General features: G+C 72.8%; 59 protein-coding genes and 1 riboswitch (2 of these 60 running past the window's edge). Of the genes, 39 read left to right on the top strand and 20 right to left on the bottom strand.

Translation table 11 applies throughout. The features are described from left to right. Positions 1-165, bottom strand: the start of a protein-coding gene (locus ACQP1N_RS12555; RefSeq protein ID WP_067794352.1) for a response regulator transcription factor. It extends 258 nt beyond the left edge of the window; only the first 165 of its 423 coding nucleotides appear in the window; its start codon is at positions 163-165; its stop codon lies off the left edge, out of view. Positions 166-329: 164 nt separating this feature from the next. Here ACQP1N_RS12555 and ctaE point away from each other — a divergent pair, with 164 nt between their 5' ends. From ctaE to ACQP1N_RS12605, 10 genes are all read left to right on the top strand, one after another. Beyond that, positions 330-914, top strand: a complete 585-nt coding sequence (gene ctaE, locus ACQP1N_RS12560) for an aa3-type cytochrome oxidase subunit III (protein ID WP_217999806.1) — start codon at positions 330-332, stop codon at positions 912-914. A 34-nt stretch (positions 915-948) separates the two neighbouring features. Beyond that, on the top strand, positions 949-1,860 hold the full coding sequence (qcrC, locus tag ACQP1N_RS12565) for a cytochrome bc1 complex diheme cytochrome c subunit (protein ID WP_067794354.1): 912 nt from the start codon (positions 949-951) through the stop codon (positions 1,858-1,860). Then, positions 1,857-2,972, top strand: a complete 1,116-nt coding sequence (qcrA, locus tag ACQP1N_RS12570; protein ID WP_067794356.1) for a cytochrome bc1 complex Rieske iron-sulfur subunit — start codon at positions 1,857-1,859, stop codon at positions 2,970-2,972. Before qcrC ends, qcrA begins: the two co-directional genes overlap by 4 nt. Continuing rightward, positions 2,969-4,597, top strand: a complete 1,629-nt coding sequence (qcrB, locus tag ACQP1N_RS12575) for a cytochrome bc1 complex cytochrome b subunit (RefSeq protein WP_433231340.1) — start codon at positions 2,969-2,971, stop codon at positions 4,595-4,597. The genes qcrA and qcrB overlap by 4 nt, the downstream gene beginning before the upstream one ends. Before the next feature lie 68 nt (positions 4,598-4,665). After that, positions 4,666-5,793 (top strand): glycosyltransferase family 4 protein, encoded by a 1,128-nt coding sequence (locus tag ACQP1N_RS12580; RefSeq protein ID WP_433231342.1) that lies wholly within the window; start codon positions 4,666-4,668, stop codon positions 5,791-5,793. 17 nt (positions 5,794-5,810) lie between these two features. Beyond that, positions 5,811-6,605 carry a hypothetical protein gene (locus ACQP1N_RS12585; protein ID WP_433231344.1) on the top strand — a complete coding sequence of 265 codons (795 nt, stop codon included), beginning with the start codon at positions 5,811-5,813 and terminating at the stop codon, positions 6,603-6,605. 898 nt (positions 6,606-7,503) lie between these two features. Then, on the top strand, positions 7,504-8,517 hold the full coding sequence (locus ACQP1N_RS12590) for a hypothetical protein (protein WP_433231347.1): 1,014 nt from the start codon (positions 7,504-7,506) through the stop codon (positions 8,515-8,517). Continuing rightward, positions 8,498-9,355 carry a hypothetical protein gene (locus ACQP1N_RS12595; protein ID WP_433231350.1) on the top strand — a complete coding sequence of 286 codons (858 nt, stop codon included), beginning with the start codon at positions 8,498-8,500 and terminating at the stop codon, positions 9,353-9,355. The genes ACQP1N_RS12590 and ACQP1N_RS12595 overlap by 20 nt, the downstream gene beginning before the upstream one ends. Next, positions 9,352-10,857 carry an NADH-quinone oxidoreductase subunit NuoF family protein gene (locus ACQP1N_RS12600; protein ID WP_067794367.1) on the top strand — a complete coding sequence of 502 codons (1,506 nt, stop codon included), beginning with the start codon at positions 9,352-9,354 and terminating at the stop codon, positions 10,855-10,857. The genes ACQP1N_RS12595 and ACQP1N_RS12600 overlap by 4 nt, the downstream gene beginning before the upstream one ends. 97 nt (positions 10,858-10,954) lie before the next feature. Beyond that, positions 10,955-11,635 (top strand): NAD(P)-binding oxidoreductase, encoded by a 681-nt coding sequence (locus ACQP1N_RS12605; protein WP_433231353.1) that lies wholly within the window; start codon positions 10,955-10,957, stop codon positions 11,633-11,635. On the opposite strand, the gene ACQP1N_RS12610 is transcribed toward ACQP1N_RS12605, so the two are convergent. Further along, complete coding sequence (locus tag ACQP1N_RS12610; protein WP_067794369.1) at positions 11,623-13,413, bottom strand: AMP-dependent synthetase/ligase; 1,791 nt, start codon at positions 13,411-13,413, stop codon at positions 11,623-11,625. The two genes, ACQP1N_RS12605 and ACQP1N_RS12610, sit on opposite strands and share 13 nt — an antisense overlap. Before the next feature lie 211 nt (positions 13,414-13,624). Here ACQP1N_RS12610 and ACQP1N_RS12615 point away from each other — a divergent pair, with 211 nt between their 5' ends. The 5 genes from ACQP1N_RS12615 to ACQP1N_RS12635 all read left to right on the top strand — a co-directional run bounded on the left by ACQP1N_RS12615 (position 13,625) and on the right by ACQP1N_RS12635 (position 17,003). After that, the gene (locus ACQP1N_RS12615; RefSeq protein WP_067794371.1) at positions 13,625-14,392 is read left to right on the top strand and encodes a metallophosphoesterase family protein; all 768 of its coding nucleotides are present in this window, start codon (positions 13,625-13,627) and stop codon (positions 14,390-14,392) included. 65 nt (positions 14,393-14,457) lie between these two features. Continuing rightward, positions 14,458-14,892 (top strand): SRPBCC family protein, encoded by a 435-nt coding sequence (locus ACQP1N_RS12620; protein WP_067794373.1) that lies wholly within the window; start codon positions 14,458-14,460, stop codon positions 14,890-14,892. Between the two features lie 56 nt (positions 14,893-14,948). Further along, positions 14,949-15,290 (top strand): hypothetical protein, encoded by a 342-nt coding sequence (locus tag ACQP1N_RS12625; RefSeq protein WP_433231358.1) that lies wholly within the window; start codon positions 14,949-14,951, stop codon positions 15,288-15,290. Positions 15,291-15,336: 46 nt separating this feature from the next. After that, the gene (locus tag ACQP1N_RS12630) at positions 15,337-16,311 is read left to right on the top strand and encodes an ROK family glucokinase (protein WP_067794377.1); all 975 of its coding nucleotides are present in this window, start codon (positions 15,337-15,339) and stop codon (positions 16,309-16,311) included. Further along, entirely contained in the window at positions 16,308-17,003 is a 696-nt protein-coding gene (locus ACQP1N_RS12635) for an endonuclease/exonuclease/phosphatase family protein (protein ID WP_067794379.1), read from the top strand. The genes ACQP1N_RS12630 and ACQP1N_RS12635 overlap by 4 nt, the downstream gene beginning before the upstream one ends. Here the strand turns inward: ACQP1N_RS12635 and ACQP1N_RS12640 are convergent. Then, positions 17,000-17,860 (bottom strand): hypothetical protein, encoded by an 861-nt coding sequence (locus ACQP1N_RS12640; protein WP_433231361.1) that lies wholly within the window; start codon positions 17,858-17,860, stop codon positions 17,000-17,002. The two genes, ACQP1N_RS12635 and ACQP1N_RS12640, sit on opposite strands and share 4 nt — an antisense overlap. 367 nt (positions 17,861-18,227) lie before the next feature. Between ACQP1N_RS12640 and ACQP1N_RS12645 the strand changes: the two genes are divergently transcribed. The 6 genes from ACQP1N_RS12645 to thiI all read left to right on the top strand — a co-directional run bounded on the left by ACQP1N_RS12645 (position 18,228) and on the right by thiI (position 23,525). Beyond that, positions 18,228-18,962, top strand: coding sequence for a lysophospholipid acyltransferase family protein (locus ACQP1N_RS12645; RefSeq protein ID WP_067794383.1), 735 nt, complete (start codon positions 18,228-18,230; stop codon positions 18,960-18,962). Between the two features lie 46 nt (positions 18,963-19,008). Next, on the top strand, positions 19,009-19,782 hold the full coding sequence (locus tag ACQP1N_RS12650; RefSeq protein WP_433231364.1) for a DUF5931 domain-containing protein: 774 nt from the start codon (positions 19,009-19,011) through the stop codon (positions 19,780-19,782). Positions 19,783-19,829: 47 nt separating this feature from the next. Continuing rightward, on the top strand, positions 19,830-20,174 hold the full coding sequence (locus ACQP1N_RS12655) for a sensor histidine kinase (protein WP_433231366.1): 345 nt from the start codon (positions 19,830-19,832) through the stop codon (positions 20,172-20,174). Positions 20,175-20,199: 25 nt separating this feature from the next. Next, complete coding sequence (locus tag ACQP1N_RS12660) at positions 20,200-20,838, top strand: response regulator (protein WP_174548831.1); 639 nt, start codon at positions 20,200-20,202, stop codon at positions 20,836-20,838. A gap of 326 nt (positions 20,839-21,164) precedes the next feature. Next, positions 21,165-22,190, top strand: a complete 1,026-nt coding sequence (locus ACQP1N_RS12665) for a 6-phosphofructokinase (RefSeq protein WP_067794389.1) — start codon at positions 21,165-21,167, stop codon at positions 22,188-22,190. Positions 22,191-22,292: 102 nt separating this feature from the next. Continuing rightward, positions 22,293-23,525, top strand: coding sequence for a tRNA uracil 4-sulfurtransferase ThiI (thiI, locus tag ACQP1N_RS12670; protein WP_433231369.1), 1,233 nt, complete (start codon positions 22,293-22,295; stop codon positions 23,523-23,525). A gap of 33 nt (positions 23,526-23,558) precedes the next feature. On the opposite strand, the gene ACQP1N_RS12675 is transcribed toward thiI, so the two are convergent. The 3 genes from ACQP1N_RS12675 to aroF form a co-directional block, all read right to left on the bottom strand. After that, positions 23,559-24,470 carry a DUF5954 family protein gene (locus ACQP1N_RS12675; RefSeq protein WP_433231371.1) on the bottom strand — a complete coding sequence of 304 codons (912 nt, stop codon included), beginning with the start codon at positions 24,468-24,470 and terminating at the stop codon, positions 23,559-23,561. Positions 24,471-24,523: 53 nt separating this feature from the next. Next, on the bottom strand, positions 24,524-25,453 hold the full coding sequence (locus ACQP1N_RS12680) for a DMT family transporter (protein WP_067794395.1): 930 nt from the start codon (positions 25,451-25,453) through the stop codon (positions 24,524-24,526). Positions 25,454-25,639: 186 nt separating this feature from the next. After that, on the bottom strand, positions 25,640-26,686 hold the full coding sequence (aroF, locus tag ACQP1N_RS12685) for a 3-deoxy-7-phosphoheptulonate synthase (protein WP_067794397.1): 1,047 nt from the start codon (positions 26,684-26,686) through the stop codon (positions 25,640-25,642). A 271-nt stretch (positions 26,687-26,957) separates the two neighbouring features. Here aroF and ACQP1N_RS12690 point away from each other — a divergent pair, with 271 nt between their 5' ends. After that, positions 26,958-27,581, top strand: coding sequence for a sulfite oxidase-like oxidoreductase (locus ACQP1N_RS12690; protein WP_067794399.1), 624 nt, complete (start codon positions 26,958-26,960; stop codon positions 27,579-27,581). Positions 27,582-27,882: 301 nt separating this feature from the next. Continuing rightward, positions 27,883-28,674, top strand: a complete 792-nt coding sequence (locus ACQP1N_RS12695; protein WP_067794401.1) for a LytR/AlgR family response regulator transcription factor — start codon at positions 27,883-27,885, stop codon at positions 28,672-28,674. Between the two features lie 681 nt (positions 28,675-29,355). Here the strand turns inward: ACQP1N_RS12695 and ACQP1N_RS12700 are convergent. The 6 genes from ACQP1N_RS12700 to thiO form a co-directional block, all read right to left on the bottom strand. Next, positions 29,356-30,204: a deoxyribonuclease IV gene (locus ACQP1N_RS12700; RefSeq protein ID WP_433231374.1), complete on the bottom strand. Its 849-nt coding sequence runs from the start codon at positions 30,202-30,204 to the stop codon at positions 29,356-29,358. A gap of 20 nt (positions 30,205-30,224) precedes the next feature. Continuing rightward, complete coding sequence (pknB, locus tag ACQP1N_RS12705; RefSeq protein WP_433231377.1) at positions 30,225-32,144, bottom strand: Stk1 family PASTA domain-containing Ser/Thr kinase; 1,920 nt, start codon at positions 32,142-32,144, stop codon at positions 30,225-30,227. A gap of 36 nt (positions 32,145-32,180) precedes the next feature. Continuing rightward, positions 32,181-33,143, bottom strand: a complete 963-nt coding sequence (locus tag ACQP1N_RS12710) for a DMT family transporter (RefSeq protein WP_433231379.1) — start codon at positions 33,141-33,143, stop codon at positions 32,181-32,183. 147 nt (positions 33,144-33,290) lie between these two features. Further along, positions 33,291-34,010 (bottom strand): thiazole synthase, encoded by a 720-nt coding sequence (locus ACQP1N_RS12715; protein WP_067795168.1) that lies wholly within the window; start codon positions 34,008-34,010, stop codon positions 33,291-33,293. Positions 34,011-34,098: 88 nt separating this feature from the next. After that, positions 34,099-34,299, bottom strand: a complete 201-nt coding sequence (thiS, locus tag ACQP1N_RS12720) for a sulfur carrier protein ThiS (protein WP_433231382.1) — start codon at positions 34,297-34,299, stop codon at positions 34,099-34,101. Further along, a complete protein-coding gene (gene thiO, locus ACQP1N_RS12725; protein ID WP_433231386.1) occupies positions 34,296-35,423 on the bottom strand; it encodes a glycine oxidase ThiO in 1,128 nt (375 codons plus the stop codon). Before thiO ends, thiS begins: the two co-directional genes overlap by 4 nt. After that, positions 35,413-35,525: riboswitch (TPP riboswitch) on the bottom strand. (Overlaps the previous gene by 11 nt.) Positions 35,526-35,619: 94 nt before the next feature. Here thiO and ACQP1N_RS12730 point away from each other — a divergent pair. The 4 genes from ACQP1N_RS12730 to ACQP1N_RS12745 all read left to right on the top strand — a co-directional run bounded on the left by ACQP1N_RS12730 (position 35,620) and on the right by ACQP1N_RS12745 (position 38,322). Then, positions 35,620-36,837 carry an NAD(P)/FAD-dependent oxidoreductase gene (locus ACQP1N_RS12730; protein ID WP_433231389.1) on the top strand — a complete coding sequence of 406 codons (1,218 nt, stop codon included), beginning with the start codon at positions 35,620-35,622 and terminating at the stop codon, positions 36,835-36,837. Between the two features lie 78 nt (positions 36,838-36,915). Further along, positions 36,916-37,290: an Rv2175c family DNA-binding protein gene (locus ACQP1N_RS12735; RefSeq protein ID WP_433231391.1), complete on the top strand. Its 375-nt coding sequence runs from the start codon at positions 36,916-36,918 to the stop codon at positions 37,288-37,290. Positions 37,291-37,421: 131 nt separating this feature from the next. Continuing rightward, positions 37,422-38,090 (top strand): thiamine phosphate synthase, encoded by a 669-nt coding sequence (thiE, locus tag ACQP1N_RS12740; protein ID WP_084262666.1) that lies wholly within the window; start codon positions 37,422-37,424, stop codon positions 38,088-38,090. 64 nt (positions 38,091-38,154) lie between these two features. Next, complete coding sequence (locus ACQP1N_RS12745; protein WP_165488374.1) at positions 38,155-38,322, top strand: hypothetical protein; 168 nt, start codon at positions 38,155-38,157, stop codon at positions 38,320-38,322. 8 nt (positions 38,323-38,330) lie between these two features. Here ACQP1N_RS12745 and ACQP1N_RS12750 read toward each other — a convergent pair whose 3' ends face one another. Next, positions 38,331-39,413, bottom strand: coding sequence for a serine/threonine-protein kinase (locus ACQP1N_RS12750; RefSeq protein WP_242608786.1), 1,083 nt, complete (start codon positions 39,411-39,413; stop codon positions 38,331-38,333). Positions 39,414-39,586: 173 nt separating this feature from the next. Further along, on the bottom strand, positions 39,587-40,639 hold the full coding sequence (locus ACQP1N_RS12755; protein ID WP_067795033.1) for a polyprenyl synthetase family protein: 1,053 nt from the start codon (positions 40,637-40,639) through the stop codon (positions 39,587-39,589). A gap of 159 nt (positions 40,640-40,798) precedes the next feature. Here ACQP1N_RS12755 and metF point away from each other — a divergent pair, with 159 nt between their 5' ends. Continuing rightward, complete coding sequence (metF, locus tag ACQP1N_RS12760; RefSeq protein WP_067795036.1) at positions 40,799-41,734, top strand: methylenetetrahydrofolate reductase [NAD(P)H]; 936 nt, start codon at positions 40,799-40,801, stop codon at positions 41,732-41,734. On the opposite strand, the gene ACQP1N_RS12765 is transcribed toward metF, so the two are convergent. Genes ACQP1N_RS12765 through ACQP1N_RS12780 form a run of 4 tightly spaced genes read right to left on the bottom strand, consistent with a single transcriptional unit; the run spans position 41,671 to position 43,881 of the window. After that, positions 41,671-42,273, bottom strand: a complete 603-nt coding sequence (locus ACQP1N_RS12765) for a GNAT family N-acetyltransferase (RefSeq protein ID WP_067795039.1) — start codon at positions 42,271-42,273, stop codon at positions 41,671-41,673. The genes metF and ACQP1N_RS12765 overlap by 64 nt on opposite strands. A 10-nt stretch (positions 42,274-42,283) precedes the next feature. Then, on the bottom strand, positions 42,284-42,616 hold the full coding sequence (locus tag ACQP1N_RS12770) for a hypothetical protein (protein WP_067795042.1): 333 nt from the start codon (positions 42,614-42,616) through the stop codon (positions 42,284-42,286). Positions 42,617-42,625: 9 nt separating this feature from the next. Then, positions 42,626-43,474 (bottom strand): hypothetical protein, encoded by an 849-nt coding sequence (locus ACQP1N_RS12775; RefSeq protein WP_433231397.1) that lies wholly within the window; start codon positions 43,472-43,474, stop codon positions 42,626-42,628. 56 nt (positions 43,475-43,530) lie between these two features. Then, positions 43,531-43,881 carry an arsenate reductase family protein gene (locus tag ACQP1N_RS12780; protein ID WP_067795048.1) on the bottom strand — a complete coding sequence of 117 codons (351 nt, stop codon included), beginning with the start codon at positions 43,879-43,881 and terminating at the stop codon, positions 43,531-43,533. A gap of 270 nt (positions 43,882-44,151) precedes the next feature. Between ACQP1N_RS12780 and ACQP1N_RS12785 the strand changes: the two genes are divergently transcribed. After that, positions 44,152-45,057, top strand: coding sequence for an endonuclease/exonuclease/phosphatase family protein (locus ACQP1N_RS12785; protein WP_067795051.1), 906 nt, complete (start codon positions 44,152-44,154; stop codon positions 45,055-45,057). A gap of 84 nt (positions 45,058-45,141) precedes the next feature. On the opposite strand, the gene ACQP1N_RS12790 is transcribed toward ACQP1N_RS12785, so the two are convergent. After that, positions 45,142-45,606 carry a YbaK/EbsC family protein gene (locus ACQP1N_RS12790; protein WP_067795053.1) on the bottom strand — a complete coding sequence of 155 codons (465 nt, stop codon included), beginning with the start codon at positions 45,604-45,606 and terminating at the stop codon, positions 45,142-45,144. Positions 45,607-45,650: 44 nt separating this feature from the next. Between ACQP1N_RS12790 and ACQP1N_RS12795 the strand changes: the two genes are divergently transcribed. The 7 genes from ACQP1N_RS12795 to ACQP1N_RS12825 all read left to right on the top strand — a co-directional run bounded on the left by ACQP1N_RS12795 (position 45,651) and on the right by ACQP1N_RS12825 (position 51,548). Further along, positions 45,651-46,421, top strand: a complete 771-nt coding sequence (locus ACQP1N_RS12795) for a L,D-transpeptidase family protein (RefSeq protein WP_433231401.1) — start codon at positions 45,651-45,653, stop codon at positions 46,419-46,421. Between the two features lie 284 nt (positions 46,422-46,705). Beyond that, positions 46,706-47,200, top strand: coding sequence for an SAV_6107 family HEPN domain-containing protein (locus tag ACQP1N_RS12800; RefSeq protein ID WP_084262672.1), 495 nt, complete (start codon positions 46,706-46,708; stop codon positions 47,198-47,200). A gap of 240 nt (positions 47,201-47,440) precedes the next feature. Next, positions 47,441-48,622 (top strand): CoA transferase, encoded by a 1,182-nt coding sequence (locus ACQP1N_RS12805; protein WP_433231405.1) that lies wholly within the window; start codon positions 47,441-47,443, stop codon positions 48,620-48,622. Positions 48,623-48,697: 75 nt separating this feature from the next. Next, complete coding sequence (locus ACQP1N_RS12810; protein ID WP_067795058.1) at positions 48,698-49,387, top strand: Crp/Fnr family transcriptional regulator; 690 nt, start codon at positions 48,698-48,700, stop codon at positions 49,385-49,387. 88 nt (positions 49,388-49,475) lie between these two features. Then, entirely contained in the window at positions 49,476-49,703 is a 228-nt protein-coding gene (locus ACQP1N_RS12815; protein WP_067795059.1) for a hypothetical protein, read from the top strand. A gap of 29 nt (positions 49,704-49,732) precedes the next feature. Next, entirely contained in the window at positions 49,733-50,056 is a 324-nt protein-coding gene (locus ACQP1N_RS12820; RefSeq protein WP_131732605.1) for a hypothetical protein, read from the top strand. A 79-nt stretch (positions 50,057-50,135) separates the two neighbouring features. After that, positions 50,136-51,548: an MFS transporter gene (locus ACQP1N_RS12825; RefSeq protein WP_433231408.1), complete on the top strand. Its 1,413-nt coding sequence runs from the start codon at positions 50,136-50,138 to the stop codon at positions 51,546-51,548. A gap of 54 nt (positions 51,549-51,602) precedes the next feature. Here the strand turns inward: ACQP1N_RS12825 and bldD are convergent, their stop codons facing one another. Continuing rightward, a complete protein-coding gene (gene bldD, locus ACQP1N_RS12830) occupies positions 51,603-52,097 on the bottom strand; it encodes a transcriptional regulator BldD (RefSeq protein ID WP_067795069.1) in 495 nt (164 codons plus the stop codon). A gap of 434 nt (positions 52,098-52,531) precedes the next feature. On the opposite strand from bldD, the gene pyrR reads away from it, so the two are divergent. The 3 genes in view from pyrR to ACQP1N_RS12845 are tightly spaced (each overlapping or abutting the next) and all read left to right on the top strand, a layout consistent with a single transcriptional unit that may run on beyond the window. Further along, complete coding sequence (gene pyrR / locus ACQP1N_RS12835; RefSeq protein ID WP_067795072.1) at positions 52,532-53,107, top strand: bifunctional pyr operon transcriptional regulator/uracil phosphoribosyltransferase PyrR; 576 nt, start codon at positions 52,532-52,534, stop codon at positions 53,105-53,107. Then, complete coding sequence (locus ACQP1N_RS12840) at positions 53,104-54,045, top strand: aspartate carbamoyltransferase catalytic subunit (RefSeq protein WP_067795074.1); 942 nt, start codon at positions 53,104-53,106, stop codon at positions 54,043-54,045. The genes pyrR and ACQP1N_RS12840 overlap by 4 nt, the downstream gene beginning before the upstream one ends. Next, positions 54,042-54,628: the beginning of a dihydroorotase gene (locus ACQP1N_RS12845; RefSeq protein ID WP_433231412.1), read on the top strand. The gene runs 700 nt beyond the window's last position; the window shows 587 of its 1,287 coding nt (coding positions 1-587); its start codon is at positions 54,042-54,044; the stop codon falls past the right edge of the window. Before ACQP1N_RS12840 ends, ACQP1N_RS12845 begins: the two co-directional genes overlap by 4 nt.

Consider the following 54,628-nt stretch of genomic DNA (forward strand, 5'->3'; position numbering starts at 1 on the left):
GTCCAGCCGCGCGACCGCGGCGGGCTGGGTGGCGCACTCCACGAACTCCACCTTCGGGAGGTCGGCGGCGGGACGGCGGCCGATCGCCATCCGGATCTGTGCGCGGGTGTTCGCGTCGTCGCTGTAGACGAGGACCTTCATCGGGGTCTCCGGGGCGGTGCTCATGCACGTGAGGGTACCGGGTCGGGGGCCCTGGGACACCCGCGGGGAACCATATGAGGGGGGTCATGCGTCACTCACGGGACGGGGGCGCAATAATGCTGCCCGTGACAGCATCCGCGATAGAGACAACACCTCACGCACGGGCGAACCGTCCCAATCTGGTAAGCGTGGGGACGATCGTTTGGCTGTCGTCCGAGCTGATGTTCTTCGCGGCGCTGTTCGCGATGTTCTTCACGATCCGCTCTGTGACGATCGGCCAGTCCGGGCATGGCGCATGGCCCGGTGCCCCGCTGGACCTGCCCCTGTCGGCGGTCAACACGACCGTCCTGGTGCTGTCCTCGGTGACCTGCCAGATGGGCGTGTTCAAGGCCGAGGCGGGCCAGGTCGGACGTGACGGCGGCCTGCTGAACTTCAGGCGCTGGGGACTGCGCGAGTGGTACATCCTCTCGTTCCTCATGGGCGCCTACTTCGTCGCAGGCCAGGCCTACGAGTACTTCAACCTCGTCACGCACGACGGGCTGACCTTCTCGTCCTCCGCCTACGGCTCGGTCTTCTACCTGGCCACCGGCTTCCACGGCCTTCACGTCATCGGCGGCCTGGTCGCGTTCCTCTTCCTGCTCGGGCGCACCTACGCCGCCAAGCGGTGGACGCACGAGCAGGCGACGAGCGCGATCGTCGTGTCCTACTACTGGCACTTCGTCGACGTGGTGTGGATCGGCCTGTTCTCCGCCGTTTACCTGCTCGACCTCTGACCTACCCGACGACATGACCCGAACGGGGATTTCCGTGAAAAGGATCACCGCATGGCGACGGCGCCCGTGGGCGGGCTACGCCGTCGTGCTGGCGGCCCTGGTGGCGATCGGCGTGGTCTACGCCGGCTTCTCGCCGCGGACCGACCGCGCCGAGGCGCAGAGCACCGCGCAGGCCGCGGAGGACTTGAAGAACGGGCAGAAGCTGTTCGACAAGAACTGCGCGAGCTGCCACGGGCTGAACGCCCAGGGCACCAAGGACGCCCAGGGCAACGCGATCGCCCCCAGCCTCATCGGGGTGGGCGCCGCGTCGGTTGACTTCCAGGTCAGCACGGGACGCATGCCCGCGGCGAACCCCGGCGCGCAGGTGCCGCGCAAGACGCCGATCCCCACCTTCAACACCTCGATCAAGACCGACTACGAGGAGAAGGACAAGCGGGAGGCCGCCGAGAAGCAGAAGGCCCAGGCCGAGAAGAACCTCGCCGACCTGCGCGCCTACATCGCGTCGCTGGGCGGCGGCCCCGAGGTCCCGCCGGCCTCGGCCGTCGACCCGGCCAAGGGCAATGTGGCGCTCGGCGGGAAGCTGTTCCGCACCAACTGCGCGCAGTGCCACAGCTTCACCGGCCAGGGCGGCGCGCTGACCGGCGGCAAGTACGCGCCCCCGCTGTCCAAGAGCGACGTCACGCCCACCCAGATGTACGAGGCGATGCTGACCGGGCCGCAGGCGATGCCGGTGTTCAACGACACCACGCTGACGCCGCAGGACAAGCAGGCGATCATCTCCTACCTGGTGAAGACCCGCGAGGAGCCCAACCCGGGCGGTAACAGCCTCGGCCGCATCGGCCCGGTGACCGAGGGCCTGGCCGGCTGGCTGGTCGGCATCGGCCTGCTGGTCCTCGCGGCCATGTGGATCACCGCGAAGAAGCCGAAGAAGCTGAAGAAGTCATGAGCGACGACAACAAGGAGACCGCGGGCTCGACCGGCCCGCACGAGCAGGGCGGCCGGCGCGAACGCGTGATCGGCACGCCGTCCCCGGCGCGGGAGAAGGCGCTCCTCGCCGAGGACGACATCTCGGCGCCCGCGGGTGTGGGAGAGCAGCTCGACGAGCGGTCGGCCAAGCGCGCCGAGCGGATCGTCGCCGCGTTCTTCCTGCTCGCGTTCCTCGCCAGCGTGGTGTTCATCGCCTACTTCATCGGCTGGAGCGGCCGCGACGGCGGCATGCACGGCGTCACCGACGCCCGCGAGACCAACTTCTGGCTCGGCGGGACGATGGCGCTGGCGTTCCTCGCGATGGCGGTCGGCGTCACCATCTGGGTGCGCCGGCTGATGACCAGCAAGCCGATCGTCCAGGAGCGGCACGAGCTGGCCGCCGACGAGGCGTCCAGAGCGGCGTTCAACCGCGACTTCCTGGAGGGCGCGCAGGACAGCGGGATCACCAAGCGTCCGCTGCTGCGCCGCACGCTGCTGCTGGCCGCGGCGCCGCTCGGCCTGGCCCCGCTGGTGCTGCTGCGCGACCTCGGGCCGCTGCCGGAGAAGAAGCTCCGGCACACCTTCTGGGGCGAGGCGGTCAAGCTGGCGCAGGCCCAGGGCAAGAAGGGCGTCCGCCTGGTCGTGGACGGCACCAACAGGCCGCTCAAGGTCAGCGACTTCGCCACCCCCGGCTCGATGATCACCGTCCTGCCGGAGGGCATAGAGGAGCACCTGCCCGAGGACCAGGTCCTCACCCAGGTCGCCAAGGCGGTCACGATCCTCATCAACGTTCCGCAGGAGCAGTTCAAGCCTGCCAAGGGACGTGAGAACTGGCACGTCAACGGGGTCGTCGCGTACTCCAAGGTCTGCACGCACGTCGGCTGCCCGGCGGCCCTGTACGAGCAGACGACGCACCACATCCTGTGCCCGTGCCACCAGTCCACCTTCGACGCCACCGACGCGGCGAAGGTCATCTTCGGCCCGGCGGCCCGGCCGCTTCCGCAGCTGCCGCTGTCGGTCGAGGACGGTTACATCATCGCGACGAGCGACTATCACGAGCCCATCGGCCCGAGCTTCTGGGAGCGCGGATGAGCGAGGCGACAGCTCCGAAGGCGGTCGAGGCTCCGCTGACGTTCCTCGACGACCGTCTCGGTTCCACCACCTTCTTCAAGCGGAACATGAAGAAGGTCTTTCCGGACCACTGGTCGTTCATGCTGGGCGAGATCGCCCTGTACTCCTTCATCATCCTGCTGCTGACCGGGACGTTCCTGACGCTCTGGTTCAAGCCCAGCATGGGCGAGGTCGTGTACAACGGCTCGTACACGCACCTGCGGGGCGTGACGATGTCCGAGGCCTACGCCTCGACGCTGCACATCAGCTTCGACGTCCGCGGCGGACTGCTCATGCGGCAGATCCACCACTGGGCGGCGGTCCTGTTCATGGCGGCGATCCTGGCGCACATGCTGCGGGTGTTCTTCACCGGCGCCTACCGCAAGCCGCGCGAGCTGAACTGGCTGATCGGCATCGGCATGTTCACGCTCGGCATGCTGGAGGGCCTGTTCGGATACTCCCTCCCGGACGACCTGCTGTCCGGCACCGGCCTGCGGATCACACAGGGCGTGGCGGAGTCGATCCCGGTGGTCGGCACGTATCTCTACATGTTCCTGTTCGGCGGTGAGTTCCCCGGCCAGGACATCGTGCCGCGGCTCTACATGCTGCACATCCTGCTGATCCCGGGTCTGCTGCTCGGCATGGTCACCGCGCACATGATGATCATGTGGGTGCAGAAGCACACGGCGATGCCGGTGAAGAACCAGACCGAGCACCAGGTGTACGGCTACCCGTTCTACCCGGTCTTCATGGCCAAGACGGGCGCCTACTTCCTGTTCACGTTCGGTGTGCTGGCGCTGCTGGGGGCGTTCGCGCAGATCAACCCGATCTGGCTGTTCGGCCCGTACGACCCCGGTGCGATCTCCTCGGGCTCCCAGCCCGACTGGTACATGGGGCCGCTGGAAGGCGCGCTGCGCATCATGCCGAACTGGGAGATCACCGCACTGGGGCACACGCTCAGCCTGAACGTGCTGATCCCGGCGCTGGTGCCGCTCGGCATCATCTTCGGCGGCGCCGCGGCCTGGCCGTGGGTCGAGGCGTGGGTGACCGGCGACAGGCGGCACCACCACGTCAACACCCGGCCGCGCAACGCCCCGGTCCGCACCGCGACCGGCATGGCCGCCGTCGCCTTCTACGGGCTGCTGTGGCTCGCCGGCGCGAACGACATCCTGGCCGACAAGTTCCACATCTCGCTGTTCGCGACGACGTGGTTCTTCCGGGTCATGGTCTTCGTCGGGCCGTTCCTGGCGTTCATCATCACCAAGCGGGTCTGCCTCGGCCTGCAGCGCAAGGACGCCGACGTCATCGGGCACGGCGTGGAGAGCGGCGTGATCATGATGTCGCCGGAGGGGAAGTTCTCCGAGCGGCACGAGCCGGCCCGCGACGAGGAGAAGCAGGTCATCCTGTCCAAGGAGAACGCGCGGCTCCAGCCGCCGGCACGGGACGCCCGCGGCATCCCGGCGCCCGGCGCCAAGGGCCCGCTCGGGCACCTGCGCGCGCGGCTCAACCGCGCGTGGACCTTCGACGACATCCCCGTCGAGGAGCACGGGCACGGCGAGCAGGAGGAGATCGAGGGCGGCCGCACGTCGCAGGAGATCAGTCACTGACCGCCGCACGGCGCTAGGAGAGGCCCGTCACCGTCCGCGGTGGCGGGCCTCTCCTATGCTGGCGGGCGATGACCAAGACCCTGTTCGTCACCAATGACTTCCCGCCTCGTCCGGGCGGTATCCAGGCGTTCGTGCACGGCCTCGCGTCCCGCCGTCCACCGGGGTCGGTGGTCGTGTACGCGCCGGCGTGGAAGGGCGCCGCGAAGTTCGACGCGCGGCAGCCGTTCCCGGTCGTCCGGCATCCGGGCTCGCTGATGCTGCCGGAGCCGGGCGTGCTGCGCCGGGCCGCGGACGTGCTGCGCGCGCAGGGCTGCGACTCGGTCGTGTTCGGCGCGGCGGCGCCGCTCGGGCTGCTGGCCCCGGCGCTGCGGCGGCGCGGGGCCGGGCGGCTCGTCGGGATCACCCACGGCCACGAGGCGGGCTGGGCGGCGCTGCCGGTGGCACGGCGCCTCCTGCGCCGCATCGGGGACGATCTGGACGTGCTGACCTACCTGGGCGAGTACACGCGGTCCCGGATGGCGCGGGCGCTGTCGCCGGACGCGGCGGCGCGGATGGCGCGGCTCGCCCCCGGTGTGGACGAGAAAGTCTTCCACGCGGGCGCGGGCGGCGAGGAGATTCGGGCGCGGCACGGGCTGGCGGGGCGTCCCGTGGCGGTGTGCGTGTCCCGGCTGGTGCCGCGCAAAGGGCAGGACGCGCTGATCCACGCATGGCCGCACGTCCTTCGGCGGGTGCCGGACGCGGCGTTGCTCCTTGTCGGCGGCGGGCCTTACCGCGCAGAGCTGGAGCGCCTGGCCGCGTCCCTCGGGGTGGAGCGCTCGGTCGTCTTCACCGGCGGCGTGCCCTGGGAGGAATTGCCCGCCCACTACGACGCCGGCGACGTGTTCGCGATGCCGTGCCGTACCCGCCGCCGCGGCCTGGACGTGGAGGGGCTCGGCATCGTCTACCTGGAGGCGTCGGCGACGGGCCTGCCGGTGGTCGCGGGCGACTCCGGTGGCGCGCCCGACGCCGTCCTGGCCGGGGAGACCGGGGTCGTGGTGCCGGGCCGCTCGGTCGCCCGGATCATCGATGCCGTCGCCGGCCTCCTGGCGGATCCGGGCCGGGCCCGCGCCATGGGGGACAGAGGCCGCGCCTGGATCGAACGCGAATGGCGCTGGGAAATTCAGGCCGCCCGGCTGGGGCGCCTGCTGACGGGCTGAAATGGCAGGATGCGGCTATGGACATCGAGGATGCTTGGGTCCGCGTTCCGGGGGAGGCCGCCCGGTGGCTGCGCGAGCTGGATCCCGACCACGGCCATTCGGGGTTCGAGCCGCCGCGCCGCCCCGATGCCGCCTGGCTCCTGCACGCGATGTACGTGTGGGAGGAGGGTCTGGTCACCACGACGCACGACGATGTCCACCAGTCGGTGGCGGCGGCGGGGCTGGCCGGGTCGCCGGAGCCGGACGTCCCGGGCGACGTGGGCGACCTGCTGGAGGGCGCGATCGTCACCGGGGTGGAGCTCGGCCGCAGCGGCGACCCGGGCACGGGCTGGCGGCGGCTGCGCTGGCGGGAGCTCGCACGCGGCTTCGGTGAGCCGGTCGTCCCGGAGGGGGCGCTGCCGGGCAGCCGCTGCCTGCGGCAGGGGCATCCGGCGGGAAGCTGGTCGGCGGCGGTCCGGCCGCCCGCGGAGGGCTGCCTGGACCGGGAGGGCTGGTACCGGCTGATCGGGGTGCTGCTGCGGCACAGCCCGTCCGGTGCGGGGACCCGCTGCCTGGCGTACTACTGCCCGCTGGTCACCGCGGACTGGGAGGACGACACCGTCCTCGCGGGCCGTCTCGGTGACGCCGCCGCGCTGTACGACCATCCGGGCCTGGGCAGCTGCCCGTCCGACCTGTGGGCCGAGGACTGCTCGTGGGTCGTCTACTGCGACTGGGATCTGTGGGGGACGAAGGTCGTCGGCCCCACGTCCCTGATCGAGGTCCTGCTGACCGACCCGGAGTTGGAGGCCGTCCGCCTGCCCTGGACCCGCTGACCGGTTCCGCGGACCGCCCCTGCCAAGGTGGGGCGGTCCGCGGAATCCGTTGCTCGAATGCGTGAACATGTCATGGCCTTTGTGCGTACTGCTTTGGAGAGCACAACGGCCACGGGATAAGGCCGGCTCGTACGGATTTTTCGTGCCGTCTCGCTTTTGAGCGGTTCTTGGGGCGTATGCTCCCGAAGTGATCGAGCGGGTTCACCGAGAATCCGTTCCGGAATCGCGGTGGGAGCGGAGCGGGCTCCGACACCGCGGTTCCGGATGTCTCAGCAGGACGGCCGCCGGGCGGGAAGTTCGGCGGCACGGAACCGACCGGCGTTCGCCGAGCCTTTGTCTCCTCCACGGGAGAGGGCATGGCGCGACGCGATATCGGGCATGCGTCCCGGAGCAACACGCGTGTTTCAACGTGGGCGGAGACGCCCGCGCGCCCCTCATCGGGACCGGCGACCGGACAGGGGCGCCGGTCCGAGGAGCCCCAGTGGCCCGAAGGGTCCTGGTGGTCGCAGCAGCCGGACTGGACCGGGCGGGGGCGCAGGGCGTCCCGGCGTGAGCCGAGCCGGCGCGTGATGAAGCGGCGCGAGGCCGGGGCCCGCGCACGCCCGCACCGTCGGGCACGGCCGCGCCCCGGCCCGAAGGCGAGGCCGCCCCGCGGCAGGCACCCCACCGACCGGCTGGGCATCGGCGCGATCACGCTGACCGCCGTCGTCGGCCTGTCCCTGCTCGCCATCGCCGAGCGGGCGCTGCTGGACGGCGGCGCGTCCGGCGCCGTCGGCTCGCATCACTCGATGAAGTCGCCGGAGCCGGGCGCGGACACGCCCGCGCAGCCGCGGCGGCCGTCGCGGCGGCCCCCGGTGGCGGCGGCACGGGCACGGAGCCGGCCGGGCCGAGCCTGCGGGTGCTCGCCGCGCAGGTGCGCGGGCTCACCCTGGGCGAGCGCGGCGCCGCCGCCCGGCAGGACTACGGCGCCGCGCCGACCCGGCCCCCGATCGTGGGCGCCATCCGGACGAGCACCGACCGGACCTGGGTGTTCGGCACCACCGCGATCCCCGTCCCCGCGTCCAGCACCGCCAGCCCCGAGGTCGCGTTCTACGCGGCCCACTGGGCCGGTGGGCGGTGGCGGGTCGGGCTGTCGGGCGGCAGGGTGTTCGCCGCCCTGCTCCGCACGGTCCCCGCGGATGTGATACCGGTCTCGGAGGCGCGGCTGCTGCGCAGGTACGGGGCGGTCACCGCCGCGCAGGCCGCCGCCCTCACCCACGGCAGGGCGGGCGGCGGGCTGATGCTGCCGTGGAAGATCGGCCAGACCTGGGCGATGACGACCTCGGACGGCTCCACGTCCCCGCGTCCGCTCGGCTCGCTGGCGTTCTCCGGCGGGGACGGCCGCGTCCTCGCGGCCGGCGCCGGCCGCCTCTACCGGTTCTGCGCCGACCCGGCCGGCCGCGCGATGGTCATGCTGATCCACCCGAGCGGTCTCGCGACCACCTACTACCGGCTGCGGGACGTGACCCGGCTGCGCGACGGCACCGCCGTCGGGCGGGGCGCCGTGCTCGGCCGCACCGGCACCACGGTGCCGTGCGGCGGTGCCGGGGCACCCCGCGCCGAGATCGAGTTCGGCCTGCAAGACGGGACCGGTGCGGTCCCGCTGGACGGCGCCGAGATCGGCGGCTGGACGTTCCGGGAACGGGCCAGGCCGCTCCTCGGCTTCGCCGAACGAGGCGCGCTGCAAGTGCTCTCCGGGGGCCTGCTGGCCAACCTCGGCCCCGTCCCCGCGGCGGACGGCCCTTCGTCGCCGTCCCCGTCCCCGTCCCCGTCCTCCGGCGGGCCGCCGAAGGACGGTGCAGGACCGGCCGGCGCCCCGCCGGCGGCCGCAATAGAGAAGAGGAGCCCGAAAGGTGCGAATTCGCAGCAGTGATGATCCCGTGGTGCCCTCCTGGGCGCTGCGCATCGTGCTCGCCGGCGCGGTGCTGGTGCTCATCGGCGCGGCGACCCCGCCGGGAGCGGTCGCGGTCGCGAACGTGCGGTATTTCCTCGACTACTACGCCGGCGTCTTCGCGCTCGTCTCGCTGACGATCGCGGTGATGGGCGGGCTCCTGGCGACCGAGCGGCTGATCCTGAAGATCCGGCACCGGGTGCTCGCGCAGGCCGTGCACCACGCCTGCGCGGTGGTGGCGACGGCGACGCTGGTCGCGCACATCGTGGTGAAGGTCATGGACGGCCTCGCGTCCCCGGTCCAGATCGTCGTCCCGGACGGCGGTGCCATCGGAATCGGCACGATCGCGGCCGAGCTGATGTGCCTCATCGGGCTCACCGGCATGGTGCGCCCGCGGTTCGCGGTCCGCGGCAAGGCGTGGATGTGGCGGTCGCTGCACGTGTTCGCCTACGTCTGCTGGCCGCTGGCGATCGTGCACGGCCTGATCGCCGGCCGGTCCGCGGCGAACTGGGTGGTGCTCAGCTATGTGCTGAGCGCGGTGTTCGTCGTGCTCGCCCTCGTCACCCGCATGGTGGTGGTGTTCAAACCGCGCGAGGTGCACCGGGCCGGCGCCGGGACCGGTGTGTTCACCGGCCCTGACGGGGCCGGCCGGCGCCGTGACCGCCGCATGACGGCCGAGCGCGAGCACGCGCGGGGACGCGCCGCCGCGGCCGCCCGCGACCTCGGCGGACGCGACTCCGGCGACCCCCGGCAGACCGTCACCGACCCGCGCGGCATGCCGGTCACCGGGGCGGCCCGTGACACCGGGGTCCTGCGATGACCTCGGCCGTCACCGTCTCCAGCATCGGCGGCCCCCGGCTGACGCTCGGTTTCGACCGGTTCGACCGGCTGGACCTCGACCGGCATCTGGCGGTGCACGGCAGGCTCCGCGCGCCGGGGCTGGACGACCTGGTCCGCATGGCCGAGCAGGTCGACCTGCGGGGACGCGGCGGGGCGGGCTTCCCGCTCGCGCGCAAGCTGATGGCGGTCGCGGCGCGGGTCGCCCATCCGGCCGCCGACCGGACCGTGCTGCCCGGCGAGAAGGCCGGTGAGCGCCGCTCCAGCGAGGACGTCGTCGTGGTGAACGGTGCCGAGGGCGAGCCGGGCAGTGCCAAGGACAAGCTGCTGCTCCGCCGGGCGCCGCACCTGGTGCTCGACGGCGCGCAGATCGCCGCGTCCGCGCTCGGCACCCGGCGGATCGTGCTGGCCGTCGAGAGCGACGAGGCGGCCCGCTCGGTCCGCGCGGCGATCGGCGAGCGGCGGATGCCGGCCCGGGTCGTCCGGCTGACCGAGCGGTTCATCTCCGGGGAGAGCGGCGCGGTGATCCGCGCGATCAACGGGGAGACGCCGATCCCGCCGGGCGTGAAGGTCCGCGCGTCCGACTCCGGGGTGGACGGCTGCCCGACGCTGCTGTCCAACACCGAGACGTTCGCCCAGCTCGCGGTGCTGGTGTCGCTCGGTCCCGACCTGTACGCCTCGACCGGGACGGACGGCGAGCCCGGCACCACGCTGCTCACGGTCGGCGGGACCCGGGTCGTCGAGGCGCCGCTCGGCACCCCGCTGCGGACCGTCCTCGACCACTGCGAGGTGCCGCCGTCGCCGGGTGTGCTCGTCGGCGGCTACCACGGCATGTGGCTCGATCCGGCCGCCGTGTCGCGGGCGGTGCTGTCGCGCGCCGGGATGCGGCGCGTCGGCGGGACGGTCGGCGCGGGCATCATCCTGCCGCTGACGCGGGGCACCTGCCCGCTCGGCGAGGTCACCCGGATCGCGGCCTACCTCGCGGCGCAGTCCGCCGGGCAGTGCGGCCCGTGCCGGCTCGGGCTGCCCGACGTCGTCCGCTCCCTGCACACGCTCACCGAGGGCACCGGCACGGCGGAGGACGTCCGCCGCGCCGCCGGTGTCGGCCGGGGCCGCGGCGCCTGCACCCACCCGGACGGGACGGCGAAGTTCGTGCTGTCGGCGATGGAGGCGTTCGCCCCTCACATCGACGCGCACCGGTGGGACGGCGGCTGCGGCCTGTCGACCTACGGCGTGCTGCCGCTCCCGGTGCCCGACGGGTCGGAGGGGCGGGTGGCGATCGACTGGAGCCGGTGCGACGGGCACGGGCTGTGCGCCTACCTCGTCCCCGAGCTGATCCAGCTCGACCGGTACGGGTTCCCCGTGGTGCTCGGCACCGACATCCCGCCGTGGCTGGAGAAGGACGTGCAGAAAGCGGTCGCGATGTGTCCCGCCTTGGCGCTCCGCGTCGTCGGGGGGATGCCCCGGACGCCCTCGCGGCGGTGAATTCCCGGGGCGGAAGAACGACATCGGGTGGAAACGATGTGATCCGCACCGGCCGCGTCCGCGCGTGCCCGGCGCCCGGGCGTCCTACGATCGCGGCATGGACATCGTGATCGCGGGCGGGCACGGGCAGATCGCGCTGCGGCTGTCCCGGCTGCTGGCCGCACGGGGGGACACCGTGCGGAGCATCATTCGCGACCCCGGCCACGCCGGGGACGTCGGGGACACCGGCGCCCGGCCGGTGGTGTGCGACCTGGAGTCCGCGGACGCCGCCGAGGTCGCCGGCCACCTCACCGGGGCGGACGCGGTCGTGTTCGCCGCCGGCGCGGGACCCGGCAGCGGCGCGGCCCGCAAGGACACCGTCGACCGGGCCGCGTCCGTGCTGACGGCGGACGCGGCGGAGCGCGCGGGCGTACGCGGCTTCCTGCAGATCTCCGCGATGGGCGCGGGTGAGCCGCCCGCGCCGGGGCGCGGCGAGGCCTGGGAGGCCTACATCAGAGCCAAGGGCGCGGCCGAGGACGACCTGAGACGCCGCGACGCGCTCGACTGGCTGATCCTGCGCCCGGGGCGGCTCACCGACGACCCGGGCACCGGGCTCGTGCGGCTGGAGGAACCACCGATCGGGCGCGGCGCGGTGACCCGCGACGACGTGGCGGCGGTCATCGCGGCGCTGCTCGGCGCCCGCGACGTCCGGCGCCGTACGCTCGACCTGCTCAACGGCGGCACCCCGATCGCCGACGCCGTCGCCTCCCTGCGCCGGCCCGGCGGTCAGGAGGTGTAGAGGGAGTCGATCTCGGCGGCGAAGTCCTTCATCACCATGTTGCGCTTCACCTTCAGGCTCGGTGTCATGTGGCCGGCCTCCTCGGTGAAGTCGACGCCGAGGATGATGTGCTTCTTGATCGCCTCCGCGTGGCTGACCGACTTGTTGGCCTCGGCGACCGCGGTCTCGACCTCGGCGATGAGATCGGGATCGGTGCGCAGCTCCTCGATCGTCATCGCCGCGGGCTTGCCGTGCCGCGCCTTCCAAGGGCCGAGGGCCTCCTCGTCCAGGGTGACGAGCGCGCTGATGAACTTGCGGCCGTCGCCGACCACGAGGCACTGGCTGACCAGCGGATGCGCGCGGAGCCGGTCCTCCAGCGGAGCGGGCGCCACGTTCTTGCCCGCCGCGGTGACCAGGATCTCCTTCTTCCGGCCGGTGATCGTGAGGAAGCCGCCGTCGTCGAGGGAGCCGAGGTCGCCGGTGTGGAGCCAGCCGTCCTCCAGAGCCTCCTTGGTGGCGGCCTCGTTGTTCCAGTAGCCGCGCAGGACGTTGACGCCGCGGACGAGCACCTCGCCGTCGTCGGCGATGCGGATGTCCACGCCCGGGATCGGCCGGCCCACCGTGCCGATCTTGATCGCGGTGGGGCGGTTGACGCTGGCCGGCGCGGTCGTCTCGGTGAGGCCGTAGCCCTCCAGGATCGTGATGCCGACACCGCGGAAGAAGTGCCCGAGCCGCTCGCCCAGCGCGGCCCCGCCGGACACCGCGTACCGCACCTTCCCGCCGACGGCGGCGCGCAGCTTGCCGTACACGAGCACGTCGAACACCTTGTGCTTCGCCTTGAGCGCGAGGCCGGGGCCGCCCGCGTCCATGGCCCGGCTGTAGGCGATCGCGGTCTCGGCCGCCGCCTTGAAGATCTTGCCCTTGCCCTGCGCCGCGGCCTTCTGCTCGGCGCCGTTGTAGACCTTCTCGAACACGCGCGGGACGGCCAGCAGGAACGTCGGCTGGAAGGACGCGAGGTCGGGCAGCAGGTTCTTGATGTCGCTGTGCCCGAGGACGATGCCGGCCTCGATGGTGGCGACCTGGATCAGCCGGGCGAACACGTGGGCCAGCGGGAGGAACAGCAGGGTGGAACTGCCCTCGACGGCGATCTCGGCGATCGCGCCCTGCACGGCGTTGCGCGCGGTCGACACGAGGTTCCCGTGGGTGATCTCGCAGCCCTTGGGGCGCCCGGTCGTGCCCGAGGTGTAGACGAGCGTGGCGATGTCGGCGGCGGTACGGGACCGGCGGCGCTCCTCGGCCACGTCGTCGCCGACCTCCGCGCCGAGCCGGACGACCTCGTCGACGTCGCCCGCGTCGATGCCCCACACGTGCGCGAGGTCCGCCAGCCGGTCCCGGGCCTCGGTGATCCGCGCCACGTGCTCGGCGGTCTCGGCGAACACGGCCTTGGCGCCGGAGTCGCCGACGATCCACTCGATCTGCTCGGCGGACGACGTCTCGTAGATGGGGACGGAGATCGCGCCGGCCGTCCAGATCGCGTAGTCGAGGACGGTCCACTCCCAGCGGGTCCGCGACAGCAGGCACACCCGGTCGCCGGGCTCGATCCCGGCGGCCACCAGGCCCTTGGCGACCGCGGCGGCCTCGGCCGCGAACTCGGCGGCGGTGACGGCGCTCCACGCGTCGCCGCGCTTTCGGCGCGCCACGATCGTGCCGGGCTCCTCGGCGGCCCGGGTGAAGGGCGCGTCGGTCAGATTGGCGGAGTCGGAAACCTCCACCATCGCGGGGACGCTGAACTCGCGCACGGCCCACTCCCGTAGTCGGTGTTCCAGGTCGGCGGGAAGCCTCCGGGGCTTCCCGCACCCGAATGATACCCATGAGTAGGGATTTCTCCCTGCAACCGATCATGCCCGCCGGGCGGTGCGGGACACGCGCCGCCGGCTTAACGGCACGGCAAAGACCGCCCGCCCCGGCGCACTCGTTCTCCCGGGTGGTCCGCCCCATTAGAGTCGGTTCATGAGGATCCACGTGGTGAGCGACGTCCACGGCCGCGCGGACGCGCTGACGAGCGCGGCGGACGGCGCCGACGTCCTCATCTGCCTGGGCGACCTGATCCTGTTCATCGACTACCACGACCACGGGCAGGGGATCTTCGCCGAACTGTTCGGACAGGAGAACGCCGCCCGCTTCATCACGCTGCGCACCGAGAAGCGCTTCGACGAGGCGCGGGCGTTCTCCCGGAGCCTGTGGGCGTCGCTGGACGGCGACGCGTGGCCGCACATCGAGCGCGCGGTCGACCGGCAGTACGCCGACCTGTTCGCGGCCATGCCGGCCCCGGCGTACCTGACGTACGGCAACGTCGACGTCCCGCGCATGTGGGGCCCCCATCTGCGCGAGGGCCACCATGTCCTCGACGGGCAGACCACCGAGATCGGCGGGCTGCGGTTCGGGTTCGTCGGCGGCGGTCTCCGCACCGAGTACCGCACCCCCTACGAACTGGACGAGGAGACGTTCGCCGCCAAGGTCGAGGCCGTCGGGGAGGTGGACGTGCTGTGCTCGCACATCCCGCCCGCCGTCCCCGAACTGCTGTACGACACGGTGGCGCGCCGGTTCGAGCGGGGCAGTGAGGCGATCCTGGACGCGGTCCGCCGGACGCAGCCGAAGTACATGCTGTTCGGGCACGTCCACCAGCCGCTCGCGAGCCGGATCCGGATCGGCCGCACCGAGTGCGTGAACGTCGGGCACTTCCGCGCCCGCGGCGTTCCCTACGTCCTGACGGTGTGACGGATACCGTCTCTACGAAGAGCGGGTCCGGCCGCGGGCCCGACGACAGCCGGAGGGAGACGCAGATGGCGGACCGCACCAGTTCCTCCATCACGGTCAAGGCGGGCAAGGCCGAGATCATGGCGGTGATCGCCGATCTGGAGGCGTACCCGCGGTGGGCGAGCGGCATCCGCGAGTTCACCGTGCAGGAGACGGGGGAGGACGGCCGCGCGAAGCGCGCCAGGCTGACCTTCGACGGGGGCCCGTTCAGCGACACGGTCGGGCTCGCCTACGTCTGGGAGGGCGACGACCGGGTCACCTGGGAACTGGTGGAGCCGGGCACGGTCGTCACCGGCCTGCACGGCACCTATGACCTCGTCGAGGAGGGCGGCGTCACCGAGGTGACCTACGAGCTCGCCGTGGACGTCCGCATCCCCATGATCGGCATGGTGAAGCGCAAGGGCGAGAAGCGGATCATCGACTCGGCCCTCAAGGGCCTCAAGCGGCACGTCGAGCGCTGAACCCGGCACGGGGAGGCGGGTACCGTGCACGCCGGTGACAGATGGATGATGGAGCCATGAGCGACGACGCGGGCAGCGTATGGGACCGTGCCATCGCCGCCGAGGCGGGCCCGGAACCGGCCGCCGGGCCGGCCGCTCCGCCGGCCGCTCCGCCGGCCGCTCCGCCGGACGCGGAGCCGGACGCGGTGCGGCACCTGTGCGAGGCCGGGCGATCGCTGCTCGCGGCCGCGCGGGACGCGGCGGCCGCGCTCGACCGGACCCGGCCCTTACCCGGGAGGGAGAACCCTCCGGCTGAGGCGTCGAAGCGCCCGCGGGCGGGTACGTCCGATCGGTCGGGACGTGCGGAGCCGGGCGAGCCGTGGGCGGCCGCCACCGGCGGTCCCATCGACATCGGGTAGCGCGCAGTGGCTCCAGCCGGGCCGCGCGAGGAGGAGGAAGTGCTACATGGCCCTGACCATCGGCGTGGATGTGGGCGGTACGAAGGTGGCCGCGGGGGTCGTCGACGACCGGGGAACGATCCTGGAGAAGGTCCGCCGGCCCACCCCCTCGACGAACCCCAAGGAGACCGCCAAGACCATCGCCGAGGTCGTCGACCTGCTGAAGGGCAAGTACGACGAGGTGTCGGCCGTCGGCCTCGGCACCGCGGGCTTCGTCGACGAGGACCGTTCCACCGTGCTGTTCGCACCCAACCTCGCCTGGCGGGACGAGCCGATCAAGGAGAAGGTGGAGAGCCTGGTCGGGCTGCCGGTCGTCGTGGAGAACGACGGTAACGCGACCGCGTGGGGCGAGGCCCGGTTCGGCGCCGGCCGCGGCGAGGACTTCCTCGTCCTGGTGGCGCTCGGCACCGGCATCGGCGGTGGCATCATCCTGGGCGGCGAGCTGTACCGGGGCCGGTTCGGCATCGGCGCCGAGATGGGGCACTTCCGGGTCGTCCCGGACGGGCGCCGCTGCGGCTGCGGCAACCGCGGCTGCTGGGAGCAGTACGCGAGCGGCAACGCGCTGGTCCACGAGGCCCGCGACCTGGCCCGGGTGGCGCCCGCGATGGCGGGGCGGCTGCTGGAACTCGGCGGCGGCCGGCCGGAGGGCATCAGCGGACCGGAGGTGTCGCAGGCGGCCCGCGAGGGCGACAAGGCGGCGCTGGAATGCTTCCGGACCATCGCGCACTGGGCGGGGCAGGGCCTCGCCGACCTCAGCGCGATCCTGGACCCGGGCGCGTTCATCATCGGCGGCGGCCTGTCGGACGCCGGCGACCTGCTGCTCGACCCGGTCCGCGCCGCGTTCGAGGACGCGCTGACCGGACGTGGCCACCGCCCGCTGCCCGACATCCGCATCGCCGAGCTGGGGTCGGCGGCGGGCATCGTCGGCGCCGCGGACCTCGCCCGCGTCCGCCCGCTCCAGGACGTGGCCGTCCAGGCGTGACCGCCGTCCGGCTGCTGAGCTACAACATCCGTTCGCTGCGCGACGACGCGGCGGCCGTGGCGCGCGTCGTCCGCGCCGTCGCCCCCGACGTGCTGTGCCTGCAGGAGGTCCCGCGCTTCCGGGCGTGGCGCCTGCGGCGGCGCCGCCTGGCGAACGCGTGCGGCATGCGGATCGCGGCGGGACGGCGGGCCTGCGGGCTCGCCGTCCTGACCGCGCCCCACGTGCGCCGGGTGCACCGCGAGTTCCACCTGCTGACCCCCGACCGCGGGCTGCACCGCCGCGCCCTGGCGATCGCCGTCCTGGAGATCGGCGGCACCGGCGTCATCGCCGCGAGCACCCACCTGGACCTGGAGGACGCCCCGCGCCTGCGCCACGTCCACGAGATCCGCGCCCACCTCGACCGTGCCCGTGCCCGTTACGGCGCGCCCGCCGTCCTGGCCGGTGACTTCAACGAGGAACCGGGCGGCGGGTCCTGGTCACTGCTGACCGGCTGCTTCCGGGACGCCTACGCGACCGCCCCCACCGGCGGGGAGGCGACCTTCTCCGCCCGCAACCCGACCCGCCGCATAGACGCCGTCTTCGTCGACCCGGCGATCGGTGTGACGGCCTGCGGCGTCCCCCCGGACGAAACCGGCGACCACCCCCGGGCCACCGACCACCGCCCGCTCCTGGCGGACCTGCGCCTCGGCTAGACGACGGCCCCGTCGTCGGGGTCCCTCGGCTCGTCGCCCATGCGCAGGACGAGGGTGACGAAGCCGCCGATGAAGGCGGCGACGGCGAGGAAGGCGGCCCAGCCGGGCACCTCCCAGTCGAGGACGACGGTGACGAGCAGGTAGATGGGACCGCCGATCAGGGCGATCCAGGCGCCCTTGGTGAGCGGGTCGGCGCTCGGCAGCGGCGGGGGAGGGGGCGGGACGTAGTGCCCTTCCTCCTCATCATCATCGTCGTCGGGCGGGAACTCCGGCGGCTCCGTCGGCTTGATCACGCGGGCGCGGGGAAGGCGGCCGGAGCGGTCGTCGCCCTCCCGCGGGGGGTCGGCGGGCTCGCGGATGTTCTCCTCGTCCGGCCAGGGGGGCTCGCCCTCGGGGACGTCGTCGAAACCGGCGATGATCTCGGCCCAGATGGCGTCCTCGTCGCGTTCCGGGGGGCCGCCCGCGTCCGTCCCGGAGCCGCCCTCGGCGGGCTCGGCGAAGCCGGTCTCGGCGCGTTCGCCCTTCTCCGCGCGTTCGGCCTTCTCCGCGCGTTCGGCGGGCTCGGCGCGCTCCTCCGGGCCGCGGGCGGACGCCTCGCGCAGCCGGGCGAGGTGGACGCGCAGGATGCCCTCGGCGGCGGGCTTCATCTCGACGTCCACGTAGAGCCGGTCGAGGACGTCGCCGGACGCGGGTTCCACGACCGGCCCGCTGATCTCCGGCAGGCCGGTCGGCGACGCCGCGTAGGCGGCCACGCCGGCCTCGCCGAGCGCGGTGAGCATCGCGTCCGCCAGATGCGGGGCGAGGTCGACCAGTGGGGCGTAGGTGTCGGCTGACAGTCCATTGCCACGGCGATTCACGGGGCCGGCTCCTTCGACGACTCCGGCGTGACCGACAGCACCGGCATGGCGGCCTCCGCTTCCCCAACGACAGTGCGGTGCCCGGACGCGCCCGCCGCAGGCGGCGGCATTCCCGGACACCCCGAAACGTGTGTCCCACGGTATTCGCTGCGCCGCGTGGGACAAGCCCCCGGGTGCAACCGATTGAGATTCACCGTTCAGAGCCTACGTTCATTCCCGTCCCCGCCGCCGGGCGGACCGGTCCCGATTTGAGGGGTACCGGCCGGTAGAGCGGTAAGAGGGGGAATGGGAAGATGTCCCAACATCCCCCGTCGGCCAGGGGCCGATCGTGCTCGCCCCCGGGCACCGGTCCGAGGAAGGTGCCCGCATGCTGTGGTTCTGGATCCTGCTCAGGATCGTGCTCTCGCCGATCCTGTACCTCGGGTGGTGGCCGCGGAACAAGGGCATGCGCAACGTCCCGAAGCGGGGGCCGGCGCTGATGGTGAGCAACCACCTGTCGTTCGCCGACCACTTCTTCGGGCCGCTGCCGCTGATGCGCCCGATCTACTTCATCGGCAAGGGCGAGTACTTCACCGGCAAGGGGATCAAGGGGCTGATCAGCAAGGGGTTCTTCACCGGCGTCGGTGTGGTGCCCGTCGACCGGACCGGCGGGCCGGCGTCCGAGGCGGCGCTGCAGACCGGGCTGCGCATCCTCGCCGAGGGCAAGCTGCTCGGCATCTACCCGGAGGGCACCCGCGCACCCGACAACCGGCTGTACCGGGGCAAGACGGGGGTGGCGCGGCTGGCGCTGAAGTCCCGCGTCCCGGTGATCCCGATGGGGATGATCAACACGCATGAGCTGATGCCGCCCGGCCGGCCGTACCCGCGGCTCGGCGTACGGCCCGGCGTCCGGTTCGGCAAGCCGCTGGACTTCTCCCGGTTCTACGGCCGCGAGGACGACCACGAGGTGCTCCGGGAGATCACCGACGAGATCATGGAGGCGATCCGGGCGCTGTCCGGGCAGGAGTACGTCGACCGGTACGCCGCCGAGGTGAAGGCCGAACTGGCCGGCAAGCCGGTGCGGCCGGTGGAGGACGACAGCGGGCTGAGCGACCCCGGATGAGCGGAGCGGGCCGGGGGCGCGGGGGCCTGCCCGGCGGGGCGCGGGGATGAGGCGGGCGGGGACGGGCCCGGCGGGATTGGGGCTGGAGACCGCGCTGTGGCGGGCCGTGGCGGTCTACCGCGGGCTTGCGCTGGGCTACGCCGCGCTCGTGATCGCGATGAACTTCGACGGCTACGCCCATCCGGCCGGCGGGTGGGCGGTCCTCGCCGTCATGGCCGTGTGGACGGCCTACGCGGTGGCCGCGTTCGGTGATCCGCGCCGGCGCGGATGGCCGCTGCCGGCCGCCGACCTCGCCGTCGCCGCGAGCTGCGTGCTGGCGACCGCGTGGGTGGAGACGCCCGCGAACATCGCCGCGGGACGCCCGACGCTGCCGGTGTCGTGGGTGGCGGCGGCGGTGCTGTCGTGGGCGGTGGCGGGCGGGCGGCGGCTCGGCCTCACCGCCGCGCTCGTGCTGGCCGCCGCGAACCTGATGGTCCACGTCCTCGCCGGGACGGCCGGCGGCATCGGCGGCACCACGTTCAACGGCATCGTGCTGCTGGTTCTCGCCGGGCTCGTCGTCGGGCACGTCGTCCGGCTGGCGCTGGAGGCGGAGGCGCGGCTGGCGCGGGCCGTGGAGCTGGAGTCGGCCGGCCGGGAGCGGGACCGGCTGGCCCGCGGCATCCACGACTCGGTGCTGCAGGTCCTCGCGATGGTGCAGCGGCGCGGCGGTGAGCTGGGCGGCGAGGCGGCCGAGCTGGGCCGGCTCGCGGGCGAGCAGGAGGCCGCGCTGCGCGCGCTCATCGGCACCGGCCCGGCGGCGCCGATCTGCGTCCGCTGCTGACCGCGCACGCGTCCACGTCCGTCACGGTCTCGACGCCGGCGACGGAGGTGCCGCTGCCCGCGCACGCCGCCCGCGAGGTCGGGGCGGCCGTCGCGGCGGCACTGGACAACGTCCGGCGGCACTGCGGCGGCGGTGCCCGCGCCTGGGTGCTGCTGGAGGACGGGCCCGGCGGGGTCACCGTCAGCGTCCGCGACGACGGCCCCGGCATGCCCGCCGGGCGGTTGGACGAGGCGGCGGCGGACGGCCGGCTCGGCGTCGCCCAGTCCATCCGGGGCCGCATCGGCGACCTCGGCGGCAAGGTCACGATCTTCTCCGCGGAGGGTGAGGGCACCGAGATCGAGATGACCGTGCCCCGCCGCCCGGACGGGAGCGTCCCCGGCCCCCGGTCTTAGGGTGTGACCCGTGAGCCTGCGAGTCATGGTCGTGGACGACCATCCGATGTGGCGCGAGGCGGTCGCCCGCGATCTCGCCGAGGCCGGCCATGACGTGGTCGCGACCGCGGGGGAGGGCGGCGCGGCCGTCCGGATCGCCGCCGCCGCGCGTCCCGAGGTCGCGGTCGTCGACCTCCAGCTCCCCGACATGAGCGGTGTGGAGGTGACCCGCCACCTGGCCGCCGCAGACCCGCCCGTCCGGGTCCTGGTGCTGTCGGCGAGCGGCGAGCAGCAGGACGTCCTGGAGGCGGTGAAGGCGGGCGCGACCGGCTACCTGCTCAAGTCCGCGGCCCGCGAGGAGTTCCTGGACGCCGTCCGGCGAACCGGGGAGGGCGACGCCGTCTTCACCCCCGGCCTGGCCGGTCTCGTCCTCGGCGAGTACCGCCGGCTCGCCGCCGCGCCCGCCCGCGAGGAGGCGGACGCGCCGCGCCTGACCGACCGCGAGACCGAGGTGCTGCGGCTGGTCGCGAAGGGCCTGACGTACAAGCAGATCGCGCAGCGTCTCGTGCTGTCGCATCGGACGGTGCAGAACCACGTGCAGAACACCCTCGGCAAACTCCAGCTCCACAACCGTGTCGAACTCGTCCGCTACGCCATCGAGAAGGGCCTCGACCAGGAGGAATAGGCTGGATGAAGCACGGCCGGGGCCGATCCCGGCGGGCCTCGTGCGACAGGGCGATCTCACCGGCGCCGCGGCGCGGGAACTGGCGATGGCCGAGGCCGGGTGATCCCATGGCGCAAAGGCCCCGCCGCGGCTGTGCAAGGCCGGGCCACGGCGGCCGCCGGGGAAGTGGCGGCGCGGGGCGAACGGTGTGCCGCCGCCCGCGGCAGCGGCTATGGTCTAGACCAATGGCGGCACCGGGACGCCCGGCGGCCGCCCGGCCGTGTGCGGACGCATGGCCGGTCATTGGCAATCGAGGGAGGAGCCCGGTGGCGGGAGAAGGAGACGGCATGCGCGTCGGAGTGCTGACCGGTGGCGGGGACTGCCCCGGACTGAACGCGGTGATCCGCGCGGTCGTCCGCAAGGGCGTGCAGGTCTACGGCTACGAGTTCGTCGGCTTCCGGGCCGGCTGGCGCGGCCCTCTCGAAGGCGACACCATGGCCCTCGACGTGCAGGCCGTGCGCGGGATCCTGCCGCGCGGCGGGACGATCCTCGGCTCGTCCAGGACGAACCCGATCAAGGTCGAGGGCGGCATCGAGCGCATCAAGGACAACCTCGCCGGGCTCGGCGTGGACGCGCTGATCGCCATCGGCGGCGAGGACACCCTCGGTGTCGCGCGCGAACTGTACGCCGAGGGCGTCAACGTCGTCGGCGTCCCGAAGACGATCGACAACGACCTGAACGCGACCGACTACACGTTCGGGTTCGACACCGCGGTGAACATCGGCGTGGAGGCCGTCGACCGGCTGCACACCACCGCCGAAAGCCACCACCGCGCGCTGATCTGCGAGGTCATGGGCCGGCACGCGGGCTGGATCGCGCTGCACGTCGGCATGGCCGCGGGCGCCAACGTCATCCTCATCCCCGAGCGGCCCTTCGACATCCAGAAGGTCTGCGAGTACGTGGAGAGCCGGTTCAAGACCCGGTACGCGCCGATCATCGTCGTGTCCGAGGGCGCGCACCCCGTCGACGGGCAGATGCGGCTGCAGACCGGGGAGAAGGACTCGTTCGGGCACGTCCGGCTCGGCGGCGTCGGCCAGGCGCTCGCCGACGAGATCGAGGCGCGCACCGGCAAGGAGGCCCGCGCCACCGTGCTCGGGCACATCCAGCGCGGCGGCACCCCCACCGCGTTCGACCGCGTCCTCGCGACCCGCTTCGGTCTCCAGGCGATCGACGCCGTCAAGGACGGCGACTACGGCAAGATGGTCGCGCTGCGGGGCACCGACATCGTCCGCGTCGGGCTGGACGAGGCGACCAAGGAGCTGAAGACCGTCCCGCTGGAGCGCTACGCCGAGGCCGAGGTCTTCTTCGGCTGACCGGCCCTCCTGGCGGGAACACGGTTTCCGGGTCGCGGTGTTGGGTCCTGTGGGCCACACTGGAGACCCGCCCTTTACACGTTCCCGCCGGGAGGACCACGCATGACCACGCTCGACACCACGCCGGCGAAGGTCCGGGAGCACTCGCCGGTCGACGGCGAGCCGTGCGTGCTGCTCAAACTGGGCGAGGTCGTCCTCAAGGGCAAGAACCGCGAGCAGTTCGAGCGGCGGCTCGCCGACAACGTGCGCGCCGCAGTCCGGCCCATCGCCCGGGTGGACGTGATCCGGCGGCACGGCGTGTTCATCGTGCGCAAGCACGACGCCGACCTGGCCACCATGGAACGCGTCGCCCAGCGGATCACCGACGTCATGGGCATCGTGTGGGCGCACCGCGCCTGGCTGGTCGGCAAGGACCTCGCCAGCGTCGAACGCGCCGCCCTCGAACTCATGGACGGGCGGACCGGCACGTTCGCCGTCCGGTCCCGGCGCCGCGACAAGCGATTCCCGATGACCTCCACCGAGCTGGACCGGCACATCGGCGGCATCGTCGCCGAACGCTACGGCCAGCCCGTCAAGCTCAAGGACCCCGAGCACACCCTGTCGATCGAGGTCGACCGCGACGAGGTGTTCGTCTACTCCGGCGGCCTGCCCGGCCAGGGCGGACTGCCCGTCGGGATGAGCGGACGCGCCCTCGTGCTGATGTCCGGCGGCATCGACTCGCCCGTCGCCGCGTACCGGATGATGCGCCGCGGCCTGCGCGTCGACTACCTGCACTTCTCCGGTATGCCGTTCACCGGCCCCGAATCGATCTACAAGGCGTACGCGCTGGTCCGCGAGCTGGACAAGTTCCAGGGCGGGTCCCGGCTGCTCGTCGTCCCGTTCGGCAAGGCGCAGCAGCAGATCAAGGCGTCCGGCGCGGACCGGCTCGCCGTGATCGCGCAGCGCCGGCTGATGCTGCGCACCGGGGAGGTCCTCGCCCGCCGGCTGCGCGGCGGCGCGCTCATCACGGGCGACGCGCTGGGCCAGGTGTCCAGCCAGACGCTCACCAACATCACGGCGCTGGACGACGCCGTGCAGATGCCCGTCCTGCGGCCCCTCGTCGGCATGGACAAGGTCGAGATCATGGACCAGGCGCGCCGCATCCGCACCCTGTCGATCTCCGAGCTGCCGGACGAGGACTGCTGCACCCTGCTCGCGCCCCGCCGCGCCGAGACCAAGGCCAAGATCGACGACCTGCGGCAGATCGAGAAGCGCCTCGACGCCGGCGAACTCGCCGACCAGCTCGCCGACTCCGTCCAGGAGCACCGCCCCGCCTACGCCGGCCCCGCCGCCTGACGGTTCCTTGCGGGGGTCCCGGAGGGACCGGGTTCAGCGCGCGTCGAAGTCCGTCGGACGGGGCGGCTCGGGGCCGCCCGAGCCCATCAGGGTGATCCGCTCGATGCGGACGATGCGGACGATGCGGAACCGGCGGCCGGCGACCGCGATGCCGTTGCGGCGGGTCTCGCCCTCCAGCAGCGCCGCCGCCTCGGCGAACCGGGCCACGTCCGTGTGGGCCGGGCTCTCCACCGCCGGCACCACATGCCGGAAGTAGGTGATCAGCGCCTCGCGGGCCTGCTGCGGCGCGTCGTGCAGCCGGCCGACCGGATGCCAGCGCCGCTCACCGCGCTCGGCCACCGTGAACACGGGCGCCAGCGCGACCGGGGTGCGGAACGTCCTGGACGGCTCGTCGCCCGGTGCCGGGGCCGCGTCCAGCATCTGGCCCAGCAGCTCCGCGGTCGCGAAGCCGGACGCCGGGCCCTGCTCGGGCAGCAGCTCATGCGGCCGGCCCCGCCGAACCCGGTGGTCGGCGGGCAGCGGGTCCAGATCCGTCGGGCGGGGCGGTTCGGGCCCGTCCGGGCCGATGCGGATCCGCTGCTCGATCCGCACGATCCGGAACCGCCGCCCGCCCGCGGTCAGCTCGTCGGCCGGCCCGCGGCGCAGCGTCCGCGCCGCGGCGCGCAGCTCGTGCGCCTGTGCGCCGTCCGCGCCGTCCGCCTGGTCCTCCAGCCGGTCGGCGAGCAGCTCGCGCGCGCCCTGCGGCAGCGGGTCGCAGGGGCACACGATCTGCCAGCCTCCGGGGACGTGCTCCGCGGCCGTGAACAGGGTGCCCACGACCACGAGCTCCGGATAGGCGGAGAGGGCGCGGCGCGCGTCCGCGAGCATCACCGCGGCGACCGGATCGACGCCGTCCAGATCGTCGGGGAACAGCCGCCCTCCGGCGTCACCATCGCCCGTTGTCATGCCGGACATCATCCCCGCCGCGCCCGTCCCGGCCAATGGTTCAGACCATTTTGTTACCGGCGCGTTTTCCGCCGGGCCGGCAGCACGAGCACGACCAGGCTCGCCGCCAGCAGCGCGAGGCCGCCGACCGCGGCGGTGTCGAGCCGCTCGCCCAGCAGGGCCGTGCCGAGGACCGCGGCCACCGCCGGCTCCGCCAGCGTCAGCGTCGTCGCCGTCGTGGCCGGGGTGGTGCGCAGGCCCCGCGCGAACAGCAGATAGCCGCCACCCGTGGTGATCACGCCGAGGTAGAGCGCGATCAGCGCGCCGGACCCGGTGAGCAGCCACCCGGAACCGGAGAACAGGGTCGGCGCCAGCAGGACGGCCGCCGCGGTGAACATCGCCCCGGCGACGGCCCGGTCCTCCTCGCCCCGCGTGATGAGGACGGACGCGACCGTCGCGTACACCGCGTACGCCAGCCCGGACAGCAGCGCGAGGGCGACGCCGGCCGGTTCGACGCCCGCGTCCCGGCCGCCGCCGACCAGCAGGGCGCAGCCGGCGACGGCCCCCGCCGTCGCGATCGCCCAGCGGCCGGCCGGTCCGGGGCGCCGGGTCAGCAGCCCGATCACGCCCGCGAACGCGGGCGCGCTGCCGATCGTGACGACGGTGCCGACCGCCACCCCGGTGCGGCCGACGGCGAGGAAGAACGCGACCTGGTACACCACGATCGTGACCGCGCCGAGGCCGATGAGCGGCAGGTTGCGGCGGTCGCCGAGCAGCCGGCGCAGCCCGGCGCCGCGGCGCGCGCACGCGAAGGCGAGCAGCACCAGGCCGCCGATGACGATGCGGATCGCGGCGACCGAGAGCGCCGACGCGTCGCCGGCGAACGTGCGGACGGTCCCGGTCGTCCCCCACAGGGACGCCGCCAGCAGGATGTCGCCGCCGAGCCGGGGGCGGGCGGACGCGGCCCGCCGTGGCGCGCGCCGGACGGAGGTGTTCTGTGACACGAAGGCTCCTGACCTCGAATCGGAAGGAAGAATCCGGATTCGGGGCGCAGGAGGACGCGGCCGGGCGCATACCCGCGCCGGGCCGTGTCAGAACTCGGCAAGAGTGCGGTCGCCGCGCCCCGTCAGGAGCGCGGCGGCCCGCAGTTGGAAGTCCAGTACGCCACGTCTCGGACGATACCGCCTTTGTCAGGCGGGGACGGCGTCGGGGTCCTCGGCCTGGGTGAGGCCGCGTCCCACGAGCGGGGGCAGGTCGCGGACGAGCTTGGCCAGTTCGCGCAGATCACCGTCCACGAGGGCCTGGGGCCCGTCGCACAGCGCGGTCTCCGGGTGCGGGTGCACGTCGATGATCACGCCGTCCGCGCCGACCGCGATCGCGGCGCGGGTCAGCGGCAGCACGAGATCGCGGCTGCCGCCCGAGTGCGACGGGTCCACGATGACCGGCAGGTGGGACAGGCGCTGCGCCACCGGCACCGCGGAGATGTCGAGGGTGTTGCGGGTCGCCTTCTCGAATGTGCGGATGCCGCGCTCGCACAGCACGATGTCGAGGTTGCCGCGCTGCGCGACGTACTCGGCGGCCATCAGCCACTCCTCGATCGTCCCGTTCATGCCGCGCTTCAGCATGACCGGCTTGCCCGACTCGCCGGCGGCCTGGAGGAGGGAGAAGTTCTGCGCGTTCCGGGTGCCGATCTGCAGCATGTCGGCGTAGGAGGCGACGAGTTCGACGTCGTGGGCGTCCACCACCTCGGTGACGACCGGCATGCCGGTCTCCTCCCGCACGTCGGCGAGGATGCGCAGGCCGGCCTCGCCGAGGCCCTGGAAGGCGTACGGGGACGTCCGCGGCTTGAACGCGCCGCCGCGCAGCAGCGTCGCGCCCGCCGCCCGCGCCATCTGCGCGGCGCCGAGCGTCTGCTCCGGGGTCTCCACCGCGCACGGGCCGGCGATCAGCGTCATGCTGCCGGGGCCGATCGGCACCCCGCCGACCCGCACCACCGAACGCTCGGCGTGGTTCTCGCGGCTCACCAGCTTGTAGGGCGCCGAGATGCGGATGACGTCGCTGACGCCGCGCATCCCGCGCAGGTTCAGCGAACCGAACTGCTGGACGTCGCCGACGAGCCCGACGATGGTCCGCTCCACGCCGCGGCTGACGAAGGCGTCACCCCCCGCCGTCTCGACCAGTGAGACGACGGCCTTGATATCCGCTTCGTTGGCCTCCGGGGCCATGACGACGACCATTGCTGTGCTGCCTCTCCTGTTTTCGCCCGGAATCCGGTGGACCCCGTGGCCAACCCCTGAAACGACGAAAGCCCCGGGCCGCTGTGGCCCGGGGCTTGTCATCGTGTGGTCTGTCAGCGCAGCGCCTGGCAGACCAGCCGGCCGGGCTGGTCGAACCAAAAGAAATACACGACGTTGCGCACGGGCCCAAGCGTAACCGATCCCGGGACCGCGGGTTCGCCCCGCCCCCGAATATGGCTCAGCTCACGCCGGATGGCAGGATGGCCGCGTCATGACCCACCCCGAACCTTCCGCGCCGCAGCCACGGGATCTGCCTCCCGGCCAGTACGTCCCCCGGGGCTGGCCCGTCCTCCACTACGGCCCCGTGCCGAAGTTCCGGCCCTCGGCCTGGGACTTCCGGGTCTTCGGCGCCACCGCGTCGGGCGGGCAGTACCGCTGGACCTGGGAGGAGTTCGACGCGCTGCCGAGGGTCACGTCGGTCGCCGACTTCCACTGCGTCACCAAGTTCACCGTCCCCGGCAACGTGTGGGAGGGCGTCCCCGGCACGGCGATCGCGGAGCTGGCGCCGCCCGCGCCGGACGTCACGCACGTGATGGTGTGGGCCGAGTACGGCTACAGCGCCAACATCCGGATGAGCGACTTCCTCGCCGGCGGAACGATGTTCGCCACCCACCACGGCGGCGATCGGCTGACCGCCGACCACGGCTTCCCGCTCCGCATCGTGGTCCCGCACCTGTACGCGTGGAAGAGCGTGAAATGGGTTCGCGGCATCGAATACCTGGTGCAGGACCGCCGCGGCTTCTGGGAGGAGCGCGGCTACCACAACGTCGCCGACCCGTGGCGGGAGCAGCGCTACTCCTACCAGGAGGAGGAGGGCGAGGCCCCGCCGCTCTGACGGGCCGCTCCGAGGGGTTCGTAAATCGGCGACAGGCGGATCTCCGGGGGCGGCGAATGTTACCTTCGGTCGTCATGACCCTACCGTCCGTCGCGAAGACCGATAGGTGCATGCGCCATATCCGCGGCGACGAGTGCGTTCTCACGGGCGAAACGGTGGTCGGTGGTGCGATCAAGCCTCGTTTGAGTGTCCTGAAGGACCCGTATGGGGGTGTTTTCGGACTGGCCGGTGATCCGGTGACGCGGCACTCACTTCCTGGAATCGATTGCGGACAGACGGTAATCGCGGCAAAGTCGGCCTCATGCTCCACGTCCTCGCCGTCGACGATGAACGCCCCGCACTAGAGGAGCTGACCTATCTGCTCCGCAAGGATCCGCGGATCGGGCAGGTCACCGGCGCGGGGAACGCCGCTGCCGCGCTTCGCGACCTGTCCCGCATGCTCGTCGAGGGGGAGCGCCTCGACGCCGTCTTCCTGGACGTCCGGCTGCCAGGACTCGACGGGCTCGACTTCACCCGGCTGCTCACCGGATTCGCCGCGCCCCCGCACGTGGTGTTCGTGACCGCGCACGACGACTGCGCCGTCACCGCCTACGAGCTGGGCGCACTCGACTACCTGCTGAAGCCCGTCCGGCCGGAGCGGCTCGCCGAGTCCGTCCGCCGGGTCGCCGAGGCCGCGCAGCGGACGGGTCCGCGTCCCGCGGACCGCCCCGCCCCCGACCCCGACGACGACGAACTGATCCCCGTCGAGCTCGGCGGCCGGACCCGGCTCGTCTCCCGCCGGTCGGTGACCCACGTGGAGGCGCAGGGCGACTACGTCCGGCTGCACACCGCCGAGGGCGGCTACCTGGTCCGGATGCCGCTGTCGGCGCTGACCAAGCGCTGGGAGGCGGCCGGGTTCATCCGGATCCACCGCAGCACCCTGGTCGCGTGCGCGCACATCACCGAGGTGCGCTTCGACGGCGGGCGCGCGGCCGTCCGGATCGGAGACGACCTGCTGCAGGTCAGCCGCCGGCACACCCGCGAGGTGCGGGACCGGCTGGTGCGCAAGTTCCACCATCCGGACGAGGACGAGGCGGGGAAAGGGCGGCGATGACCGGTGAGCGCCGGGCCCGGCGCCCGATGAACGTCCGAGATTCGTCCGCGAACGGCGCCTCCGCCGCGTGGACCGTCCCCGCCCGACCGCTCGTCCCGCATAACCGACCGCTCATCGCACGACTACACTACGCACATCTCTGATTACATACCGCTTATCGAGGGCTGCGTTTTCCTGGTGCCGCCCACCACACCCCGCGTCTAGTGTTCTCAGTGACACCACAAGCCACACCGCCACCGGAGGGGCGGGCGGCCGTGCCCCGGCCGCGACACCTCCCACAACAGCAAATCCGGAGATCCGGCCACGCCGGATCGTGTCGCCGGATCCCGTACCGGGGGGGTGGGATCCGGCGACCTGCGGCTCGGGCGTCGCTGAACAGTCGGGGGGTTGTTCAGCGACGCCCGAGCTCTTTTTTTATTGCTTTGCTCTCGGCGTCAGGCGCTGGCGCGCCTTCCTTCAACGAGCAAAGCGGCGATCGCTGGCATCGCTCCGGCTCGCCCAGGGGCTCGCTGCGCGATCAGGTTCTCGCTTCGCTTGAACCTGCCTTCGGACGCGATCGCAACGCGGCGGGTTGTTGCGGGCCGAGGTTAAAGACAGCGTGCCTTTCGGTTGCCGCATGGCTGGGTGGGCGTAGCAGGTGGGTTTCTGCCGCGTCGTATCGGATGGGTTTTGGTGGGCGTTTTAGGGGGTGCGGAGGCGTTTCAGGGTTTTTATGTCGTTGGCGTGGGGGGCGGGGGCCCGGCCGGGGGTTTCGATGATGAAGGGGACGCCTGCGGTGGCGGGGTGGTGGAAGAGGTCGGCGAAGGGCTGTTCGCCTATGTGGCCGGCGCCGATGTTCTCGTGGCGGTCTCTCGCGGACGCGCAGGGATCCTTGGAATCGTTGGCGTGGATCAGTTTCAGGCGGCCCTCGCCTACGGTGGCGACCAGGGCGTCGATGGTGTTCTTGACGCCGCCGGGGGCGGCCAGGTCGTGGCCGGCGGCGAAGGCGTGGCAGGTGTCGAGGCAGACGCCCAGCTTCGGGTGGTGCTCCAGGCGCTCGAAGAAGGGGCCCAGCTCCTGGACCCTGCCGCAGAGCATGTTGCCTTGGCCCGCCATGGGCTCCAGGAGGAGGTCGGGACCGTCCTCGGGGATCTCGTCGAGGAGGGGGAGAACGTGCTCGTGGATCTGCGTCATGGCCTCGTCGTAGGTCTGGCTGACCGCGGAGCCGGTGTGGACGACGACACCGCGGGCGCCGATGGCGCGGCCACGGGCGAGGGAGTGCCGGACGGTCGCGATGGACTTCGCGAGGGTCTCGGGGGTGGGGGAGCCGAAGTTGACCAGGTAGGGGGCGTGCACGTAGACGGGGATGCCGTGTTCGCGGAGTTTCGCGTCCTCGGCGGGGCGGCCTTCGGGAAGCGCCCAGCCGCGCGGGTTGGCGACGAACACCTGGACCGCCTCGGCGCCGATCTCGGCGGCGTATTTCAGGCCGCCGGTGGCGAGGCCGCCGGCCACGGGGACATGCGCCCCGACGGGGCTGTGCGGTGAGGTCATGGCCGATTCAGCCTAACGGGTCACGGCCCCCGGACGATGGTGACGGTGGAGCCGCGCGGGAGCTCGCCGCTGGACGGAGACTGGAAGCGCACGATGTCGCCGCCGAAACCCGTCACGTTGACCTTGAAGCCGGACTCCTTCAGGGCCTTCCTGGCTTCTTGCACGCTGCGGCCGGTCATGTCGGGCACCGGGACGTTCTGGTCGTCGCCGCCGTCGTCGCAGCCGAACTGGAACGGGCCCGCGTCCACGATGCAGTCGCGCTTGTTGACGACGATGGTGACGTCGTCGCCGCGGGAGACGCCGGTTCCCTCGGCCGGGTCCTGGCTGACCACGGTGTTCGGCTCCTTGCCGTCCACCCGCTTCTTCTGGACGGTGACGTTCAGCCCCATGGAACGCAGCCGGTTGGCTGCGGCGTCGCCGTTCTGGCCGACCAGGCCGGGCATCGACATGCCGCCGGAGACGACGATGTCGACGGGCTCGTCGGGGGACTGCCTCTCGCCGGCGTCCGGGTCGGTGCCGATGACCCTGTCCTTGGCGACGGTCTGCGAAGGGCTCGTGCTCGTCCGGCCGACGGAGAAGCCCCTGTCCTTGAGGGTCTGCCTGGCCTCCTCCAGGGTCTTGCCCTCGACGTCCGGCACCTCGCGGGGAGTGATGCCCTTGGACGGGGTCAGCGTGACCGTCTGGCCCTTGGCGACGCGGGCGCCCGCGGGCGGGTCGGACTTGACGACACCGCCCCGGTGGACGCGGTCGTCGTAGACCGCCTTCGCGGTCCGCACGTCCAGCCCCTTGGACTCCAGCAGATCGCGGGCGTCGGAGACCTTCATCCCGATGATCGAGGACGGGACGTGCTCGTACTGGCCGGACGTCTGGTACCAGACCGCCCACCCCAGGATGAGCGCCGCGACCGCGCCGATGGCGACCATGACGTAACGGCCGGTCAGCGCTCCGATCGCGCGGTCGGTCCTGGTCTGCGGCGGGACGTGCTCCGGCGGCGTCGTGTGCGCGTCCAGGACGGCGGTGCGCTCGTGGACCGGTGCCTCCAGCACGCTCGTGGCGTTGCGGGACGCCTCCTCGATGCGCCGGTCGAGGTCGCGGGGGAGGCCGCCGGCCACCTCGGCGACCTCGGCGAGGTACTGGTTCGCGTCCTGCGGACGGCGGGCCGGGTCGTGGCTCGTCGCGTCGGTGACGAGGGCGTCCACCCGCGGTGGCAGCCCGGGGACGACGCCGGACGGCGGCGGGACGGTCTCGTTCACGTGCTTGTAGGCGACGGCGAGCGGCGTGTCACCCCGGTGGGGGAGATGCCCGGTGAGCAGCTCGAACAGCATGATCCCGGCCGCGTACACGTCGGAACGGACGTCGGCGTTGCCCGACAGCACCTGCTCGGGGGCGAGGTACCCGACCGTCCCGATGATCATGCCGGTCTTGGTCATCTTGCTCGCGGTCTCGGCGCGGGCGAGACCGAAGTCGGCGACCTTGACCTGGCCGTCCTCGGTGATCAGGACGTTCTCCGGCTTGACGTCGCGGTGCACGAGACCGGCGCGGTGCGCGGCGCCGAGCGCGGCCAGCACCGGCTGCACGATCTCCAGCGCGGCGCGCGGGCCGAGCCGTCCGAGCGAGGTCAGCGTGTCGCGGAGCGTGCGGCCCGCGACGTACTCCATCACCAGGAAGACGTGCTCGCCGTCGGTGCGCTGGTCGTAGACCGCGACGACGTTCGGGTGGGACAGCGCCGCCGCGGCCTTGGCCTCGCCGATGAAGCGGGCCACGAAGTCCTCGTCGGAGGCGAGCCCGGCGTGCATCACCTTGATCGCGACGGTGCGGTCGAGGCGGAGGTCCCGCGCGAGGTAGACCGTGGCCATGCCGCCGCGTGCGATGCGGGACTCAATGCGGTAGCGCCCGTCGAGCACCCGCCCGACGAGTGGATCTGCGACCGTCGTGTCCATCGGTGCGAGTTTACGGGTGAACCCCCGCGGATCTCATCAACCGAGAGTATGAGCCTCGATGAGGCCGGAGGGAGACTCCTCCCGGGCGCCCGGTTCGGGAGCGGCCGGCCGACCGCGGCGGCCGGCGCCGCGGGACACGGCCACCCCGGCCAGGCAGAGCAGGCCGCCGGCGAGGGTGACCAGGCCCGGGACCTCGCCGAGGAACAGCCACGACATCGCCACGACGAGCGCGGGGACGGCGTAGGTGGTGGCGCCCATCTTCCCGGCGGACGTCCGGGCCAGCGCGTAGCCCCAGGTGGTGAACGCGAGCGCGGTCGGGAAGACGCCCAGGTAGAGCATGTTGAGAGTGGCGCCGGCCGGGGCGTCGGCGGCCTGCGCGATGAGCTGCCCGGAGAACGGCAGGCAGACGAGCGCGCCGATCGCGCACGCGAACGTGGTGAACTGCAGCGCGGAGGCGTGCCGCAGCGCGGGCTTCTGGCTCACCACGCCCGCCGCGTACGTCACGGCGGCGACCACGCAGAGCAGCACCCCGCCGACGGACGCGCGGCCCTCGCCGGACATCGACAGCCCGACGACGGCGGCGCCGGTGAACGACACGGCCAAGCCGATCACCAGCCGGGACGAGACGCCCTCCTTCAGCAGCCAGCCGCCGAGCAGCGCGATGAGCAGGGGCCCGATATTGACGACGAGGGCGGCGGTGCCGGCGTCCACGAGCTGCTCGCCCCAGTTCAGCGCGACCATGTAGGCGCCGAACCACAGCACGCCCGCGGTGACGATGCCGGGCCAGGCCCCGCGCGGCGGCAGGCCCTCCCGCCGGACGAGCCACAGGACGCCCAGCACGAGCGTCCCGGACAGGAGGCGGCCGAGGGCGAGGGCACCGGGCCCGTACTCGGCGCCGGCGCTGCGGATCGAGACGAAGGCGGACGCCCAGAGCACCACCGAGACGGTGGCGGCGGCGACCGCGCGCTTGTCGACGCGATCCGTGTTCATCTGCTGCATGTCACGCACCTTAGATCGGGGTCGTTTCCACGAACACCGAAGTGAGACGCCGGGTTGCGGCATGTCCGCGGGGTGCGGCAGACCCAGTCTGGTAACGCGCAGATTTCAGGTCCAGCGAATATTTCTACAGGGAACGCTTTAGTGATTCTACGAAGTGGCGAGCCCCTCGAACGGGGAGGACGCCTGCGCGTAGCGGCGCATCGGGATGCGTCCGGCCAGCCGGGCGAGCCGTCCGCCCTCCACCGCGTGCCGCATCGCCGCGGCCATCCGCGCCGGATGCCGGGCGCGGGTGACGGCGGTCGCGAGCAGCACGGCGTCGCAGCCCAGCTCCATGGCGAGGGCGGCGTCGGACGCGGTGCCGAGCCCGGCGTCCAGGATCACCGGGACGTTCGCCCGCTCGACGATCAGCTCGATGTTGTGCGGGTTGCGGATGCCGAGACCCGACCCGATCGGGGACCCGAGCGGCATCACCGCCGCGCACCCGATCCGCTCCAGGCGATGCGCCAGCACGGGGTCGTCGCTGGTGTACGGCAGGACGACGAAGCCGTCGGCGACGAGCTGCTCGGCGGCCTCGACCAGCTCGATCGGGTCGGGCAGCAGCGTGTGCTCGTCCGCGATGACCTCCAGCTTGACCCAGTTCGTGCCGAGCGCTTCACGGGCGAGCTTGGCGGTGAGGACGGCCTCCCCGGCGGTGAAGCAGCCCGCCGTGTTCGGCAGCACCCGGATGCCGCACTCGGCCAGGACGTCCAGCACCGAGCCGCGTGCGGACGGGTCCACCCGCCGCATCGCGACCGTGGTCAGTTCCGTGCCCGACGCGGTGAGCGCCTCCCGCAGCACGTGCATGCTGGGCGCGCCGCCGGTCCCCATGATCAGCCGTGAGTCCAGTTCCTCCCCGGCGATGACCAGCTTGTCCACGTTTCAGCCTCCCTGTGCGGTGTCCTTACGGGGACCGACCTCAGCCGCCCTGGACGGCGGTCAGCACCTCAAGGCGGTCGTCGTCGCGCAGCGTCGTCGCCGACCACGCCGACCGCCGGACGACCTCGTCGTTCAGTGCGGCCGCCACACCGGTCCCGGCCGAGGTGACGGACGCGACCGCGTCGGCCACGCTCGCGCCCTCCGGCAGCTCGCGCGGCTCACCGTTGACGATCACCTTCATGCCTGCACCTCGGCGGAGAAACGGTCGGGGGAGAACGGCCCGGCGATCTCGGGGACGGGACCGTCCAGCAGCATCGCCGACAGGATGTCGGCGCTCAGCGGGGTGAGCAGGATGCCGTTGCGGAAATGCCCGGTCCCGGCGATGAGGCCGGGCAGCGCGGTCGGGCCCATGACCGGCGCGTTGTCCGGGGAGCCGGGACGCAGCCCCGCGGTGACCTCGACGAATTCCAGCTCGGTGACGCCCGGCACCAGCTCGCGTGCGTCCCGCAGCAGCTCCCACAGCCCGCCGGCGGTGACACGCGTGTCGAACCCCAGCTCCTCCTGGGTGGCGCCGATGACGACCTCGCCGTCCGCACGCGGCACCAGGTAGACCGGGGAACCCTTCACCAGGCCCCGGACGGTGCGCCGCAGGAACGGGACCCGGGTGCGGAGCCGGATCACCTGGCCCTTCACCGGGCGGACGGGCGGTACCGTCCCGGGCGGCAGGCCCTCCAGGTCGGCCGACCACGGTCCGGCCGCGAGCAGCACCCGGTCGGCGCGGATGACCGTCCCGTCGTCCAGCCCGACCCCGGTCGCCGCGCCGCCGTCGACGACGATCCGCGCGGCCCGCCGCCGCACGAGCCGGGCCCCGAACCGCTCGGCCGCCGCCAGCAGCGCCGTGCCGAGCCGGCGCGGGTCGATCGAGCCGTCCCGCGGGGCGAGCAGCCCGCCGCGCACGCCGGGTGCGAGCATCGGCTCGGCCCTGCGGCACTCCCTGCCGGTCAGCGCCTCGGCGGGCAGGCCGAGGCTCTCCTGGAAGCGGCGCAGGTCGTCCAGGTACCTCAGGTCGTCGGCGTCGAACGCGACCTGGACGAGCCCGTCGGTGCGGTAGCCGGTGTCCAGGCCGGTCAGCTCCTCCAGTTCGGCGACGAACGCGCCGTAGCGGTCGCGGGACGCGAGACCGAGCCGCAGCAGCGGCTCCTCGCCGTAGGTCAGCTCGCCGACCGGGGCGAGCATGCCCGCCGCGACCGATGAGGCGCCGCTCATGGGGGAGGGGTCGACCAGGGTGACGGCGGCGCCCCCGGCGGCGGCCCGCCAGGCGGTGGCGAGGCCGATGACCCCGGCGCCAACGATGACGATCTCCATGTGCGCTCCCTTCGCCGGCATGATCCGGATCAGGTCCGGCGGTCGGCGGCCCGTTCAGCCGCCCTCTCAGCCCGGTCGCACCGGACTCCCGCGCTCTGTGTGGTTTTATCCGGTCCCCACCTTACGACCTCGGTAAAGCGCACCGGTGCCTGGACAGGTGTCCACCCGAAAAACGCGGCCGAATAGGGTGGCCGTCATGCAGAGGGTCATCGTCGTGGGAGGCGGGCTGGCCGGCGTGCGCGCCGTGGAAGCCCTGCGGAGCAAGGGGTACGAGGGGGCGCTGACGCTCGTGTCGGCGGAGCGGCACCGGCCTTACGACCGGCCGCCGCTGTCGAAGGCCGTCCTCAAGGGCGAGTCCGACGACACGACGGTCGACGCGGACTGGGCCGCGCTGCGCTGCGACCTGCTGCTCGGCGAACGCGCGACCGGCCTGCGCCTGGACGAGCCGGGACGCGGCGGCGTACTCGCGTCCACGGCGGGCGACCTGCCGTTCGACGGGCTGGTCATCGCGACGGGGGCGACTCCGATCACGCTGCCGGGGGAGGGGCGGCAGCACGTCCTGCGGACCATCGACGAGGCCCGCGAGCTGCGCGCCCGGCTCACCGAGGGCGCCCGGGTCGTGATCGTCGGGGCGGGCTGGATCGGCGCCGAGGTCGCCACCACCGCCGCCGGGAAGGGCTGCGCGGTCACCGTCGTGGAGGCGGCCGACACCCCGCTCTCGGGCGCGATCGGCCCCGAGGTCGGCGCGCTCACCGCCCCCTGGTACGCCGAGGCGGGCGTCGAACTGCGCACCGGCGTGAAGGTCGCGGAGGTGCGCGACGACGGCCTCGCCCTGGCCGGCGGCGGCCGGATCGAGGCCGACGAGGTCGTGGTCGGCATCGGTGTCCGCCCGGCCGTGTCCTGGCTGGACGGCTCGGGCCTGCCGACCGAGCGCGGCGTGGTCACCGACGGCTCGTTCCGCGTCTACCAGGGCGAGGAGGACCCCGGCGCCCTCCGCCCGGACGTCGTCGCGGTCGGCGACTGCGCCGCGTGGTGGTCGGCGCGGTACGGGCGGCGGCTCCTGGTCGAGCACTGGGACACCGCTCTCAACGCCCCCGAGGTCGCCGCCGCGTCGCTCCTCGGCCAGGACGCCTCCTACGACGCGGCCCCCTACTTCTGGTCCGAGCAGTTCGGGCGCATGGTGCAGTACGCGGGCAGCCACGCCGCGTCCGAGCGGCTCGTCCACCGCGGCGACCCGGCGGAGCGCAAGTGGGCGGCCGTGTGGCTGACCGGTGACCGGCTCGACGCGATCCTCACCGTCGACCGGCCCCGTGACCTGGTGCAGGCGAGGCGGGTGATCGCGGCCGGGACCCCGGTGGACCCCGAGGCGATCGCCGACCCGGACGTCCCCGTCCGGCAGGCCGTTCGCCAGTAGCGGGCGGTGCCGGAAGGTAACGGCTGTTCAGGGGGTTTGAGGCTTTCGAAGGCGTGGTAGCAAGGGGGCGTGACGCAGATGCACGCAACCGTTGACAGCGCACTCGACCCCCGGACCGACGCCCTCGCCGGCGAATGGCTCACCCTGAAGGAGACGGCCGAACGGCTCGGGATCAAGCCCAACCGGATCAAGCAGCTCATTCACGAGCACCGGATCCTCGCGGTGCGGCGCAGCGGCGAGCCGATGGTGCCCGCGGCCTTCATCAAGGACGGGCAGGTCGTCAAGGGGCTGCCCGGTACGCTGACGCTCCTGTCGGACGCCGGATTCGACGAGGTGGAGACGATCCGCTGGCTGTTCACCGCCGACGACACGCTGCCGGGGACGCCCGTGGAAGCGCTCGCCGAGAACCGCGGGACCGAGGTGCGCCGCCGCGCCCAGGCCCTCGCTTTCTAGAGACCACCCGGTACCAGCGGACGAAGCAGCACATGGCACGATCACGGGGTCACCCGGGACGGGACCACTCCCGCCGCGTGACCCCGTGACCACCCGTGCGGCGATCTGATCTGAAAGGACGTGCCCCGGCCGTGTCCAGGCACCTGCCCTCCGAACGCGCCGTCGCGCTGCGCGCCCGGCTCAGCCGGGCCCGCCTCTACCTGTGCACCGGCGCGCGGGAACGGCAAGGAGATCTGCCGGAGTTCCTCGACGCCGTCCTCGGCAACGGCGTCGACATCGTCCAGCTCCGCCAGAAGGGCCTGGAGGCCCGGCAGGAGATGGCCTACCTGGAGATCTTCCGGGCGGCGTGCGAGCGGCACGGCGCGCTGCTGGCGGTCAACGACCGGGCCGACGTGGCGCACGCCGTCGGCGCGGACGTGCTGCACCTCGGCCAGGACGACCTGCCGGTGCCCGCCGCCCGCGAGATCGTCGGCGGCGACATGCTGATCGGCCGGTCCACGCACTCGGGCGAGCAGGCGTCGGCGGCGGCCGTGGAGCCGGGCGCCGACTACTTCTGCGCGGGCCCCGTCTGGCCCACCCCGACCAAGCCCGGACGTCCGGCGCCGGGCCCGAAGCTGCTGGAGTACCTGGCGGCGCAGCGTGTCGCGCGGCCGTGGTTCGCGATCGGCGGCATCGACCTCGGCAACCTCGACGAGGTCCGGGCGGCGGGCGCGAGCCGGGTGGTGGTGGTCCGGGCGATCACCGAGGCGGACGATCCGGGCGCCGCGGCGGCGGAGTTCGCGCGCCGGCTCGCCACCTGACCTTGTCGGGGTTTGACCTGGATCACGGTGCGGGCACCCGGACCGATCACCGACAATGGGGATCATGAGCGAGGGACCCGACGACGACCGGCTCGTCGACCTGGACGACGACCTGGAGATCCTGCCCGACCAGACGTCCGACGACACCGACATCGGCTGGGGCGAGTGGCGCGGCGGTGACGGCGGTGACGACGACTCCCGGCTGCTGGAGGACCGCCCGCCGCACTGGTGAGCCGCCGGTCAGAACAGCATGCCGAGCGCGAAGCCGGCGACGACGACCACGCCCAGCGCGACCATCATCCGCCACCGGTAGCGCGGGATCGCGGTCGGGCGCGGCTTCGGCGCCGGGCCGTGGCCGTCCCGCAGGGCCCGGACGAGCTGCGGCGCGGTCGGCCGCGCGGCGGGATTCTTGTCCAGGCAGCGGGCCGCGAGGTCGCGCAGCGGGCCCTGCATGTCGCCGAGGTCGGGCCTGCGGGACGTCACCCGCCGCATGACGGCCGCGCTCGGCCCGGTCCCGAACGGTGGCCGCCCGGTCGCGGCGTACACCATCGCGGCGCCCCAGGCGAAGACGTCGGCGGCCGGCCCGACCGGCTCCTCCTCGATCTGCTCGGGCGCCATGTAGGCGGGGGTGCCGACCGGGCCGGTGGTGAGCGGTGTCGCGTCGGCGGTGCGGGCGATGCCGAAGTCGATGACCTTGGCGCCGTCCGGGCCGAGCAGCACGTTGCCGGGCTTGAAGTCGCGGTGCACGATCCCGGCGCGGTGGATCGCGGCGAGCGCCGCCGCGGTGCGCACCGCGAGCTTGCGCAGCTGCGGCGCGGACAGCGGGCCGCGGTCCCGGACGACGTCCTGGAGCGACGGCCCCTCGACGAACTCGCTGACGATGTAGGGGCGGTCGCCGGTCATGTCGGCGTCGAGGACGCGGGCGGTGTGCCGCCCGGACACCTGCAGGGCCGCGTCCGCCTCCTTGACGAAGCGGCTGCGCGCCCGCTGCCCGGCCGCCACGCCGCCGCGCAGCAGCTTGACGGTGACGAGCTCACCGTCGCCGTCCCGGCCGAGGTAGACGATGCCCTGGCCGCCCTCGCCGAGCCGTCCGAGCAGCGTGTAGTCGCCGAGACCGCGCGGGTCGTCGGGGCCGAGCGGCGTCTCGTGCCGCCGGCCGCCGCCGTGCGCCGGGCAGGCGGCGCCGTTCTGCCGCCCCTGCCCCGCCCGTGCCTGGGTGCTTCGGGGCTTACCGGGGCGGCCGGGGTGCCCGGGACGCCCGGAACGGGCGGCGGGACGTGCGGAGTGGGGATTCGTCCTCCCGCGGGAGGTGTCGTGCGGCACTGGAAAACTCCGACTCGGCGGGGACGGACGAAGATTTCCTTATTTGTACCGCGTAACGGCTGAGCACGGCAGGAGAACCCAGATCTTTGTTTTTACCCGCATGTCCCAAGCGTCCCGGTCTGGGGGATGTGCCGGCCGCCCGGGAGACCCGGCCGGACCATGTCATTGCTCACTCACGTGGTCCGGGTGGTGGCGGCCACCGCGAGTTCCGCCAGGGCGTCGCGGGCCTCGGCGGTGATGGGGGCCGACTCCAGGTTCCTCTCCGCCTCGCGCAGATAGCGCTCGATCAAGGTCTCGCAGGCGGCGAGGCCGCCGGTCTCCTCGATGATCGTGCGCAGCTCGTCCACCCCGGGACGGTCGAGCCCGGGGTCGCCGAGGCGGCGCTGCAGCGCGGCGGCCTGCGCGGCGGACGCGCGTTCCAGGGTCAGCGCGACCAGCACCGTCCGCTTGCCCTCCCGCAGGTCGTCGCCGGCGGGCTTGCCGGTCTCGGCCGGGTCCCCGTACACGCCGAGCACGTCGTCGCGGAGCTGGAAGGCGATGCCGAGCGGCAGGCCGTAGCCGGTGAGGGCGGCGGTCACGTCCGGGCGGGCGCCGGCGAGCGCGGCGCCGAGGTGCAGCGGACGCTCGATCGTGTACTTGGCGCTCTTGTACTCGACCACGCGCAGCGCCGTCGCGACCGTCGCCCGGCCGCGGGTCCCCTCCAGCATGTCGAGGTACTGGCCGCACATGACCTCGGTCCGCATCAGGTCGTAGACGGCCCGGCCGCGCCGGCGGCGTTCCTCCTCCAGCCCGCTCGTCTCGAACATCTCGCTCGACCAGGCCAGGCACAGGTCGCCGAGCAGGATGGCGGCGCCGCCGCCGAACGCCTCCGCGTCGCCCGGCCACGCCTGCGCGTGGTGCAGCGCCTCGAACCGGCGGTGCGCGGACGGCTGGCCGCGGCGGGTGTCGCTGGAGTCCATCACGTCGTCGTGGACGAGCGCGCTGGCCTGGAGCAGCTCCAGGGACGCGGCGGCGGCCACGATGCCCGGGCCGTCCTCGCCGCCCGCGGCGCGCCACCCCCAGTAGCAGAACGCGGGACGCAGCCGCTTGCCGCCGCCCAGCAGGGCGTCGAGCGCGGACAGCAGCGGCGCGAGGTCGTCGCTGATGGTCAGCAGCGCCGGGCGCTGCCGGTCGACGAAGCCGAGGAGGGCCTCGCCGACCTCCTTGCGGATGCGGCTGGTCGACATGCCGAGATCGTATCCACCTGGGGTGATTCAACCCTCCCGCGAAAACGTGAGAAGTCACTGGATCCTCAGAAATAAGGCCATAACGCCCGCGCGCTGTGGCGAGCATCACGCGAATCGGCGGCTCCGGGCGCTCTCCGGCGGCTTCTGTAGGCTTGGGGGATGCGACGCGCACGCCCCGACCGGCCCCCGACCGTCCGAGAACTGCTGGCCTCGGGCGGCAGATCCTTCTCGTTCGAGTTCTTCCCGCCCAAGACCGACAAGGGCGCGCGGACCCTGTGGCGTACGATCCGCGAACTGGAGGTCCTGCACCCCACGTTCGTGTCGGTGACCTACGGCGCCGGCGGCGGCACCCGTGACAAGACCGTCGACATCGTCGAGCGGATCGCGACCGACACCACGCTGACGCCCGTCGCGCATTTCACCGCCGTGAACCACTCCCAGGCCGAGCTGCGCAACCTGATCGGGCGGTTCGCCGCGGCCGGCGTCCGCAACGTCCTCGCGCTGCGCGGCGACCCGCCCGGCGATCCGATGGGCGAGTGGGTCAAGCACCCGGACGGCGTCGAGTACGCCGCCGAACTGGTCCGGATGATCCGCTCCTACGGCGACTTCTGCGTCGGCGTGGCCGCGTTCCCCTACAAGCACCCGCGCTCGCCCGACATCGAGAGCGACGTCCGCCACTTCGTGGAGAAGTGCCGGGCCGGCGCCGACTACGCGATCACCCAGATGTTCTTCCGCGCCGAGGACTACTTCCGGCTCCGCGACCGCGTCGCCGCCGCGGGCTGCGACGTGCCGATCCTGCCGGGCATCATGCCGGTCACCCGGATGAGCACGATCGAGCGGTCCGAGCAGTTGTCGGGCGCCCCGTTCCCGCCCGAGGTCAGGGCCCGGTTCGAGGCCGTCGCGGACGACCCGGAGGCGGTGCGCCGGCTCGGTATCGAGCACGCCGCGCAGCTGTGCCGCGAACTGCTCGACCAGGACGCGCCGGGGATCCACTTCATCACGTTCAACAAGTCCACGGCGACGCGCGAGGTCTACTCCCTCCTCGGCGCCGGGGAGTACGGCGCCAGGGGCAGCGTCCCGCCCATGACCGCGTAGCGCGGCCCGCCGCCGGGGAACTCGAAGCCGGTCAGCAGGTCCACCATGCCGACCGACCGGTAGAGGTGGCGGGCCGGGGTCTCCGGCCGCCTGTCAAGCGTGGACAGCACGGCCGTCCGCTCCGGCCTGCCCTCGCACAGCGCGTTGAGCAGGCTCCGGCCGAGGCCCTTGCCCTGCGCCTGCGGATGGACGTGCAGCTCGGCGACCTCGAACGTGTCGCCCAGCCACGTCTCGGCGTGCTCGGGACCCTCCAGGTCCGACAGCGCCTGGTGGACGACGTCGTGCCACCACTGGCCGCGCATCCCGTGGAATCCATAGGCGAACCCCAGGACGGGACTGGCCAGCATGGGCAGCGCGCCGCGCCGCTCGACCACGAACGCCCGGAACCCCGGATACGAGGCGTGCCGCTCCATGATGGTGTGCCGGCCGGGGAGCTGATCGCTCGGCGGTTCCATCGCGGCCGCGTACACGTCCACCATGGGGTCGAGCCTTCGCAGGAAGGCGCGTTCGTCGATCTCGCGCAGCTTCGGGTCCCTCACCCGACAGAGACTAGACCCGCGGGATGGTGCGCTGCGTCGCGGAAAGGCGATCGTAGATGTCCCAGAGGATGCGGTCCGCCGCCTTCCTCAGCGTCCTGCGGTTGGCGTCGAGCTGCCCGCCCCACACGCGCGCCTCCGGCCCCAGCCACGCGTCCGTTCCCCGCAGGATCTTCACCGGCGCGTCGAGGGCCCCACGGAGCCGGTCGATGCTGCCGTAGGCGTCGGCGTACGCCTGGTAGAGCCGCTGGTACTCGGGATTGGGCTGCTCGGCAGGTGACAGCTTGGCGGCTGCGGCACCGGTGAGCGGCAGGGGCAGGCTCCCGGGAGGGGGCGGAGCGGCCATGGCGACCTCTCAGGCGACGTTGGTTGCTTCCAGGGTGGTTGCTTCCGGCTTGTGCAGGTTCAGCTTTGCGATGGCCTCGCGCGTCCGGCCGCTCATGTCGGCCCCGGTGAGCACCTGGACGGCGGCCGGGCGGACTCCCGCGCGGTCGGCCTCGGCCAGGAAGGCGCGCAGCCACTTCACGTCCATCGTCATGTGGTGGCTCGCCACACCGAGCGACTCCTGGACGGCCTCCAGCTTCGCCCTGTCTCCATGAGCGGCCTTCAGCAGGCCGGCCGTTGCGGTGGGCCCGAGCCGCTCGTACAGCTTCTCGGTGTAGTCGGGGTCGTCGGCGTTGGCCTTGAGGTGCTTCCACACCGAATCGGGGACGGGCTCGCCGTCCTGGACGGACGCCACCACCGCCAGGGCATCGGCCCTCGCGGCCTTGGCGGCGGCCTGCCGGGTGGGGAAATTGCCGATGTCACCGGCACCCCTTGGAGTGGGCTTAGGTGCCGTCTTGCGGGGCGGAGGCGTGACGGGGCGGGGCGTCCCGACCGGAGCGCCGCCGGGCCTCCCCGGTGCCGGAGCGGGCGCGGGCGGCGGCGGAGCGTCCACCCCGCCGCCCGGGGACGGATGGGTGATCGCGTAGTTGTAGCGCCGCGACAGCATCCCGAGCTGGTCGGCGGCCCACTGCGCCACCTGGTCGGCCTGCCGGTACCCGGCCGTGGACACCCCGGGAGGGGGACGATGCGCGTTCAGCCAGCCCTGGATCTCGTTCTGCGCGTCCTGCAGCCGCCTGATGACCTGATCGAGCGCGGGCGGGTCGATCCCCCGGAACTCCGGGTCGCGCGCCGCCGGACCCGTGCGCATCTGCGCGGTCATCGCCCCTCCGGAGGTCACCGGTCGTCGTGTCCTGACTCCCCAGAATCACATCCGTGTCACCGGCTGTCGAGAGCCCTCTGCACCGATTCGTCATCACGTGCCACGACGGCGGTATCGCCGGTCAGGACGATCGGACGCTGGATCAGCGCCGGATTCGCCACCATGACCTCGATCCACCGGGCCCGGTCACGCTCCATGTCCTTGAGGCCCAGTTCCTTGGCGACCGGCTCGTTCAGCCGCGCCACGTCCCACGGCTCGGCGCCGATCCGAGTGAGCACGGCGTCCAGTTCCTCCGCGGTGGGCGGCTCGTCCAGGTAGCGGCGCTCGGTGTACTCGACGCCCGCCTCGTCCAGCGCGGCCTTCGCGGCGCGGCTCTTCGAGCAGCGCGGGTTGTGCCAGATCTCCATGAAGGGAGGTTATTGGATGCGAAGCCCCGTATCCGCAGCCGACAGCACGCTGACGGAGAACAGAACTGATTCATCTGGTGGCCCGTCCTATAGCCGGCGAGGCCGAGTGGATCGGGGGCCGGGGTGGAGCAGAGTCCAGCGGACAGTGATGCGACGTCGACGGTGAGGGCGGCGGTGAGGGCGGCGGTGGCCCGGTGGGCACGACGCCGGGCTCCGGACGAGAGCGCGCGGGGGGACGCGAAGGGCCGGTCGGCCTGGACACGGGGCCGGGTGCTCGCCGCGCTCGCGGCGGGGACGGCCGGGCTGCTGGCGTTCCACCGGGCCGTGCCCAACTCGGTGGGCCGCACGGGCAGTCTGCTGGAAGCGTTCCTGCCGTGGCTCGGCCTGATGGTCGTGGTGCTGCTCGTCCCGGCGCTGCTGCGCCGTTCGGCCACGGCGCTGGTGGCCTTGCTGCTGCCGGTGGCGGCTTGGGCGTACCTTTTCGGCGGGCTGCTCCTGCCCGAGGCCAAGCCCGGCGCGCACGACCTGCTCGTGGTCCAGCACAACGTCAGTGACGAGAACACCGACCCGGCGGGCACGGCCCGCGCACTGGCCGGCGCCGGGCCGGATCTCATCGCGGTGGAGGAACTGGTGCCCTCGGCGCTGCCGGTCTATGAGAAGACCTTCGCCCCGGACTTTCCGTACCGCGCGGTCCGGGGCACCGTCGGACTCTGGTCGAAGCACCCGCTGACCGGCGTCCGGCCGTTGGACATCAAACCCCGGGGGATCACGCAGACCTGGAATCGCGGGCTGCGGACCGTGGTGCACACGCCCCACGGCGAGATCGCCGTGTATGTGGCGCACCTGCCGTCGGTCCGCGTCCGGGCGGGCGGGCTGGCATCGTCCTGGCGCGATGAGAGCGCCGGGCTGCTGGGCAAGGCCGTCGCCGCCGAGAAGCTGGCAGCGGTGATCCTGCTGGGCGACCTCAACGGCACGGTCGACGACCGCGGGCTGGCCCCGCTGACCGCACAGATGAACGTGGCGGAGCGGGGCCTGGCCTTCAGCTTCCCCGCCGCCTTCCCGCTGGCCCGGATCGACCAGGTCATGGCCCGCTCGGCGACCGTCGGCCACATCCGCGCCCTGCCCGCCACCGGCAGCGACCACCTGCCGGTCGCCGCGCGGATCACACCGGGCTGAACGAGCCGCCGCTCCTCCGCGCGAGGCCGGCGCCCCGCCGGGGCCGCGGACCGGCCGTCGGCCCGCGGGGGCGCCGCATCTCCGTCACTCCACCTCCGCGGGGGTTCCGCCGGTGATCCTCAGCAGTTCCTCGTACGACGTGGGGAAGACGGTGTGCGGGTGGCCGCCGGCCGCCCAGATTTCGTCGTACCCGTTCAGCCAGACGTCCACGAGCGTGCGGATCGGTGCCGGATGGCCGAGTGGCGCGACGCCCCCGATCGGCTGCCCGGTCGCCTCCCGGACGAACTCCGGTGTCGCGCGTCCCACCTTCGCCGCGCCCACCAGAGCCGCCACCTTCGCCGTGTCGACCCGGTGCGCGCCGCTGGTCATGACCAGCAGCGGCGCGCCGTCGGCGTCGAACAGCAGGCTGTTGGCGATCGCGCCCACCTCGCAGCCCAACTGGTCGGCGGCGGCCTGCGCCGTCCGCGCGGAGGCGGGAAGTTCGATGATGGTCCCGGTCGCGCCCTGGTCGAGCAGGGCCTTCGCCACGATTTCGGCATTCGGATGCATGGGAGGCACTTTAAGCTTCGTCCATGCGAGGGAGATCGATCGACGTGCGGAAAAGCGCGGTCCCGCTGATCGCGGCCGTCGTCCTGGCGGGCTGCAACGGGACGGAGCAGACGGCGCCCCCGGCGCCGGAGCCGTCACCGTCCACGTCGGTGACGGCGGCCCCGCCCTCCACGCCCGCGCCCACACCCGCGCACCACAAGCTGAAGCCGGGGGCGAAGGGCGCCGACGTTGAGGACCTCCAGCGCCGCCTCAAGGAACTCCACTATGACCCGGGCAAGGCGGACGGGAAGTACGGGCCGTCCACGCAGATGGCCGTGTGGGCGTTCCAGGCGGTCAACCGCCTCAAGCACAAGAGCACCCCGGACAAGTCCTTCTGGGAGGCCCTGGACGCGCCCAAGGAGCCGCGTCCGGTGGCCGGGAAACGCGAGAAGGACCGGGTGGACGTCGACCTGAAACGCCAGTACCTCGTCCTCTACAAGGACGGCGAGCCGCGCCTCATCTCGCACATCTCGCCGGGCTCGGGGGAGTACTACTGCGCCAAGGACCCCGGCGCCACCGTCCCCAGGTGCCGGTACGCCACCACGAGCACGGGCGACTTCCGGACGGGGCGCCGCTTCACCGGCTGGGAGACCTCACCGCTGGGGCGCCTCTACAACCCCGTCTACTTCAACGGCGGCATCGCCTTCCACGGCGCCCTGGACGTGCCCGACTACCCCGCCTCGCACGGCTGCGTCCGGATGCCGATGCACATCGCCGAGTACTTCCCCGGCCTGCTCGGAACGAACGTCCCCGTGCACGTCAGACGGCCCGGTTAGGCCCTGGCCGGTGCTGCCGCCGGTCAACTGTCGTACCCCGCTGTTGTACTGCCGTCACACCCGTTGACCTGCGGGACACGACACACATTCGAACACGTTGACGAATCGCCGTCAGGGCTGTTTACTGGGAAGTGCGTCGAACTTATGTTCGACGTTGGTGCGGGACTCGCGGCCCGCGCCAGGGCGACGTCCCCGCCGATCGCGGTGTTTCGGCGGGACGGACGGCCGGGCGGAGTGAGGGGAAGCTCTCCGCCCGGCCGGCCCGAGCCCGGAAGGAGGCACACATGTCCGGAACGATGACCGCACGCGGAATCCACTCCGCCGCCGAGTCCATGCCGCCGAGTCCACGCCACCGTCCGCTGCCCGCGCCCCGTCCGGCGCACACGGCCGTCGGCCAACTGCACGCCGCCCGCATGGGCCTCGCCGAGGCCGCCGAGGCCACCTCGCCGGCCGTCCGCTATGTCTGCGCCCACCTGGCCGCGCTGCGCGCCGCCGCCGCGGTGCTGGCGTCCAAGGAACCGCTGGAGACCCACCGCCGCGGCCGTCCGCGCAGCGTGTGGGTGCTGCTGCCCGAGGCCGAGCCCGCGCTGCGCGAGTGGGCCGCCTTCTTCGCCGCCGGCGCCGACAAGCGCGCCGCCGCCGAGGCGGGCCTCCCGCGCGCCGTCACCCCGCGCGAGGCCGAGGAACTCGTGCACGACGCCGAAGTCTTCGTCACCCTCGTCGAGGACACCCTCGGCATCGACGGGCAGCCCACCCTGCCCGTCCCAGAGGCCAGCTAGCCATCTCCGAGGGCCGTCCCCGCCTCCCCACGGGACCGGCCGCGCCGGAGGCCGGGGCGGGCGTCCCGCCGGCCCTCACCGCGGGGCGCAGGCCCGGCCTCCGGCGAACCCCCGGGCGATCGCGCCGGCGGTGACCGCAACCCCCCGAGCCGATGCCGCCGGCGCGATCCCATGCCCGCCCGCGGGCTCGATCCCATGCCCGCCCGCGGGTGGTGGGGAGGAGCCTGATAGACAACGCCCATGACCGGAACGCCGCCGCTGGACGGGATGCGCGTGGTGGAGCTGTCCAGCTTCGTCGCGACGCCGCTGGGCGGGATGACCCTGGCGCAGCTCGGCGCGGACGTCATCCGGGTCGACCAGATCGGCGGCGGACCCGACATCGACCGGTGGCCGCTCGCGCCGTCCGGCCGGAGCCTGTACTGGGCCGGGCTGAACAAGGGCAAGCGGTCGGTCACCGCCGACCTGCGGTCCCGGGAGGGACGGGAACTGGTCGCCGGGCTCGTCGCGGAGAGCGGCGTCGTCCTGACCAACGCGCCGCCGCGTCAGGGCCTCACCTGCGAGGAGCTGAAGGCGGTCAGGCCCGACCTCGTCCATGTCCGGCTCCAGGGGACGCGTGACGGCGGCAACGCCGTCGACTACACGGTGAACGCCGCCATGGGCTTCCCGCTGGTCACGGGACCGCCCGGCCAGGAGACCCCCGTCAACCACGCCCTGCCCGCGTGGGATGTGGCGTGCGGCCTCTACATGGCCGTCGGCCTCCTGGCGGCCGAGCGGCACCGTCTGCGGACGGGCGAGGGCCAATGCCTCCGGGTGGCGCTGTACGACGTCGCCCTGGCCACCGCAGGGAACCTGGGTCACCTCGCAGAGGCACAGCTGACCCGTGCGAGGCCGCGGCTGGGGAACCATCTGTTCGGCGACTTCGGACGGGACTTCGCCACGGCCGACGGCCGGGTCATGGTCGCGGTGCTCACCGCCCGCCACTGGCGGGACCTGGTGGAGGCGACCGGCGTCGGCGAGGTCGCCGCCGCCCTTGAGCGGGCGTTCGGCGCCGACTTCCGCGAGGCGGGCGACCGCTACGCCTACCGCGACGCGCTCGGCGGCGTCCTCGGCCCGTGGTTCTCGTCCCGTACGTGCGACCAGGTGGGGGAGACGCTGGCGAAGACGTCGGTCCTGTGGTCCCGGTACCGGGACTTCGCCGAGGTGGCCGCCGCCCTTCACGACGAGCCGCTCATGGGGCGCCTGGACCAGCCGGGCATAGGCGTCCACCTGGCCCCGGGCTCGCCGCTGCGGCTCGGTGACGCCTCGATGCCCCCCGTGCCGGCCCCGACGCTGGGCGAGCACACGGACGAGGTCCTGCGGGACGTCCTGTCCCTGTCCGCGGACCGGATCGCCGCCCTGCGCGACGCGGGGACGATCCGCTGACCACGGATACGCCACGGCTACATCTATGAATCCGGATCTGGCCATGTCGGCATATGGATAATTACACTTGCCCGCATGATGGATGATCCCTCTGTCCGGATCATGGACGTGCTCGGCGAGCCCCTGGCCCCCGGTGAGGAGCCGCTGCGCTCGGCCCTGGAGGACCTCGGCACGCCCGTGCAGTTTCCGGCCGGGCACACGATCTTCTGGGAGGGGCAGCCGTCCCATTCGGTGCTGCTGATCCAGAAGGGCAGCGTCAAGGTGACCCGGAAGGCCGCCGACGGCACGGAGATCATCCTGGCGATCCGCGGTGAGGGCGAGGTCATGGGGGAGGAGGGCGTCCTCATGGGCGAGCCCCGGGCGGCGACGGTGACGACGATCACCGACCTCGCCGGCCTGGACATCGCCGCGGAGGCGCTGCTCGCCTTCGTCCGGGACCACGACCTGTGGCCGCTGATGTACCGGGCGGCCGTCCGCCGCCGCCGCCAGTCCGACCAGCGGGCGCTGCTGGCGCGGCTGGATGTGAAGAGCCGGCTGGCCCGCTGGCTGCTCGACCTGGCGAGCGAGGTGGGCGAGGAGGACGGGGAGGGCTGGACGCTCGCGGTCACCCTCTCCCAGCAGGATCTCGCCGGGCGGATCGGCGCGTCCCGCGACGCCGTCGCGATCGAGCTGCGCAAGCTCCGCGAGGAGGGGCTGGTGAGCACCGGCCGGCGCAAGATCACCCTGCACAATCTCGAAGGTTTGCGTAATATTGCACATAGCTAGCCTGTAGACATACATTCTTCTCCATGTGTTAATACACATAAGAGAAGTCGCAGTGGCTTCCCCGGGAACGTCCGGAGGGCACTTCATCATGACGCTGCAGGTGGTAGGTGCGGTGTGCATCGTGATAGCGCTGATCGGCGGAGACTTCGACGTCGGCGGGGTGGAGATCCCGCGGCTGTCACGGGGGCGGATCGCCGCGCTCGTCACGGCGGGCGTCATCCTGGTGGGGCTCGGCCTGCTGGCCGACGCGGGGCAGGTTCCCGACCCGCCCCAGGTGCCCTCGCCGGTGGCGCGGACCACGCCCGGGGGGCCGTGACGATTTCCGTACAGGAGGGACGCGTGCACATGACCGATCCGCTCGGGCCGTTCCAGCCCATGTGGGACGCCTGGGACGAGGCGCACGAGGAGATCACGCGTAAGCCCTTTACGCATTTCCGCCGCGCGGTCGACATCCAGTTCGACGAACTGGACGAGCACCTGGCGCGGGGGGACGAGGCGGCCGCCGCGCGGGAGGCCGCCGACGTGATCAGCATCGCCCTCAACCTGATGCGCCGCCTCGGGCACGGCCCGGACGAGATCGCCGAGATCGTCCGCTCCCGGGCCGAGCACCGGATGAAGGGCCAGGCGCTCGCCATTCTCGACAAGTACCAGCAGGTCTATGACATCTGACGGCCGCGCCGCCAGGGCGCGCCGTGCGTGCTCCGTCCCCGTATGAGATTGTTAGGGCGGCGAAGTACGGGAGGCTCGGGTGGCGGCGCAGGGCGGGCGCGGGCTGGTCCCGCTGCTGGCGTTCCTCGGTGTGATGGCCTACTCGCTGTCCATGGCCGTCGTGACGCCCGCGCTGCCGCAGATCCAGGACGGCCTGGGCACCACGCCCGCCGGCGCCGCGTGGGCGCTCACCGCGATGACGCTGTCCGCGGCGGTCGCCACACCGGTCGTGGGCCGGCTCGGCGACCTGTACGGGCCGCGGCACGTCCTGCTCGCCGTGCTCGTGATCGCGACCGCGGGCATGGTCGTCGCGGCCCTGGCGTGGTCGGTGCCGGTCATGCTCGCCGGGCGGGTGCTGGGCGGCATCGGCGGCGGCGTCTTCCCGCTGGCGTACACGATCATCCGGGACGTGATCCCGCCCGCCCGGACGGCGTCGGCGGTCGGGCTCATGTCGTCCATGCTGGGCCTCGGCGGCGCGGTCTCCTGGTGCCTGGCGGGGCCGATCATCGACCTGCTGGGCTGGCGGTGGCTGCTCTGGGTGCCGGTCGCCGGGCTGGTCCCCGGCGTCGTCCTCGCCTGGTGGCTCGTCCCGCGGTCGGCGCCCCGGGACGCGGCCAAGGTGGACTGGTGGGGCGCCGTCCTGTTCGCGGCCTGGCTGGTGGCCGCGCTCACCGCGCTGACCGAGGGCATGGACTGGGGCTGGACGTCCCCGGGCGTCCTCGGCCTGCTGGCGCTGTCGGCCGTGACGGCCTGCGCGTGGTGGCGGGTCGAGTGCCGCGTCCCCGAGCCGCTGATCGATCCGCGGCTGATGCGCGTCCGCGGCGTGTGGACGGCGAACGCCGCGTCGCTGCTGTCCGGGTACGCGCTCATGGCCGGAGGGCTGCTGTTCCCGCTGCTCGTCCAGCTTCCCGGAGACACCGGGTACGGCTTCGGCGGCACGGCCACCCAGGCGGCCCTGCTGCAACTGCCCGCCAGCGTCGGGATGACCGCCGCGGGCATGGCGGCGGGCCTGCTCGACCGGCGAATCGGCTCGCGCATGGTGCTGTTCGGCGGCGCGCTGGCGACCGGTCTGGGGTATGCGTTCGTGGCGTTCCAGCATGCCGCCATGTGGCAGCTGTACGTCGGCGGCCTGGCACGGGGCATCGGCCTCGGCTTCGCCTATGCCGCCGGCGCGAACCTGGTCGTCGCGGCCGTCCCCGCGGGTGAGACGGGTGTGGCGACCGGCGTCAACACTCTGATCCGCACGGTCGGCGCCTCCCTCGGGACGCAGATCAGCGCGGTCGTCATCGTGGCCGTCCCCGGCGAGAGCGGTTACACGGCCGGCTTCGCGGTGAGCGCCGCCGTCATGGCCGTCGTCCTGCCGCTGGCCCTCCTCGCCCCGCGCCGCCGCCGGGGGACCGGCCGCGTCACCGTGCCGGACGCCGGCGAGCACCGTGCCGTGGAGGCGCACTGAGAACACGGGACGGGGCCCGGCGTGAGACCGGGCCCCGGCACGGTGGCGGGTGTATCAGAAGGACTCGACGGCGCGGCGCGCCTCCGGGTCCAGGACGCCCCAGCTGATCAGCTCTTCGGTCAGCTCGGTCGGGGACTTGTCGTAGATGACCGCGAGCGAACGCAGGTCTTCCTGGCGGATGGACAGGACCTTTCCGTTGTAGTCGCCCCGCTGGCTCTGGATCGTCGCGGCGTAGCGGGCGAGAGGACCGGCCTTGTCTTTCGGAAGCTGCTGCAACCGCTCTAGATCGATCACGAGCTTGGGTGTAGGCCCGAGCGGGCTCGGCGCGGCTCCGCCGGGCAGCAACTCGGAAACCGGCACGCCATAGAAATCGGCGAGCTCGGCCAGCTTCTGAACGGTGACGGCGCGGTCGCCCCGCTCGTACGAACCCACGACGACGGCCTTCCAGCGGCCGCGTGACTTCTCCTCCACGCCGTGCAGGGACAGGCCCTGCTGGGTGCGGATGGCGCGCAGGCGCGCGCCGAGAGCCTTAGCGTATTCAGACGGCATTCTGCGGCCCCCAGGCTCACTTTCGTCGTCGTTCGGACCCCGGCTGGTCACCGGGGGGAGACGGATTCGCGAAGCCGGGGGCTCCGGGAGTCCGCCTCCAGGGATGGTTACGGACAGTGACGGTAAAACGGGTACGGCCCCAGGTCAAGTCGATTGGAGAAAAGCGGTCGAATCCGCAGCACCCGATCCGGGCCGTCCGGATCGCGCGCGGCCCGTGCCCACGCGTTGTGCCGCGCCTGTCACGACGCCGCCAGGCTCGTCGAGTGTGACCCCTTTCACCTGCGAAGACAGGGGCAGGTCCGGGTGCGGAGCGGTTCCGGCCTGCTGCTACCGTGGGGGAGACACAACGTCCTTTAAGGCCCGTCCTGTGAGGCGGGGAAGGAGGTTTCGCGGTGAATGCTGCCTCCCGGCCGGAACGGCCGGTAGCGGCGCGCGTGGCGGACGGTGATCCCCGGTCCAAGGCCGTTCTGGAGGGTCCCGACATCAGGCGCGCGCTGACCCGTATCGCACACGAGATCCTTGAGCGGACCAAGGGCGGCCATGACGTCCTGCTGCTCGGCATCCAGACCCGCGGCGTGACGCTGGCCGAGCGGCTGGCCGGTGCGCTGCGCGAGGTCGAGGGCCGCCCGGTGCCCTGGGGCTCGCTCGATGTGACCATGTACCGGGACGACCTGCGGATGCGGCCCGCCCGCGCCCTCGGCCGCACCGAGCTGCCCGCGGAGGGCGTCGACGACAAGATCGTCGTGCTGGTCGACGACGTGCTGTTCTCCGGGCGGACGGTGCGCGCCGCGCTGGACTCCCTCAACGACCTCGGCCGGCCGCGCGCCGTCCAGCTGGCCGTCCTGGTCGACCGCGGGCACCGGGAGCTGCCGATCCGCGCCGACTACGTGGGCAAGAACCTGCCCACCTCGATGCGGGAGACCGTGAAGGTCCTGCTGGACGAGAACGACGGACGCGACGCGGTGCTGCTCGGGCCGGTGCCGTCCGACCCTGCGGGGGGTGCCGAATGAACCGCCATCTGATCTCCGCCGCCGACCTGAGCCGCGACGACGCGCTGCTCGTCCTCGACACGGCCGAGGAGCTCGCGCAGATCGCGGGCCGCTCCATCAAGAAGCTGCCGACGCTGCGCGGCCGGACGGTCGTCAACCTCTTCTTCGAGGACTCCACCCGTACCCGCATCTCGTTCGAGGCCGCGGCCAAGCGGCTGTCCGCCGACGTCATCAACTTCTCCGCGAAGGGGTCGAGCGTGTCCAAGGGCGAGAGCCTGAAGGACACGGCCCTCACGCTGGAGGCGATGGGCGCGGACGGCGTCGTCATCCGGCACGGCGCGTCGGGCGCGCCCCACCGGCTCGCCGGCTGGGTGCAGGGCAGCGTGGTCAACGCCGGTGACGGCACGCACGAGCACCCCACCCAGGCGCTCTTGGACGCGTTCACGATGCGCAAGCGCCTCGGTGACCTGGAGGGCCGCAAGGTCACGATCGTGGGCGACGTCCTGCACAGCCGTGTGGCGCGATCCAACGTTCTGCTGCTGAACACGCTCGGCGCGGACGTCACCCTGGTCGCGCCCCCGACGCTGCTGCCGGTCGCCATCGACACGTGGCCGTGCTCGGTGTCCTACGACCTGGACGGCGTCCTCTCCAAGAGCGACGTCATCATGATGCTGCGCGTCCAGCAGGAGCGGATGAACGCGGCCTACTTCCCGACCGTGCGCGAGTACAGCCGCCGCTACGGGCTGGACGCCGAGCGCATGGCGCAGCTGCCCGAGCACGCCATCGTCATGCACCCCGGGCCGATGAACCGCGGCGTCGAGATCGCCGCCGAGGTCGCCGACTCCGTCCGTTCCACGATCGTCGAGCAGGTCGCCAACGGCGTCAGCGCCCGCATGGCCGTCCTGTACCTGCTGCTCGGAGGCTCCGAGTCGGCGATCGGCAAGGAGGTCTCCCAGTGACGACGTACATCATCAAGGGCGCCCGGATCCTCGGTGGCGAGGCCGCCGACATCCTGGTCCGCGAGGGTGCCATCGCCGAGGTGGGGCGGGGCCTGGACGAGGCCGGCGCGCAGATCATCGACGCCGATGGGCTCATCGCCCTCCCCGGCCTGGTCGACCTCCACACCCATCTGCGCGAGCCCGGCCGTGAGGACGCCGAGACCGTCGAGTCCGGGACGAAGGCCGCCGCGATGGGCGGATACACCGCCGTCCACGCGATGGCCAACACCGACCCGGTCGCCGACACGGCCGGCGTGGTGGAGCAGGTGTGGCGCCTCGGGCGCGAGGCCGGGTACTGCGACGTCCAGCCCGTCGGGGCCGTCACGCGCGGCATCGCCGGCGAGCAGCTCGCCGAACTGGGCGCGATGGCCGACTCGGCCGCGCGGGTGCGGGTGTTCTCCGACGACGGCCACTGCGTGTCGGACGCGGTCATCATGCGCCGCGCGCTGGAGTACGTGAAGGCGTTCGACGGCGTCGTCGCCCAGCACGCGCAGGAGCCGCGCCTCACCGAGGGCTCGCAGATGAACGAGGGCGAGATGTCGGC

It is taken from the genome of Actinomadura formosensis (assembly GCF_050948385.1).
Lineage (GTDB): Bacteria > Actinomycetota > Actinomycetes > Streptosporangiales > Streptosporangiaceae > Spirillospora > Spirillospora formosensis.

Bases quoted from the DNA above. Each gene is read 5' to 3' on its own strand.
- ACQP1N_RS12600 (WP_067794367.1), top strand. From the start codon at position 9,352: ATGACCTCGGCCGTCACCGTCTCCAGCATCGGCGGCCCCCGGCTGACG.
- ACQP1N_RS12695 (WP_067794401.1), top strand. From the start codon at position 27,883: ATGCTCCACGTCCTCGCCGTCGACGATGAACGCCCCGCACTAGAGGAG.
- ACQP1N_RS12815 (WP_067795059.1), top strand. From the start codon at position 49,476: ATGACGCTGCAGGTGGTAGGTGCGGTGTGCATCGTGATAGCGCTGATC.
- ACQP1N_RS12745 (WP_165488374.1), top strand. From the start codon at position 38,155: ATGAGCGAGGGACCCGACGACGACCGGCTCGTCGACCTGGACGACGAC.
- ACQP1N_RS12650 (WP_433231364.1), top strand. From the start codon at position 19,009: ATGAGGCGGGCGGGGACGGGCCCGGCGGGATTGGGGCTGGAGACCGCG.
- pknB (WP_433231377.1), bottom strand. From the start codon at position 32,144: ATGGACACGACGGTCGCAGATCCACTCGTCGGGCGGGTGCTCGACGGG.
- ACQP1N_RS12820 (WP_131732605.1), top strand. From the start codon at position 49,733: ATGACCGATCCGCTCGGGCCGTTCCAGCCCATGTGGGACGCCTGGGAC.
- qcrB (WP_433231340.1), top strand. From the start codon at position 2,969: ATGAGCGAGGCGACAGCTCCGAAGGCGGTCGAGGCTCCGCTGACGTTC.
- thiI (WP_433231369.1), top strand. From the start codon at position 22,293: ATGACCACGCTCGACACCACGCCGGCGAAGGTCCGGGAGCACTCGCCG.
- ACQP1N_RS12840 (WP_067795074.1), top strand. From the start codon at position 53,104: ATGAACCGCCATCTGATCTCCGCCGCCGACCTGAGCCGCGACGACGCG.
- ACQP1N_RS12620 (WP_067794373.1), top strand. From the start codon at position 14,458: ATGGCGGACCGCACCAGTTCCTCCATCACGGTCAAGGCGGGCAAGGCC.
- ACQP1N_RS12710 (WP_433231379.1), bottom strand. From the start codon at position 33,143: ATGCAGCAGATGAACACGGATCGCGTCGACAAGCGCGCGGTCGCCGCC.
- aroF (WP_067794397.1), bottom strand. From the start codon at position 26,686: ATGGTCGTCGTCATGGCCCCGGAGGCCAACGAAGCGGATATCAAGGCC.
- ACQP1N_RS12790 (WP_067795053.1), bottom strand. From the start codon at position 45,606: ATGCATCCGAATGCCGAAATCGTGGCGAAGGCCCTGCTCGACCAGGGC.
- ACQP1N_RS12810 (WP_067795058.1), top strand. From the start codon at position 48,698: ATGATGGATGATCCCTCTGTCCGGATCATGGACGTGCTCGGCGAGCCC.
- bldD (WP_067795069.1), bottom strand. From the start codon at position 52,097: ATGCCGTCTGAATACGCTAAGGCTCTCGGCGCGCGCCTGCGCGCCATC.
- ACQP1N_RS12805 (WP_433231405.1), top strand. From the start codon at position 47,441: ATGACCGGAACGCCGCCGCTGGACGGGATGCGCGTGGTGGAGCTGTCC.
- ACQP1N_RS12580 (WP_433231342.1), top strand. From the start codon at position 4,666: ATGACCAAGACCCTGTTCGTCACCAATGACTTCCCGCCTCGTCCGGGC.
- ACQP1N_RS12645 (WP_067794383.1), top strand. From the start codon at position 18,228: ATGCTGTGGTTCTGGATCCTGCTCAGGATCGTGCTCTCGCCGATCCTG.
- ACQP1N_RS12715 (WP_067795168.1), bottom strand. From the start codon at position 34,010: ATGGGGACCGGCGGCGCGCCCAGCATGCACGTGCTGCGGGAGGCGCTC.
- ACQP1N_RS12625 (WP_433231358.1), top strand. From the start codon at position 14,949: ATGAGCGACGACGCGGGCAGCGTATGGGACCGTGCCATCGCCGCCGAG.
- ACQP1N_RS12800 (WP_084262672.1), top strand. From the start codon at position 46,706: ATGTCCGGAACGATGACCGCACGCGGAATCCACTCCGCCGCCGAGTCC.
- ACQP1N_RS12730 (WP_433231389.1), top strand. From the start codon at position 35,620: ATGCAGAGGGTCATCGTCGTGGGAGGCGGGCTGGCCGGCGTGCGCGCC.
- thiO (WP_433231386.1), bottom strand. From the start codon at position 35,423: ATGGAGATCGTCATCGTTGGCGCCGGGGTCATCGGCCTCGCCACCGCC.
- thiS (WP_433231382.1), bottom strand. From the start codon at position 34,299: ATGAAGGTGATCGTCAACGGTGAGCCGCGCGAGCTGCCGGAGGGCGCG.
- ACQP1N_RS12630 (WP_067794377.1), top strand. From the start codon at position 15,337: ATGGCCCTGACCATCGGCGTGGATGTGGGCGGTACGAAGGTGGCCGCG.
- metF (WP_067795036.1), top strand. From the start codon at position 40,799: ATGCGACGCGCACGCCCCGACCGGCCCCCGACCGTCCGAGAACTGCTG.
- ACQP1N_RS12690 (WP_067794399.1), top strand. From the start codon at position 26,958: ATGACCCACCCCGAACCTTCCGCGCCGCAGCCACGGGATCTGCCTCCC.
- qcrA (WP_067794356.1), top strand. From the start codon at position 1,857: ATGAGCGACGACAACAAGGAGACCGCGGGCTCGACCGGCCCGCACGAG.
- ACQP1N_RS12770 (WP_067795042.1), bottom strand. From the start codon at position 42,616: ATGGCCGCTCCGCCCCCTCCCGGGAGCCTGCCCCTGCCGCTCACCGGT.
- ACQP1N_RS12735 (WP_433231391.1), top strand. From the start codon at position 36,916: ATGCACGCAACCGTTGACAGCGCACTCGACCCCCGGACCGACGCCCTC.
- ACQP1N_RS12585 (WP_433231344.1), top strand. From the start codon at position 5,811: ATGGACATCGAGGATGCTTGGGTCCGCGTTCCGGGGGAGGCCGCCCGG.
- ACQP1N_RS12775 (WP_433231397.1), bottom strand. From the start codon at position 43,474: ATGACCGCGCAGATGCGCACGGGTCCGGCGGCGCGCGACCCGGAGTTC.
- ACQP1N_RS12700 (WP_433231374.1), bottom strand. From the start codon at position 30,204: ATGACCTCACCGCACAGCCCCGTCGGGGCGCATGTCCCCGTGGCCGGC.
- ACQP1N_RS12780 (WP_067795048.1), bottom strand. From the start codon at position 43,881: ATGGAGATCTGGCACAACCCGCGCTGCTCGAAGAGCCGCGCCGCGAAG.
- ACQP1N_RS12665 (WP_067794389.1), top strand. From the start codon at position 21,165: ATGCGCGTCGGAGTGCTGACCGGTGGCGGGGACTGCCCCGGACTGAAC.
- ACQP1N_RS12615 (WP_067794371.1), top strand. From the start codon at position 13,625: ATGAGGATCCACGTGGTGAGCGACGTCCACGGCCGCGCGGACGCGCTG.
- ACQP1N_RS12675 (WP_433231371.1), bottom strand. From the start codon at position 24,470: ATGACAACGGGCGATGGTGACGCCGGAGGGCGGCTGTTCCCCGACGAT.
- ACQP1N_RS12660 (WP_174548831.1), top strand. From the start codon at position 20,200: ATGGTCGTGGACGACCATCCGATGTGGCGCGAGGCGGTCGCCCGCGAT.
- ACQP1N_RS12755 (WP_067795033.1), bottom strand. From the start codon at position 40,639: ATGTCGACCAGCCGCATCCGCAAGGAGGTCGGCGAGGCCCTCCTCGGC.
- ACQP1N_RS12605 (WP_433231353.1), top strand. From the start codon at position 10,955: ATGGACATCGTGATCGCGGGCGGGCACGGGCAGATCGCGCTGCGGCTG.